This window comes from Micromonospora sp. KC721 (assembly GCF_004348355.1).
In the GTDB taxonomy this organism is placed as follows: domain Bacteria; phylum Actinomycetota; class Actinomycetes; order Mycobacteriales; family Micromonosporaceae; genus Micromonospora.
In genome coordinates, this window is sequence record NZ_SMJY01000016.1 from 1 (window position 1) to 54321 (window position 54321).

Genomic DNA, 54321 nt, shown 5'->3' on the forward strand with positions numbered 1-54321 from the left:
GCGGTGGGTCGGGCTGGCGGGCTCGACACGGCCGCCGAGGACGGGAGCGGAGTCACCGGGCCGGGTGCGGCGACGGGCCGCGGCGGTGCCGGCAGCGCCGCCCACACCCCCGCCCCGGCGACGAGCACGAGCCCGACCAGGACGGCGACCCAGACCAGCCGGCGGCGATCCCGCGCGGGCTGGTCGAACAGCGGGGTCACCGGCAGTTCCACGGTGGCCGGGCCCTCGGCGCGGCGCAGGTCGACCTCCCGGAAGGCCATCCAGTCGAGGATGGCGGGCAGCCGCCCCGAGACCGCGTGCTGGTAGTAGCGCTCCCGGTCGGCCCGCTGCCCGACGGACCACCGGCCGTGCTCAAGGGATTCGGTGACCGACAGCCGGCAGCCCTCGACGGTGCTGGTCAGGGTGCAGGTCAGCCGACTGAGCCGGCCGGCCTCGTCACAGCGCAGCACGAGCGCCTCCGGCTCGCGGTGCTCGACCACCTCCACGTCGACGGCGACGTCGAAGCCCGGCAGACCGGCGGTGTGCAGCAGCAGCCGGTCCGGCGTCCCGGTGTCCGCAGAAACCTCGGTGAACCAGCGGACGAGCAGGTCCGGCCGGGTCAGCGCACGCCAGAGCCGCTCGGCCGGGTGGGCCAGGTCCGCCTGCGCGCTGATGTCGGTCATGGCGAAACTGTACGGACGGCGACAACCCGCCGCGGCAACGGGATCGACCGCCACGAAAGACCACAGTGGAGACCACGATGGACGGTCGGGCACCCCGATCGTCGCGCGGACGCGGACGGTCAGTCGCCACCGGACCACGAGGAGGTCCGGTAGACCGTCCCCCGACCGGGCTGGTCCGTGTCCACCGGCACTACCCCGCGATACACCTGGTCCGTCCCGGATTGCGGGGTGGTGGAGCGGGCCTGCCGGGCCCGGCGTATCCGGGAGACCACGAACCAGCCGGCAGCGACCGCACAGACGACGATCACCACCCGCTGGAAGGAGCCGGCGTACGCCTCGACCAGGTGCCAGTTGTCGCCGAGCAGGTATCCGGCCAGCACGAAGGTGGTGTTCCAGATCAGGCTGCCCAGCGTGGTGAACAGCAGGAACGTCCCGATCGGCATCCGCTCCACCCCCGCCGGGATGGAGATGAGGCTGCGGAAGATCGGAATCATCCGCCCGAAGAACACCGCCTTCACGCCGTGCCGCAGAAACCACGCCTCGGTCCGGTCGACGTCGCTGAGCTTCACCAGCGGCAGTCGGGCCACCACGGCCCGCATCCGGTCCCGGCCCAGGGCCGCGCCGATGCCGTACAGTGCCCAGGCGCCGACCACCGAGCCGAGGGTGGTCCACAGGATCGCCCCGATCAGGCTGATCCGACCCTGGGCGGCGGTGAACCCGGCCAGTGGGAGGATCACCTCGCTGGGGATCGGCGGGAAGAGGTTCTCGAGCGCCACGGCCAGCCCCGCGCCGGGTCCACCGAGCCGTTCCACCAGACCGGTGACCCAGCCGACCGGCCCGTCGGTGGGCGGTGCGGAAGCGGACAGGACCATGGTGGGGCTGAGCGCCGGAGGGGTGGGGATCATGCGACAAAACTACGGGGCACTGCGCCCTTCGACCACGGCCGTGTCCCACCGCGACACAGCAACGGCGCCCTGCGCACGTCACTGACCCCGGCCGTCGTCCACCGGCCTGCGTCCCGACGGCCCCGGGCCGCCGCTGTCCGCGTACCGCCGGCGGCCGCGGCGGGTGGCGGCCGGACGGCACGCCGGTGGTACGGACCGACGCGGAGCCCGGCGAGGTCGTCCGATCCCCGCTGGGTTGACCGCATTTTCCGCCTCCGGGGTGGGCGGGGCAGCGCGGCGGCCCGGCTGGGGCATACGGTGGACCGGTGACGGTGCCGCTCGCCTCCGGACGGGACGCCGACGTCTACGCCCTCGACGCCCACCGGGTGCTGCGCCGCTATCGCGCCGGCGGGGACGTACGGCCCGAGGCGGACGTGATGCGATACCTGCACCGCCTCGGGTACCCGGTGCCCGAGGTGTGGCGGGCCGAGGGCTGTGAGCTGGAACTGACCCGGCTGTCCGGCCCCACCCTGACCGAGGCTCTGCGCGACGGGGACATCGACGTACGTACCGGTGCCGACGTCCTGGCCGACCTGCACCGGCGGCTGCACGCCCTGCCGGCCCGGCTCTCTGACGACCCGGCCGACCGGGTGCTGCACCTCGACCTGCACCCGGGCAACATCCTGCTCACCGAGGACGCCCCGGTCGTCATCGACTGGCGCAACACCGCCGAGGGCCCGCCGGAGCTGGACACCACGACCACGGCGCTGATCCTCGCGGAGGTCGCCACCGATCCGGGCGAGCCGTTGGCCGCGACGGCGGAGCAACTGCTGGCCGACTTCCTGGCCGAGGTCGGCACGGCCGGCCTGCTGGACGAGGCGGTCGCCCTGCGGGCCAGGACGGGGCCGCACGGCCCGGACACCCTGGCCCGGGCGGCGGCCCTGGTGGCGCGGGTCGGGCGAGGTTGATTCCCGGCTACAGCTCGTCGCGCAACCGGGCCAGGATCTCCGGCGTACGCTCCGGTGGCTCGGCCTCCACACAGAGCCGTTCCATCGCCACCGCGTAGTAGTCGAGGTCTTCCCGCTTGTCGAGGTAGATGGCGCTGGTGAGCTGCTCGATGTAGACGATGTCGGGCAGGTCGTCGTCGCCGAAGCGCAGGATGGTGAAGGCGCCTCCGGCCGCGGCGTGTCCGCCGGCGGCGAACGGGACGACCTGCAGCCGTACGTGTGCGGCCCGGGTCGCCTCGATGAGGGCGTCCAGTTGCCCGCGCATCACCTCCAGCCCTCCGATCGGGCGGCGCAGGACCGCCTCGTCCACCACCGCCCACAGCTGCGGCGGCTGCTCCCGGCGCAGCAGCGCCTGGCGGCGCAGCCGTAGCTCGACCCGGCGGTCGACCTCCTCGGTCGAGGCGTGCCCGTGGCCGAGCAGGACCACGGCCCGCGCGTAGTCTGCGGTTTGCAGCAGCCCGGGGACGAACTGCACCTCGTAGGTGCGGATCAGCGAGGCCGCCGCCTCCAGGCCCAGGTACGACTGGAACCACCCGGGCAGCACGTCGCCGTAGCGGTGCCACCAGCCGGGACTGTTGGCCTCCCGGGCGAGCTTGAGCATCGCCTCCCGTTCCTCGGGGGCGGTGACCCCGTAGAGGGTGAGCAGATCGGCGACGTCGCGCTCCTTGAAGCCGACCCGGCCCAGCTCCATTCGGCTGATCTTGGATTCGGAGGCGCGGATTTCCCAGCCGGCGCCCTCCCGGGTCACTCCGCTGGCCTCGCGCAACCGGCGCAGTTGGGCCCCGAGCAGCATGCGGAGCACGGTGGGCCCGGTGGCGGGACCTCCATCCGCGATAGCCATCGTCACGTGCCGCCCTCCGCCTGCGCAGCCTACGTCCGTCGACCACCCCGGACCCGGCCGACGTGTAAGCATGCCATGGGCCGACCGTGAGGTGTACCGCACTGGCGGACGATTCGGCCGGCGGGGAGACCGACCGGGGTCAGCCGATGAGGTTGTCGAAGTCCCCGTCGCGGGCGCCGAGCACGAAGGCCGCGATCTCGTCCACCGTGTAGATCAGCGCCGGCCCCTCCGGGTGGCGCGAGTTGCGCACCGCGATCCCGGCCCCGCCCGGGAGCTCGGCCAGCTCCACGCAGTTGCCGCTGGGGTTGCTCCGCCGGCTCTTCTGCCACCGCAGCGGCGGGAGCTGGGTGACCGGTACGCCGTTCTCAGGCTGCTGCATGCGCGGTCTTTCTGTGCGGTGAAGGGCTTCCGGTGTCGCGGGTGGACAGGGCGGCGGCGAGAGGAGGCGCGGCACCGGAAGGACTGTGCTGCACGTGCATCTGCTATTGCATCTGCATCGGACAGCGAGCATGATAACCCACGTGTGCGCGGTACCCACCCGCTCACTCACGGTTACCTCACCCGGTAGCCATCAGGAGAACCGACGGCCCGGCACCGCGTGCGAGGGCCGACACCGTCCGGCTGTGCGCCGACGCCGCGAGGGAGGTCTCGTGCCGGATCCGTTGAGTGTCGCTTCCGGCATCTCCGCGGCGGGTGCGCTGGTGTCCCTGTGGCAGCTGCGCCGCCGCGCCCTGCGCGCGGAGGCCGAGATCGCCCACCTGCAGGCCGAACTCGCGGCGGAGCGGCACGCCGCCAGCCACGACCCCCTCACCGGGCTGCCCAACCGCCGGGCCTTCTACCGCATCGCGGCGGCCCTGCTCACCGACGCGGGCGGGCAACCGCTGATCGCCGTGGTAATCGACCTCAACGACTTCAAGCAGGTCAACGACCGGTACGGCCACGCCGCCGGTGACCAGGTACTGGTCTGCGTCGCTCAGCGACTGACCGCGTTCGCCGGGGACAACCTCGTCGCCCGCCTCGGCGGGGACGAGTTCGCCGGGCTACTGGCCACACCCACCGTCGACCGACGCTGGATCGACCACGCCACCCGACGGCTCTGCGAGGCGATGGCCGCGCCGATCCCGCTGGGCGGGCGCAGCCTGCGGGTCACCGCCTCGGTCGGCCTGGCCCCGGTCACCGGGCCCAGCCAGCTCGCCGAGGCGCTCAGCGCCGCCGACGCCGCCATGTACCGGGCGAAGGGCGTCGCCGGTCGCCGGGCCCCCCGACAACTCACCGAAACCGCACGCCTGGCCGAGTGCTGACCTGCGGTACGGACGGGTCAGCGCCAGCCGTAGCCGGCGCGCAGCGCCTGCCCGACCCGGTCGAACCGGCCCCGGTCCAGCACCGCGCCCTCGCGCCGGATGCTGTCCTCACGCATGGTGAGCACCCGATCCAGGCGCACCCAGCTGGGACGGCTGTCCCGGTCCCACTCCCCCGGGCCGAGCGCCAGCCAGTGCCGCTGGCCGTCGCGCTCACCCTGACTGGACAGCATCAGGCCGAACAGGGTTCGGCTGTGCCGGCCCACCACCAACACCGGGCGATCCTTGCCCTGCCGAGGGTCGTCCTCGTAGGGCACCCAGGTCCAGACGATCTCACCGGGATCGGCCTGACCGTCCAGCTCCGGGGCGTACGTCAGCTCCCGGCGCTGCAACGCGCTCACCTGGCGACGCCGGGCCACCTGCGCCGGAATCGTGCCCGGCGGCACCACCCTTCCGGTCACCTGACCCAGGCGAGCGGCCACGTTCCTGAACAGACCTGCCACGGCGGGCAGCCTAGCCCGCCGGTGACCGCGACGGCGAGGGTGGGCACAGTGGAGGACATGACGACGACCCTGCACACCCCGTTGGCCCGCTACGCCGCCCGGCTGCACGCCGGTGTCGGCGACCGACACCACGTGGCCTCCCCGCTCGGCGCGTGGCTGCTGCTCGCGCTGGCCGCCCCGGCCACCACCGGCGGAGCCCGCGCCGAACTGGACGACGCCCTCGGCCTCGACGCGACCACCGCCGCCGGTTTGGCCGCCGCGCTGGTGGACACACCGCACCCACTGGTGCCGTCGGCCACCGCGGCCTGGCACCGCACGGGGTACGACCCGCCGCCGCTGGCCGCCTGGCGTGCCACGCTGCCCCGGAGCACGGCCACCGGGCCGCTGCCGGACCAGGCCGGCCTGGACGCCTGGGCGCGGGAACACAGCCTGGGCCTGATCGACCGGTTCCCGCTGACCGTCACGCCACGGGTGCTGCTGGCCCTGGCCAGCGCCCTCGCCACCCGGATCTCCTGGGCCGAGCCGTTCCACCTCGCCCCCGGCCGGGCGCTGGGCCCGACCAGCCCGTGGGCGCAACGACTCGGCCAGGTGCTGCGGGCCCCGGAGCACGGGCACCGGGCCTGGATCTCGTCGACCGGTCCGGCGGGGGACGTCGCGGTGCACGCCGCGCCGGCGGTGGCGAGCGATGACGCGGGGCTGGTGGTGGTCTCGGTGGCCGCCGATCCGGCGGTCCGCCCGGCCGCCGTGCTCGCCGCCGCGTACGAGGTGGCCGCCGGCGCGGTCGACGACGCCGCGCCGGCGGACCGCCGCAACCTGTTCGACCTGCCGCTCGGCGACGGGCCGGCGTGGTCGCTGCGGGAGGAGCCGGTGCACACGTTCGCCCCCGACGGCCGCGAGGAGCGGCACCAGGCCGTCCTGCCCTGCTGGTCGGCGTCGGACGAACACGACCTGACCGCCACGGCGCTCGGTTTCCCGGCCGTGGCCCGCGGCTTGGGTGGGCTGCTCGGTGTGGCGGATCTGGGCGTCGAGGTACGGCAGGCGGCGATGGCCCGCTACGGCCGGTACGGCTTCGAGGCAGCCGCGGTCACCGGGGCGTTCGCGCTGATGAGCCTGCCCCCACCGGGGGTGGCCCGGATCGCCGAGCTGCGCTTCGGCCACCCGTACGCGGTGGTGGCGGTGGCCGTCGACCGGCGGGGCGGGACGGGCCCCTGGCACGGCGTGCCGGTCTTCTCCGCCTGGGTGGCCGACCCGCAGGAACCGGCGGCGGCCGATCTGGAGGACCCGCCGCAGGCCTGACGGAACCGGGAGGTCGCGGACGGCTCACCCGTCGCGCGGCCCCGGCTCCGGGGGCTCGACCCCCCGGGTGAGGCGACCCGGCAACTGGGCCATCAGGTCCTCGAACTCGCCGACCGTCACCGCCTCCCGCAGCGTGGCGAAGACGGCCCGGACGCCGACCTGGGCGGTCGCCGGCTCCACCCCGGCCCGGTCGGCCACCCGACGCAGGAACTCCACCGGCCCGAACGTGCCGGCCTGCTCGACCCCGGTCGGGCCCGTCGACTCGTCGAGGTAGGCGCTCAGCTCGTCGGGTAGCTGCGCGGCCAGGTCGTCGGCCTCGCCGGCCTGGACCCGCTCGGCCACCGTGCGCAACACGGCCCGGGAGATCGCCGCCGCCTGCTCGGGGCGCAACTGCGCCCGACGGGCCACCGCGTCGACGAAGAGGGGAAACCGCACGCGGGCGGGTACCCGGCCGCACCGGCGGCAAACCGTCGCCCGGTGAACGTCGCCCCGCGGGCCACGCCACGCATCCGCGCGGCCACGCCTCGAAACGCCGGGACGGTAGCGGCTGTTCGAAAGCCGGACCACTCCGTAGCATCGTGCACGGGCCCACTGAATCGGGTACGGGGAGGCTGCGGCGCGCGACGCGCGTCGGCCAGAGGGTGTGCCCGAGCATGCCCTCGTCCGTATCCACGACAGGCAAGGGAGCCGGAATGGATCGTGTCGGTCAGGACACTGCGGCGAGCACCCAGGGAGAGGACTACACCCGGCGGCTGCAAAGCCTTGCCGGCGCCCGCTGGAAGCGGTGGCTCGACGTGCAGGCGCCGTACCGGTGGAACCTGCGCCGGCTGCACCTCGGCCGCACCCTCGACGTGGGTTGCGGGCTCGGCCGCAATCTGGCCAACCTCGGTGGCGACGCGGTCGGGGTGGACCACAATCCCACGTCGATCGCCCATGCCCGGGCCGCCGGGCACGAGGCGTACACGGTCGACGAATTCTTCCGCTCCGCGCACGCCCGACGGGACGCCTTCGACTCGTTGCTCGCCGCTCACCTGCTGGAACACCTGCCCGCCGGTCAGGCGCGGGAGGTGGTCGCCTCCTACCTGCCGTTCGTCCGCTCCGGCGGCACCGTCGTGTTCATCACCCCGCAGGAACGGGGGTACGCCAGCGACGCCACCCACGTCCGGTTCGTCGGGTTCACCGAGGCCGCGGAGGCGGCCCGTGACCTGGGGTTGACCGTCGTGCGGCAGTACTCGTTCCCATTCCCCCGGTTCTTCGGCAAGCTTTTCACCTACAACGAGTTCGTCACCCTGGCCCGGCGGCCCTGACCGTCGCGCCGTCCATCCGGGCGGCGACTCAGGCGGGGGTGGTGACCGCCCGGGCGGCGGCGGGGTCGAGTGGGCTGCCGGCGGGCACCAGATCGACCAGGCCGGCGGGGAGCCGCACCGGCCGCACGTCGCGGTAGCCGAGCATCCGCAGCACCTCGGCGTCGGCGAGCACGTACCGCCGGCCCAGGTCGGTGACGACGGAGACCGCGCCACCGGTGGCGCCCGGCGCGGCGACGGACTCGACGACGGCTCCCCGACCGGGCTCGACCACCACGTGGTCGGCCAGCACCCCCGCGTCGCCGCGGCCGGACACCGGCCCGGCCAGGTCGGGCACGTCCGCGCCCACCCGTACCTCGTCGACCTCCCCGGCGTCCGCGACCCGGACACAGAGCCCACCGTCAGCACCGGTGAGGCGGGGCGGGACCGCCGGCGGCGCGGTCGGGCCGGCAGGGACCAGGTCCGGCACCTTGGGCAGGGCAGCGAACCGACCCAGGGTGACCGGCTGGGGCTCGCCCTGGCCGGTGCGGGCCATCAGCAGGGCCGCCTGGAGTTCGGTGATGCCGGCCAGACCGGCGGGTTGGACGACGGCGTACTGGCGGCCACCGCCAGAGTTACTGACCAGATAGACGTCGCCGACCGTCGCGCCGGGCACCGCCGTGGAGCGCCGTCCCAGCTCGGGCAGCGCCAGCGGGGCCAGGTCGGCACCGGCGGGCAGCGCGTTGAGCAGCGCCGGCGCCACCGGCACCGCCCGTTCCCGGGTGGTGGCCAGCGCCGCCAGCACCCGGCTGGTGTCGCGCAGCAGGTGGCGGCGGTTGCCCCAGATCAGGTGCAGGCCACCGTCGGGGTGCCGGACCAGCACCCCGTCCTGGCTGGTGGACCGTCCGCCGTCGGCGTCCCGGCCGATCAGCACCACCGAACGGGGCACCGACCGGCCCGCCTCGACCGGCGTGACCGAGCAGACCGTCCACGGGCCCGTCGAGAGCCGCCCCCGCGCGGGCAGTGAGTCCGGGGCGTCGGCGATACCCAGCGGCAGGCCACGGGGCACCCCGGCGATGGAACGGCGGGAGACCAGCACCGTCGAGGATCGCTCCGCGCCGATGATCAGCAGCGCCGAGGCGTAGTTGAGTACCGGATGCAGCTTGCCGTCGCGGTAGACGAACCGGGCACCGGACTCCTTCTCCACGATCACCGCGCCCGGGTCGCGCCACTTGTTGCCGCCGCCGGCGAACAGGCCGTAGAGCGCGAAGCCCCCCAACGCGATGGTCGCCACCAGCACGCTGGCGACGCCGGCGCCGGCCAGCCGGCGAAACGGGGACTGCGCCGGGTCGGTCTCCCGCATGACCAGCGCGGCGACCGCCCGCTGGACGGTGAACTGGTACGAGTGGAGCTGGTCCTGCCGCGACGGCATGGCGTCCCTTCCGGCGAGTCGTCGGGGCCAGGATAAGCGGTGCGTCGATGCCTTGGAGACCCTGCGTCGCCGTCCGCCACCGCTCGCCGGCCCCAGGGGCCAGCCGCGAGGTCGAGGTACGCGGCGCGGCAGGGGTGCACGGGTAGCATCCGGCACGACGACGACGGCAGGGAGGCCGGGTTGGGCATGCGTTTTGAGGAGTTGGCCTGGCGGGAAACCCCGATCGGGGCCATCAGCCTGCGTCGCCGCCACGATCCGGCCGTTGGCGTCGACGTGTTCGAGGTGAAGCTCGACGACGAGTTTCTGATGTCCAGCCTCTTCCCGGTGGCGGAGATCGAGCTGGCCCGGCTGGGCCTGGCGCCGCTGGTGGGTGACGCTCTGGACGTGGTGGTCGGCGGGCTCGGCCTCGGCTACACCGCCCGCACCGCGCTGGAGGATTCCCGGGTCCGCTCCCTGGTGGTGGTCGAGGCGATCGAGGACGTGATCGACTGGCACCGGCGACAGTTGCTGCCGTTCGCCGCAGGGCTCGCCCCGGATCCGCGTACCCGGTTCGTGCGGGCCGACTTCTTCGCCGCGGTGGCCAACGGTGCCGGCCTCGACCCGGAGCACCCGGGCCGCCGGTTCCACGCCGTGCTGCTGGACGTCGACCACTCCCCCCGGCACCTGCTGCACCCCAGCCACGCCCCGTTCTACACCCCCGACGGGCTGCGTCGGCTGGCCCGAGGGCTGCATCCCGAGGGGGTGTTCGCGCTCTGGTCGGACGACCCGCCGGACGACGGGTTCGGCGCGGCGTTGGCCGAGGTGTTCTCCACCTGGCAGGCCCACGTCGTGCGGTTCGCCAACCCGTTGACCGGCGGCGAGTCGGCCAACACCGTTTACGTCGCCCGGCGCTGAACCGCTTCTCCACCTGACCGCGGCATGTGGCCTGGCGACGTGGGTATGCACGCACGTGGGTCAGGCGGTCACCCGGGAGGTGCAGTGTGCGGGCCATGCTCTGGGTCGTCGGCGTCATCGCCGGCGCGATCATCCTGTTGGGACTGCTCCTGGAGGCGGTGCGGTGGCTGGCGATCATCGGCGGTGTCGCGTTGATCGCGGTGATCGTGCTGGCGTTCCTCCGCGGACGGCAGGCGATGCACCGACACTCAGCCGGCCGCTGACGCGGCCGAGGAGAACCCTGCCACCCGGGCGAGGGCGGCCCCCTGTGGCAGGGTGTCGGCATGCCCGCACAGACCACAGTAGTCGCACCGATCCGCTCCGGTCCGGCCCGTGTCGTCACAGAGGTGTTCGCTCCGGCGGTGTGGGCGGCGCTGATGCCGCTGGTCGTGGCGGTGCACGCCACCGCGCCGGCGCTGTCTGCCGGCCTCGGCTGGGGACTGTTGGCGGTGCTGTTCAACAGTGCCGTGCCGTACGCGGTCATCCTCTGGCAGGTGCGGCGCGGCCGGCTCACCGACCACCACATCGGGCGGCGTGAGCAGCGCCGCAAGCCCCTGCTGTTCGGCCTGACCTCGGTGCTGGCGGGCCTCGCGGTGCTGGTGGCGCTGGGCGCACCCCGACCGCTGGTGGCCATGGTGGTGGTGATGTTCGCGGTACTGCTCGTGGTGACCGCGGTCAACCAGGTCTGGAAGCTCAGCGCCCACGCGGCGGTCTCCGCCGGCTCGGTGTCCGTGCTGGTGATCCTGTTCGGGCCCGCGCTGCTGACGCTGGCCGGGCTGGTCGCGCTGATCGGCTGGTCCCGGGTGCGGCTGGGCGACCACACCACGGCTCAGGTGCTCGCCGGCACGACGGCCGGTGTGCTGGTCGCCGCGCCGACGTTCCTGCTGCTCGGCTAGGTGGTACGACGGTGGGCCGTCCCGGCTGCCGGGACGGCCCACCCCCGTTGCGTCGGCTCGCGAGTCAGCGGGTCGCGCAGATGGCGTACGACCTCAGGTTCCAGTTCCCGGCGAAGACGTCCTCCTCGTAGGCGCCGGAGGTGACCGAGGTCGGAGCGATGGCGGCGCTGCCGTTGGGCCGCAGGTCGTCCACCACCACCTCGCCGGTGCCGCCGGTCATCTCGAACCCGGTGCCGGTCAGCACCTGACCGCTGCCGCAGCTCGCGGTGACGAAGCGGGAATCGGTCGAGTTGTTGGCGCTGACCGCCGTGAACCTGACCAGCCCGGGTACCGGGTTGGCGCAGATCGCGTACGCGGTGAGGCTCCAGTTGCTGGTGAACGTCTCCGCCTCGTACGCCCCCACGGTCACCGCCGTGGGCGCGGTGACCGTGCTGCCGTTGGGCGTGAAGTCGTCCACCACCGCCTCACCCGTGGCACCGGCTATCTCGAAGCCGGCGCCGGTCATCACCTTGCCCGTCGGGCACGCGGCGGTGGTGCCGTGGAAGTCGTTCGAGTCGGTGGTGCCCGCCGCCGAGACGCGGACCAGCCCGGCCAGCGGGCTGGCGCAGACCGCGTACGCGGTGACGGTCCAGTTGCCGGCGAACGGGTCCGCCTCGTACGCCCCCACGGTCACCGCCGTGGGCGCGATGGCCGCGCCACCGTTGGGCGTAAAGTCGTCCACCACCACCTCGCCGGTGGCCCCGTCGACCTCGTAACCGGTGCCGATGAGCACCTTTCCGGCCGGGCAGGTGGCCGTGACGCTGCGGAAGTCGTTGGAGTTGCTCGCGCTGACCGCGGAGATCCGCACCAGGCCGGGTACGGCGGCCGAGGCCGGGTTCGGGACGGCGACCACGCCCGTGACGGTGGCGCCGAGCACGAGGACGAGGGTGGGCGCGGCGATGCGCCGGATTCCGGTGTGACCTGACATGTGTTGCTCCTGTTCCATGACCCGCGGCTGCGCCGGTCGGCCGACCAGCCGGTGCCGTTACGGTGCGATCACGGTAGGCAACCAAGCGACCAGGCATTATCTAAAATCCGACTACTGCCAGTAGCCGACGGAAGGGGTCCTATCCGGATTGAACGGTCATATCATCTTCTGCCCGTCTTGCGGTTCCCATCGCGGTCCGCCCGCCGGTTGTCGCACCCGGCGGCCATCATGGTGGGCGCGCGGGGCGGTCCCGCGGTCGAGGGAGTTCCGATGGCCGAGGTCCTGCTGTTCCACCACGCACTCGGGCTCACGCCCGGGGTACGCCGCTTCGCCGCGCACCTGACGATGGCCGGGCACACCGTCCACCTGCCCGACCTGTACGAGGGCCGGATCTTCGACGACCTGGCCGCCGGCGTCGCGCACGCCCAGCAGGTCGGCTTCGGCACCCTCGTCGAACGGGGCCGGCACGCCGCCGAGGGGCTGCCCGAGACGCTGGTGTACGCGGGCTTCTCCCTCGGTGTCCTGCCGGCGCAGGCCCTGGCCCAGACCCGCCCCGGCACGCGGGGGGCGGTGTTCGTCGAGGCGTGCCTTTCGGCCACCGAGTTCGGCGACGGATGGCCGGCGGGCGTGCCGGTGCAGGTGCACGGGATGGACGCCGACGCGGTGTTCGTCGACGAGGGCGACCTGGCCGCCGCCCGCGCGCTGGTCGACGAGGCGGCCCGGGGTGAACTGTTCCTCTACCCCGGCAAGCGGCACCTCTTCGCCGACGACGGCCTGCCGTCCTACGACCCGGCGGCAGCCGCGCTGCTCGTCGACCGGGTGCGGGGCTTCCTGAGCGCCGTCGGCTGACTGCTCCGGTCAGCGGACCGCCGTGGTGGCCACGGCGACCGCGGTTTGCCCGAACACGTCGGCGCCGCCCACCGGGTACCCGGTGGGCGGCGCCGTGGTCGGTGGTTCAGGCCCCGGTCGGGGCCAGGCTACGGGCGGGAACGCCGTCGGCCGACTGCGTCGACCGCCGGTTCGGTAGCGAGAGGCGGATGACCTTCCACCAGGCGGAGGCGACCTGCTTGGGCAGCGGCCCGGTGGTGTACTTCAGCCCGTACCGGTCGAACAGCGCCCGCACCTGCGGGGCGATCTCCTGGTACCGCTTGCTGGGCAGGTCGGGGAAGAGGTGGTGCTCGATCTGGAACGACAGGTTGCCGGTCATGATGTGCAGCAGCCGGCTGCCGCTGATGTTGGCCGAGCCGAGCATCTGCCGCAGGTACCACTCGCCCCGGGTCTCGCCCTCGATGGAGGTCTTCTCGAACGTCTCCACGCCCTGCGGGAAGTGTCCACACATGATCACCGAATGGCTCCACAGGTTGCGGATCAGGTTCGCGGTGAAGGTGGCGGCCAGGGTGGTGAGGAACGACGGACCGGACAGCAGCGGGTGGATCACGTAGTCCTTGAGAACCTGCCGGCGGATCTTGCGGCCGACGGCGCGGACCCGGGCCCGGAACGCCGGGTCCCTGTGCCGGCCCTTCTGCAGGTTGCGGCCCAGTTCCAGGTCGTAGGCGGCGATGCCGTACTCGAAGAAGCACGCGTTGACGAAGTTCCACAGCGGCTGGCCCAGGTGCATCGGGTGCCACCTCTGGTCCTCGTCGACGCGCATGATGCCGTAGCCGAGGTCGTTGTCCTTGCCGAGCACGTTGGTGTACCGGTGGTGCAGCTCGTTGTGCGAGTGCTTCCACTGGTCGGCCGGGGAGACGTGGTCCCACTCCCAGGTGGTGGAGTGGATCTTCGGGTCGCGCATGAAGTCGTACTGGCCGTGCAGGATGTTGTGGCCGATCTCCATGTTCTCCAGGATCTTGGCGATCGACAGGCCGAGGGTGCCGACCACCCAGGCCGGCGGGAAGAGCGAGAAGAGCAGCACGGCCCGGCTGCCCACCTCCAGCGTCCGCTGGGTCTTGATGACGGTGCGGATGTACCGCGCGTCCGCCTCGCCGCGCTCGGCGAGCACCCGGTCCCGGATGGCGTCGAGCTCCTTGCCGATGATCTCGATGTCCGCGGCGCTGAGGTGCGCGATCGGGTTGTCCGGCTTCTTCTGGATCACGGTCACGTCGGCCTCCGGTCTACAGTTCGATGTCGCAGGTACCGGCCGCCGCCGACACGCAGGTCTGGATGAGGACGCCGTCACCGGGGACGGCGGTGGTGAGTTCGCCGTTGCGCAGGTCGCGCACCGCGCCCTGGCGCAGCGGGACCACGCAGCCGTAGCAGATGCCCATCCGGCAGCCGGACGGCATGAGCGCCCCGGCGGCCTCCCCCGCGTCCAGGATCGGGGTGGCGCCGTCGGCGGCCACGGTGAGGCCGGTGCGGGTGAAGGTGACGGTGCCGCCCTCGCCCGGGGAGATCACCGTCGGTCGGAACCGCTCGGTGTGCAGCCGCTGCGCTACACCGGCGGCGCTCCAGTGCCGCTCGGCCGCGTCGAGCATGCCCATCGGCCCGCACGCCCAGGTCTGCCGCTCCAGGTGGTCGGGGACCAGCCCGGCCAACTCGTCGACGCCGAGCATCCCGTCGGTGTCGGTGTGCCGTTCCAGCAGCCGGATCGCGCCCTGCGCGGCGAGGGCCCGCAGCTCGGTGCCGAAGACGACGTCGTCGGCGGTGGGCGCGGAGTGCACCACGACCACGTCCGAGCGGGTGTGCGCGCCGGCGCGCAGCATGCCCATCACCGGGGTGATGCCGCTGCCGGCGGTCAGGAAGAGCACCCGGGCGGGGGCGGGGTCGGGCAGCACGAAGTCGCCCTGCGCCTGGTCGAGGTGGATGATCGTGCCGGGCCGCAGCCGCCGGACCAGGTGGTTGCTGACCTTGCCGTCGGGGATGGCCTTCACCGTGACACGGATCCGGCCGTCGGGGCGCCCGGGGGCGGAGGTGAGCGAGTACGCGCGCCACTGCCGGACCCCGTCGACGTCCACGCCGAGGCGGACGTACTGGCCGGGGGTGTGCCCCCGCCAGTCCCGGCCGGGCTGGATGGTCAGGGTGGCCGCGTCGCGGGTCTCCGGGTCGACGGCGAGGACCCGGCCGCGCAGCGCCGCCCCGGCGCGCAGCGGCGCGATCAGGTCGAGATAGTCCTCCGGCAGCAGCGGGGTGGTGACCGTCGCGGCGAGCCGGAGGAGCCGGTCGCGGACGGAGGTCCGCGTCGGGGAACGCGGAACGGTGGTGGTCATGTCTCCAGGGTCGTCGCCGGTACGGATAACATCTTGACCAGCGAAGGTGAATCGGGCACGGGTTCTTGTTCGAGGTGAACAACATGACCGACGACTGCGGGGCCACCTCCCACCGGGCGGCCCACCTGGAGCTGGACGAGCAGGTGGCCGACCGGCTGCGCGACCGGCTGTCCGTGGTCGCCGAGCGTACCGTCACCGCGATCACCGCCGAGGTTCCCGACTACTCCGGCACCCTCACCGGCCAGATGCGCGACAAGATCGAGAATGCGGTACGCATCGCGCTCGGCACGTTCCTCCAGCTCGTGGTTCGGGTTGAGGATGCCGACCCGAGCACCCCACTGAACCGGGCGCTGGAGGCCGCGTACGCGCTGGGCAGCGGCGAGGCCCGCTCGGGGCGGAGCATGGACGCGCTGCTGGCCGCGTACCGGGTGGGTGCCCGGGTCGCCTGGCGGGAGGTTTCCACCACCGCCGTACGCAACGGCCTGTCCGCCGAGACCGTCGCCGAGTTCGCCGAGCTGCTGTTCGCCTACATCGACGAGTTGTCGGCCGCCAGCGTGGCCGGGCACGCCGACGAGTTGGCCAGTGCCGGCCGGATGCGCCGCCGCTACCTGGAACGGCTCGCCCAGCAGCTACTCGCCGGGGAGCCGGAGGACGTGCTGCGCCGAAGCGCCGAACGGGCCGAGTGGCCGCCCCCGCAGACGCTCACCGTCGCGGTGCTGCCCCGCAGCAACCTGCGGGCCGTGCTCGCCGTACTCAACCCGCACACCCTGGAGAGCGGGGAGGACCTGCCCGGGGTGGAACTGGCCGAGGAGCCGGCGGTGCTGCTCGTCCCGGACATGCACGGCGCGCGCCGCCGCCGGCTCGTCACCGCGCTGCACGGGCACCGGGCCGCGCTGGGCCCGGCCCGGCCGTGGACCCGGGTCGCCGAGTCGTACCAGCGGGTGTTGCGCACGCTGGCGCTCGGCCTGGACCGGCCGGCGGACGGGACCCCGCTGGACACCGAGGCCCACCTGGCCCGACTGGTGCTCGGCACCGACCCGGCGGCCCTGGCCGACCTGCGCGAGCAGGTGCTACGCCCGCTGGCCGGGTTGGCCCCGGCGACCGCCCAGCGGCTCACCGAGACGCTGCGCTCCTGGCTGCTGCACCAGGGGCGGCGCGACGACGTGGCGGCCGACCTCTTCGTGCACCCGCAGACCGTCCGCTACCGGATGGGCCGCGTCCGCGAGTTGTACGGCGATCGCCTCAACGACCCGGCGACCGTGCTGGACCTGACCCTGGCGCTGGCCTTCCCGCCGCAGTCGTGACGCCCCACCGCCACCGTCGGCCTGGCCCATCCGGCCTCGGCCGCCGGTTGGTCCGGCTCGCTGCCCAGCGCGGTCGCCAACGCGCCAGCCGATTGCCCCCAGTCCCGCGAACCGGCGTTCCGGGATCGCGGCCTCCGCAACGCCGGACACCCCGACCGGCCACAGTTCCCAAATACATCGACATCCATTAAAGTCTTAGGGGTGAAGACGCTGATCCTGCGCCCGGCCAGGTGGATCACCCTCGCCGGGGCACTGGTCCTGGCCGCCGCGGCGGTCGCCGTCCTGCCCGCGCCGGCCCGCGCGGCCGTCGCGGCCTTCGAGAGAGAGAGCGAGTGGTCGACCGGCCACGTCGGGAAGATGACCGTCCACAACAACACGCCGGCGACGATGGCGGGCTGGCGGGTGGAGTTCGACCTGCCGCCCGGCACCAGCATCAGCCACCACTGGAACGCGGAACTGGCACGGGTCGGCACGCGCTACGTCTTCACCAGCCTGCCGTGGAACGGCACCCTCGGCCCGGGCGCCTCGACCAGCTTCGGCTGGGTTTCGACCGGCACCGGCACCCCGCAGGCATGCCTGGTCAACAACGCACCCTGCGCCGGGGCTCGCCCGGACGTCAGCGCCCCGACCACCCCGGCGAACCCCCGCACGAGCACCGGGAGCCAGACGTTCACCCTCCGGTGGGACGCCTCGACCGACGACCGCGGCGTCGACCGGTACGAGATCTTCTCCAACGGCACTCAGATCGCCACCACCACGGAGACCAGCCACACGATGCCGCCCCCGCCGCCGATGGTCTTCACCTTCGGCATCCGGGCGGTCGACGCCGCCGGCAACGCGTCCCCGTTCGCCATCATCAAGTTGGGCGCGGTGCCCGACAGCCAGCCCCCGAGCACGCCGACCAACCTGCGGCTCACCGGCCCCCAGGACGGCCACTACCGGATCACCTGGGACGACTCCCGGGACAACGTCTTCGTCGCGGGGTACGAGGTGCAGCAGTCCGGCACCGTGTCCGGCGTGAGCTGGGTCGGCACCCCGTTCGCCTACGGCGTGTCCCGTGGCTACGGCACCTACGCGTTCCGGGTTCGGGCCTTCGACAGTTCGGGCAACTTCTCGGCTCCGGCGTACATCGGGATCGCGGTCGACCCGCCGCCGCCCACTCCGTAGCCGCGTCACCCTCGGCCGGTACGGCCGGCACCGGGCAACGGGATCCGTCCGGCGTTTCCCGGTGGTCAGGTCGTTGACGACACCCTCTGTCACATGGTGTGCTCACTGCGCACGATTGGTTGGCAATGGTTGTCGTTTCTACCCGAGGAGAAGTGCATGTCGCTCACCGTCCCACCCACCCTGTTGGACGCCGCCGAGGCCGGCCCGGTGTCGGACGCCGAGTTCGTCGCCTGCGTCCGCGACTCCCTGCCGTACGCGTGGCAGCTGGTCAGCGGGGTCGTCGACGACCTGCGGTCGTCCGAGGCGGAGTTCGCCGACAACGTCGTCCCGCCGCCGAGCGAGGCGGAGCGGGGCCAGCTGCTGCGGGCGCTGGCCAGCGACGCCATCCGGGGCGCCCTGGAGCGGCACTTCGCGGTGAAGCTCGCCTTCCAGAACTGCCACCGGGTCGCCGCGTTCCGGCTGTCGGCGGTCGGCTCGGACGCGTACCAGAAGTTCGTCTCGACCCGCGGCCAGCTGCTCAACCAGTCCCCCGAGCTGCGTGACTGCTGACCTCCCGGCGCCCCGGCGGGCAGGGTGGGGGGTCGACGCCCACCTTTTCCTGCTCGCCGGGCAGCACCCCGGCGCCAGCCACTCCGAGGCGCTCGCCGACGCCCACGCGTACGCCCTGGCGGCCGAGGCCGCCGGTTGGGCCGGCGTCTGGCTGGCCGAGCACCACTTCGTGTCCTACGGGGTCTGCCCCTCGGCGACCGCCTTCGCCGGGTACCTGCTCGGCGCCACCGCCCGGATCACCGTCGGCACGGCGGCGTGCGTGCTCTCCGACCGGCACCCGGTCGCCCTCGCCGAGGAGGCCGTCCTGCTCGACACGCTCTCCGGGGGCCGGTTCCGCCTCGGCGTCGGTCGGGGCGGCCCGTGGGTGGACCTGGAGGTCTTCGGGACCGGACTGGGCCGCTACACCGACGGTTTCGCCGACGCCCTCGACGTGCTGGGCCGCTGGACCTCCGGCGCGGCGACGGTGAGCGGCAACTCCCGCTTCCCGTTCCGCCCGGTGCCAGTGGTTCCCCGCCCCACCCGGGCACTGCCGGTGTGGGTGGCCGCCACCTCCCCGCCGACGGTGGAGCTGGCCGCCCGGCACGGTTTCCCGCTGCTGCTGGGGATGCACGCCGACCTGCCGGAGAAGGCGGCGATGCTCGAGCGGTACGCGCGGGTCGCCGCCCGGCACGGCCACGACCCCGGCCGGGTGCCGCACGCCAGCGCGCATCTGGCGTACCTGGCCGACAGCGACGAGCAGGCCGCCCGGGCGGTCCGGGCGGGGCTACCGGGGTTGCTGGCCGGCGCGGCGGAACACCAGCGCATCGACGGCTCCTCCGGGCCGGGCCGGGATCCCCTGCGGTACACCGAGCACCTGATCGACATCCATCCGGTGGGTGCGCCCGTCCGGTGCCGGGCGGCCGTGGCCCGCGCCGCGGCCCTGCCCGGCGTACGGCATCTGCTGTTCATGGTGGAGGCCACCGCCGATCGGGGCCGGACCCTGCGGACCATCGACCGGTTCGCCGCCGAGGTGCTGCAAGCCGGGACCGGCGCCACCGGCAGCTCCGCCGCGATTCCGACAAACGACACGATGGGGGCTTCCGTCACACCGGCCGGGACGGCCGACTAGAGTCACCATCATGGAAACGGTTCCCATTACTGGAGTGCGGGAGCAGGGACGATGAAGATCGCATTCGTCGGCAAGGGCGGCAGCGGCAAGACGACGCTGGCCGCTCTCGTCGCCCGCCACCTCGTCGCGACCGGCCGTCCACTGCTGGCCGTCGACGCCGACATCAACCAGCACCTGGCCGCCGCGCTCGGCGCGACGGCGGAACAGGCAGCCGGGTTGCCCCCGCTGGGCGAAGGGCTCCCCCGGATCAAGGAGTACCTACGCGGCGGAAACCCGCGGATCAGCTCGGCGACGGCCATGGTCAAGACCACCCCGCCGGGGGCCGGCTCGCGGCTGCTACGGGTGATCGAGGAGAACCCCGTCTGGACCGCGCACGTGCGCGAGGTCGGCGGCGTCCGGCTCGCCGTCACCGGTGCGTTCACCGAGCAGGACCTCGGTGTCGCCTGCTACCACTCCAAGGTGGGGGCGGTGGAGCTGATCCTCAACCATCTGGTCGACCTCCCCGGCGAGTACGTGGTGGTGGACATGACCGCCGGGGCGGACTCCTTCGCCTCCGGCCTGTTCACCCGCTTCGACCGCACCTTCCTGGTCTGCGAGCCGACCCTGCGCAGCGTCGGCGTCTACCGCCAGTACGCCGCCTACGCCCGCGACTACGACGTCGCCCTCTCGGTGATCGGAAACAAGGTCGAGGACGACGCGGACCTGGCCTTCCTGCGCGAGCACGTCGGCGCCGACCTGCTCGGCCACCTCAGCCGCTCGGCCTACGTACGGCGGGCCGAGCGCGGCACGGTCGGCCCGCTGGACGAGCTGGAACCGGCCAACCGCGCGGTGCTGGACCGGCTGGTCGACCAGGTCGACGCCACCGCGCAGGACTGGGCGGCGTTCACCCGGCACGCCCACGAGTTCCATCGGCGCAACGCCGCGGCCTGGGCCAACGAGCGGGCCGGGACGGACCTGACCGCCCAGATCGACCCGGACTTCGTGATGGGCCCAGCGGCCATCCGGTCCGTCGCCCCGACCCCGGTCTGAGCCGCGAGGGCGGGTAGCTGCCCTGCCCGCCCTCGCAACCGCCGGGGAACACGACGCGGGCCACGCCACCCCGGCCCGCCTTCCCGCGCCGACCGGCATCACCCCGCACCGAAATGTCGGCACCCCGCGTCGCTTCGCGCCCGTACTGGCCTCTCGTGGCCGGCGATGCCGCTCGATACACTGTGGCCCCGCCCGGCGCCGGCGCAGCAGGTTCGTCGGCGAGTGTGCCGTGACCACCGTGGACCCGGCCGCCCAGCCCTGGTGGTGAGAACGGAGAGAACGTGGTCGCACCCGAACACACCGGCACCGTCGATCCCGGCGGGGCACCTCCCGCGACCGCAGAACCGGCACCGGCACCGGCACCGACCGGACCTCCCCGCAACCGGCTCACCGACCGGATCGGCTCGGTGGAGGTGCTCGCCGCGCTGCTGATCCTGCTCATCGCCCTGCGTGAACCCCTCGCCGCGTTGCTCTCCGCGCCCTCGCTGGCGACCTGGACCACGGTCTTCGTCTCGGTCATGGTGCAGGCGGTGCCGTTCCTGGTCTTCGGGGTGCTGCTCTCGGCGGTGATCGCGGTCTTCGTCCCGCGGTCCTTCTGGGCCCGGGCGCTGCCCCGCCATCCCGCGCTCGCCGTGCCGGTGGCCAGCGCCGCCGGGGTGGTGCTGCCCGGCTGCGAGTGCGGGTCGGTACCGATCGCGGGCTCGCTGATCCGCCGGGGCGTCACCCCGGCCGCCGCGCTGGCGTTCCTGCTCGCCGCCCCGGCGATCAACCCGATCGTGCTCACCGCCACGGCGGTGGCCTTCCCCGCCAACCCGGAGATGGTCCTCGGCCGGGCCGTGGCCAGCCTGATCGTCGCCGTGATCATGGGTTGGCTCTGGCTGCGGCTGGGGCGTACCGACTGGATCCGCCTGCCGCACCGGCCCGACCTGGACGACGCCCGCCGCGGCGTCGCGTTCTGGTCGGCCGTGCGGCACGACATCGTGCACGCCGGCGGCTTCCTCGTCATCGGTGCGGCGGCCGCCGCCAGCATCAACGTCCTGGTGCCGGAACGCTGGCTGCAGGCCCTCGCCGACGAGCCGGTCCTCGCGGTGCTGGCGATGGCGGTGCTCGCCGTTCTGCTGTCCATCTGCTCCGAGGCGGACGCCTTCGTCGCCGCCTCGCTGTCGCAGTTCTCGCTGACCGCCCGGCTCACCTTCCTGGTGGTCGGACCGATGGTCGACCTCAAGCTGATCTCCATGCAGGCCGGGATCTTCGGGCGCGGCTTCGCCGCCCGGTTCGCCCCGGCCACGTTCGTCGTCGCGGTCATCGTCGCCGCCGTCACCGGGATGGTGTTGCTGTGAACCGTCAGGCCCAGGCGTGCGTCCTGCTGCTGCTCGGCGGGGCGGTGCTACGCGCCAGCCTCTCCGACCTGTACCTGCGCTACGTCAAGGAGGGGCTGCGTCCCTTCCTGATCGCCGCCAGTCTGCTGCTGATCGCCGCCGCCGTGATGACCCTCTGGTACGAGATGCGGCCCGCCCTGCGCCGGTCCTCTCCCGCCACGTCCTCTCCCGCCACTGATGCCGCGCACAGCGACCACGACGACCACGGGCACGCTCACCACGAACCGCGGGTGGCCTGGCTGCTGATCCTGCCGGCGCTCGGCCTGCTGCTGGTCGCCCCGCCGGCCCTTGGCGCGTACGCGGCCAACCAGTCCGGCACCTCGCTGGCCGCCGGCGGGCTCCCCGAGTACCCTCCGCTGCCCGACGGTGATCCCGCCACCATCACGGTGTACGACTACGCGGTCCGTGCCGTGTTCGACAAGGGGCAGTCGATCGGCGACCGGCGGGTCCGGGTCACCGGCTTCACCGTCGCCGGGGCGGACAAGCAGCCCATCCTGACTCGGATGCGATTGTCCTGCTGCGCCGCAGACGGCCTGCCCACCAAGGTCGGGCTGAGCGGCGGCAACACCCCCACCGGGCTCGCCGACGACACCTGGATCGAGGTGACCGGCCGCTACACCAGCCGGATGGGGCGAGACCCGATCAACGACTTCGAGATCCCGTACCTGGAGGTGGAGAGCTGGCGGCAGGTGCCGGCCCCCCGCGACCCGTACGAGTGACCGGCTCCGGGCCGCGACGCGGTAGGGGCTGTGCGCGCGTACCGAGGATCTTGCGCTAAGCTGTACCGGCTGCCGCGGGGAGCAACACGCGGGAGCATCGGGACGTGGCGCAGCTTGGTAGCGCACTTGACTGGGGGTCAAGGGGTCGTCGGTTCGAATCCGGCCGTCCCGACAGCACGGAAGGGCCGTCACCTGGGGCTGTTTCCCCTGGTGACGGCCCTTCTTCCGTGAGCTGAAACAGGCTGTTTGGCGGCCACCGCCTCGTTGGGTTGGGGACCAATCGGGGACCAACAGGCGCTGGGAGTAGCCGGACAACACGCGATCGGCCGACTAAGGATGTCGTCCACCCAACCTAGGATTCGTTGATATGGATCTCGGGGAAGCACTGCGCGGTGTGCATACGAACGCCTACGACCACTCGCAAGGGAGGGACCAGCCGGCTCAGCGACACTTACAGAAGGTGCGACGCGAGCTGTCTCCCCTAGTGCCGCCGGGGATGAAAGTGCTCGCCAGCGGCGCGGGTCAGAGCTTGCCCGTCGTGCCCTGGATCGCGGTGCTTGACCCCGACGTCACGACAACCGCGCAGGAAGGCCTTTACGTCGTTTACCTGTTTCGGAAGGACCTGTCCCGGGTCTATCTCAGCATGAACCAAGGCGCGACCCAGCACCAACGCAGGGCTGGTGAGAAGGGTCTGAGGGGTGTGGCCCAAGATCGGGCCGCGCTGGCAGTGCTACGCAACGAAAGCAACCTCATGCGTAAACATCTAAGCGACGAGGCCCTTGCCGGGCTGGCCGAGACGATCGAACTGGGGGCGCCGCGGAATCGGTTCCTGCCCTGCGGCTATGAAGAGGGCAACATAGCCGCAATCGAGTACGATCCAACGCAGCTGCCAGACGAGCAGATATTGCGAGCCGACCTCACGCGGTTCCTCGCGCTCTACGACGCCTGCGTAGCGATTAAGCGCGAAGTCTTAGCGACTGAGCCCGGGCTGATTGAAACGACGGCCGAGTCGGAGAAGTCGAAGCCGAAGTTCAAGCCCAAGCCGCCTGCGTTCCGTCCAAAGACACCCGCGGACTACCGAGCCCGCATGAAGGCGTACCTCCAAGAGCGTAAGCCTCGCCATGAAGCGCTGCTCAACGACTTTGCGGCGCAAGCCAAGAGCCTTGGGCTGATACCAGCTAACAACGCGCACCCCTGCGATCTCACAGTCGAGGGCCAGGGCAAACATTGGCTAGTGGAGGTAAAGACGGTAGGAGTGAATGCGGAGCATGCAGTCCGCGACGCTATCGGACAGCTTTTCTCCTACCGGCACTTCTGCTACCGAGAGAACGGACGGCCTGATCCCTCGTTGGTCGCGTTGTTCTCCGAACCCGTCGGCGATGCTCTAGTGGATCTGTTGATGTCGCTGGGCATCGAAGCGATCTGGCGCGACGGTGCTCAGTGGCGTGGAGGTGCACCGACCGGCGGAGACAGCTTGCTCGCCGCGGCGGTGCCGCCGAGCCCCAACATGACCTAAACGCACTGCGGCGCCCGCCTCTCCTCTCGGACTGGCGGGCGCCGCAGTGGTTAGACCGCGCGCAGCTGCGGGATGCGTTTGCGAGCGAGGTGAGCGCTGAGAGCTGCGCCCGCATCCGTAATCGACTGCCGGTCCGGGTGTAGGTACCGCTGGGTCGTGGTCAGCGATCCGTGTCCGGCGATCTTCCGTAGGACGTGCACCGGCACGCCTGCGTCAGCCATCCAGGTAAGGCCGGTGTGCCGTAGGTCGTGCCGGCGTAGGTGCTCGTATCCCAGCTTGGTGACAACTTCATCCCAATGCGTCGCGTCTCGCAGCACGGCGGTACTGATCCGGCCGCCACGCGGACCGGTGAACAGCCGGGCATCGGGCGTGGACACCGCGTCCAGGCGCTGAGCGACGATCGGCCGTACCTCTTCGATCAGTGGCACGGTCCGTGCGCGCTTTCCCTTGGTGCCCTTGTCGATCAGGCCGCCGGGGCTGGGTGTGGTCTGCCGGCGTACCGTCCACATCCACGTTTCCCGGTCGATGTCCTCGGCCCGCACTCCAGAGACCTCGCCGATTCGTGCCGCTGTGCAGGCTGCGAATATCACCACATCGGCCCACCCGGTGAAGCCGTTCGCGGACCGTTCGACCAGCGCGCCGGCAAGCGCGATCAGGGATTCCCAGTCAGGCAACGCCAGCGACCGGGGGTCGTCCAATTCGTCTGCGGCTCGCTGGTACTCGCGTTGCCACCCGGTGACCTGCGCCGGGTTGCGCGGGATAATGCCGTCGCGCACGGCCTGTTCCATCACCCGGACCAGCACAGCGAGGCTGTTCTTCACCGTAGATCGGCTGCATTCGTCAGCGATCCAGGAGTGAACCGCCCGGTCGACCGCGCCATTGGTAATCATGCGAACGGGAATGTGACCGAGCGTCGGCACCACCCGCTTGCGCCAACCCGCCAGGTACGGATCAAGCGTCTTGCGTTCCAAGCCGCGTAGGGCCAGCGTCATCACGCTCTCGCCGTACTCCGTGAGCCGCTTGGTAGCGGCGATCGGGTCGACGCCACCCTGTGCAGCGCTGACCATGCCGTCGATCCAGGCTTGCGCCTCTTCCGGGGTACCGACCGTCGTTGACTTGGACAGCCGGCGCTTGCTGGTCGGGTCGGTCCACCGCACCCGCGCCCGGTAGGGCCGATCGCGGCCGGGCCGGTGCTCGACATCGGCGGCCAGGCGCACGCCGATCGGTGGTTGCTGAGGCGAGGCCATCAGGCCGCCTGCGGGTAGACACGACGGGCCGACAGCCAACGCTCTACGTCGGCCGTCGCGTACTTCACTACCCGGTCGGAGATCTGGATGAAGGGCGGTCCTTGCAGGGGCTGGAGCGTGCGCCACCGCCGGATGGTCGACGGGTCGACGTCGAGCAGTTCGGCAAGCTCCTCGGTGGACATGAACGGCTTGGGAGAGAGGCGGATGACGTTGCTTCCTTCCTGGCGGTCGGTCGTGTCTGCGGGCTGATTCTGCGGCACGAGTCGCACGGTGAACGCCTTTCCGGGTGCGGGCGGGTACTGCGCTGGACAGAGGGGCGACGCTCTCAACAGGCGATAGAGCGACCACTGAGAGCGCCGTTGAGGCAAGATCTTCGATGGGCTGGTGTCTTCATGGCCGGAGTCTCTGTGTGGCTCTGAGCGGGCCGGTCTGCGCGGGTCGGCGGCGGGTTGCCGCCGCTTGTTGCGGGGAGGGCTGAACCATCTCCGCATCTCCGCATCTCCGCAAAGGTGGCTGTGAGCTGGGCAAACAGTTGCGGAGATTGACGGTCGATGGTGGTGGCCATCTCCGCAACCGACGGTGATCTCCGCAAGATCGTGCGGAGATGCGGAGATCGGACATGTTCTATCGGTTGAATCTCCGCAGGGTGTTTCCGCTGGTCGCCAAAGGTTTGTGCGGCGTTGCGGAGATGCGGAGATGGTTCAGCCGGTTTTCCTCACCCGTCGTGGCGTTCGACCCAGAACACGGACCGGTCGCCCCGGTCGTTACGGCCGGCGCGGATGACGTGTTCGCCGCGCCAGCGTCCGGCTTGCCCGGTCAGCAGACGGCCGAGTTGCAGCGGGTTGGGTAGCCGGCCGGCGGCCGTGGTGATGAACTGTCCATCCCACGGGTCGTTGACGTCGCTGCCGAGCTGCATCGGCTCAGCGTCCCGACGCAGCTCAGCCGCCGTGAGCGCACGACCGCCGTGGCGGTCGTGCCAGCAAGTGAGGAACGCGCGCCAGCGCGTTTCGTCTTCATCAATCTCCCGCACGTCCGCGGCGTTGGTCAGGAACCCGTCGATGCCATGATGCGCCAGGAACCCGCCGAGTGCTTGCGCCCACGGCGTGAACTGCCGCATCGACAACCCGGACACCTTGGGTGCTCCCTGGCGGGTCCAGTCGAGCACCAGCACCAACAGGTGCCACAGGACGGTGAGTTGGTTCGCCGGGACGGTGATCCACTGGTCAAGGTGCGGAATACCGAACCCGGATTGGTCGCGCAGTTCCGGGCGGGGCATGTTCGGGTCCAGGTGCACGCGGACCGTGCGGGAGGCCATGTCGCCGCCGACTTGCAGGTTGTTGCCGGTAGCCATCCACAGCCGGTCGTTGACGGTGGCGATGTTCCGCGACGCGCCCAACTGGCGGTCGGACCACACGCCGGTGGTGACGAGCTGCGCGAGTACCGCGGAGTCGATGACGGTGCCTTCGGCGAGGTTGTCCCAGATGACCACGCCGACCTGTTCGGCCAGGACGGCGGTGATGGACTTACGTAGCTCTTCGTCGGAGTAGGCCCAGGGCATGACGCGCTGCCCGTAGAGCATGCCCGGCCCGGCCGTCAGGATCGTCTTACCGGATGAGGGCATGGTGGCGTCGATCAGCGCGAACGGCGTCAGGCTGCGGGTGAAGTGCCGCAAGATCGGCGTCGCCAACAACGCGATGTAGTTCGCCCGGTCCGCGGCCGACGCCCACGGGAAGTCGCGCAGAAACCGACCCAACAGGAACCGGCGTGCCTCGGTGACCTGTTGCGGGGTGGGTTCGTCGGGCACCGGGGGCAGCGCGACCTTCGACGCGAGGTAGAGGCCGGTGGCCGGGTCGTAGCCCGGTTTCTGCAACAGGGTGCCGTCACGGCGCAGCACGGGTGCACCGATGATCCCGCGCAGCGGCGGCACCCCCGGCCACGTCTTGCCCGCCAGCACCGATGACAGGATCTCCCTCGGCGGGGTCACCTCCTCTTCGAACATCTCGGGGTCGCCGGTGTCGCCCTTGCGGGAGCGCAGCCGGTAGACGTAGGCATGCTCGGCGAGCAGCCCGGCCAGCCCGGCTGGCGTGACCACGCTGGCCGACACCGGCAACGGTGAGTCCTCATCAGCGGCCGTCGCCAGCCCGCCGGATACGGCTTCCATGTGGACCAGCGCACCGGCCGACACGTAGGTGTCGGGCAGCACCCCACCGACCAAGGCGGCCTTCAGCACGCGGATTGACTCCGGCCCGGACCCGACCTGCAACCGCTCCGTCATGCCGCCTCCCGAAGGTTGCCCAGGTGGCGTGGCTGACGCGTGCCGACGCGCAGCCCGGACGCGATCGTGCGAGCGACCTCGCCCGGTCGGAGCCCGGTAGACAGGGCGGCCGGTTCCAGGACGGCGTAGACGTCGGTGTCGGTGAGCGCGCCACCGGCGGCCAACTGGCCGAGCGCGACCGCGCTGGTGAACAGGGCGTGGTTGCGCTGCCCTTCGGGCGCGGCCGTGAGGTGGGCGACCTGGTTACGGATCGCGGCGGCGACGTACCGGCCGTGCCGGTCCGGCGGCAGCGCCACCGGGGCAGGCCGGTCAGCCGATCGCGGGGCCGGGGCGAGTAGCGACGCCAGCCAGTTCGGCAGCGGCGCCGGGTCGCAGTCCAACGCCACCTCGTACGGCCGGCCGTTGACCGTGGAACCGGCGGCTACCACGTAGCCGCCGTGCGCGCGGGTGTCGACCTTCCAACCCAACCCGCCTCGGTCGCCGGTGGTGTTGCGCAGCTGCGGGCCGCCGTCGGGGTGCTGGTAGTAGAGGTGACTGCCGCCGCTGGCCGTGAGCACGGTGTAGGTGACATCAATCCCGCCCGCCGGTGGTGCGTCGGGACCGAAGCCGCTCAGGTTGTCGATCGGGGTGCCGTGCCGGGCGGCGAGGGTGCCGAATACGTCCAGCCCGTCACACGCCCCGGCCCATTCCGGCGGCGGGGTGTCGTCGGGGCGCTTGGGCACGTCCAGGTCGACCACCACCAGACCCGACGGGCCGCACGCGATCCCCACGCCGTAGGGGTGCGTCGACCACGCTCGGCGGATACGGGTCGGGTCGGTGGTGGCGCGTTCCTCCCACCCCACATGCCGCCCGGCGGCCTTGCAGCGCGGGTCCGTTTGGTCGCAGCGCTCGGCGGTGCATCGGTTCGGGAACGCGGGCCGCTTCGCCTCATCCTCGGTGGCGTGCGGGTGGTCGGGGCGCAGGGGGAACACGTGCCAGCCGCGCGCCGCGCACGCGAGCGCGGCGGCCAGCAGCATGGAAGTGTCGGGCATGACGGTCCTTCCTGGCATAGGCGTGCTGGTGGTCAGCGCCGCGCGGCGCTGACCACCAGGAAGTGAGCGCGCGGAGCGCGCCGATCAGTGGTTTCGGGTCAGGTGAAGCACGCGCCGTTGTCGCACAGCGCGTCGTCGGCGGTGTCGAAGCCGGGCAGCATGTCCTGCGCCGTGGCGATCGCAGCGGCAAGTGGCCGGTTAAAGCGGGTCAGCCACACCGGGTCTTTGCCGAGCACGGCCCGCCGCTGGTTGAGCAGTGCCTCCAGGTCGCATGCCCGCGCGAACAGCTCGGGTCGGTCGCGGCGCGTCTCAGCCCATGTGGCGGGCCGCCTGAACGGGCAGAACCAACACGCCGACTTGGGCGGCACGGGCAGGCCGGCGGCGGCGATGATCCGGGCGCAGTCGTGGCGGCGCAGCGGCGGCGCGTGGTCCAACAGCGGGTAGACGGTGCGTTCGTAGGGTTCGGAGCGGCGGTTGTTGACCCGCTCGATCTCGTCCAGGCTGATGCCGACTCCGGCCGTGGCGGGATTGTCGGCGCTCGCGCCGTGGGCCTTGAGCCACCGGCCGATGACCTTGATTTTGAAATCCGCCGTGCACGATCGGGTGCCCGGGGCACCGTTGGACATCCGCACCGGGATCGGCAGCGACCGTGATCCGTCGCGGGTCAGCCTGCCGTACAGGGTTTCCCTGGTGCCGTCGCGGCGTATCCGGTGCAGCTCGTGAAGCTGGATGCCGTGCAGCGCCGCGTACGGCTTGGCGTACCGCTCCAGATAGTCCAGGGTGGCGGGGTCTTCGGAATCGTCACCGACGTTGGCGAACAGGAACACCGGAAAGTCAATCAACCCCGTGGCGGCCAGCACCAGGGCGGCGGTGGACTGCACCCCACCGCCATAAGAGAACACCCTCACGCCGCACCCCCCGACAGCCGGTTAGGGAACGGCAGCACCGTCGCGCCGCCGCTGTCGCCGGTATCGGCGGCCCGTGCGGCCCGGCGGGTGGGACTGACGGTCAGCCGTAGGTAGAGCCGGGCGCGGCCGGCGTCGCTGCCGGTCAACGCCCGGCGCGGCCCGCTCCACACGAGACGACCGGCGGCGGCCAGAGCGCGGGTGGCGGCGTCGAGCTCGGCCGGGGTGCCGGTCAGCCAGATTTCAAGGCCGGACAGCGGCGCGTCGCGCATGGAGGGCCGGTCGCCGTAGCCGCCGGCCATCAGACGTCCTCGGGCGGGAAGCACACCGGGCAGGCCAGTGCGCCTTTGTGGTCGGCCCACCCAGCGGAGTACTCGCCCCATCCGTGGCCGGCGTGCGGGTCGGCGGGGTCGGGGGCGGGTTGGCAGGCCGGGGCGATGACCCACCGCCGGTCGGCGGTGAACACCAACCGCCCGCCGCCGGACGGGTTGCCGTCGGCGTCGGTGCCGATGCTGTGGCGGGTGACCTTGTGCGCCAGCACACCGGGTTCGAGCCGGACAGGCGCGCAGACGATGATGGCGGCGCGCTGGCCGTTGGTGAAACGGACGGCCGGGGCGGTCGTGGTCATGGTGTCTCCCTCGCGGGTGGTCATCGGGTGCCCTGGCGGCGCAGGCGGCGGAAGTGGTTGAACGCGCGGCGACCGATGCGCAGCCGTAGTCCGGTGCCGGTGCAGCGGCGGCAGTCGGGCCGGCCGCGCAGGGCGCGGGGGCGGGTGCTGCGGCGGCGCAGTCGCTGCCACAGCGTCGGCGGGGCGGTGCCGGAGCCCTTGCAGCGGTGACAGGCAGTGAACGGCCGGACGTAGCAAGCACTGCCGTAACCGACAGCGACGATCAGAACAATTCCGACGAACAGGACTACGGACATTTCGGGCGCGTTTGTGCTGGTAGCGGCCATGGTGGGGGTCACTGGAGGCTCCAAACAGGGGGTTACCGGCGGTAGGCGGAGCGCCGCTCTACCGCTACCGGTGAATGTTGGTGCAGGTGGGACCGGTAGCGGCCCGGGTAGAGTTGGCTCTACCTCTTCTCGGACCGCTACCGGCCGCGCTACCGGTTCTCAGCCGGCCGCGCCGTCGCGCTCGGCCAGTGCCTTGGTCAGGTTTTCCAGGTACAGACCGGACCGGTTGGAGCCCTTCACCTTCACTTGGCGTGAGCACTCCACCTTCTTGCCGCGCACGAGCGCGGACAGCGCGTCCGGGGTCAGCGACCCGTAGGCGTCGGGGAATCGGTCGGCAAGCCGGGCGGTCAACACCTCCCAGTGCTGGCCCCGTTCGTCGGCGACCCACACCACCCGAAGGTCATCGAGGATGTCTCGCGCCGCCGGCAGGTCGGCCGGGCCGGTGACCCCGCCGCGCAGCGCCACGCCCCGGGCGCAGATCTTCTCTACGGCGGCCCGGTCGAGGTATGCGGCGCGGACGGAGGTCATGGGGCCGTAGCCGACCCGCACGCCCCACCCGGAGTCCACACCGACCTCGAACTGCGTTGGTCGCGCGCCCTGGCGGTACGCGCCCGTTCCCAGAGCGAGGTCCGTTTCGACGTGCGATGGGACAGCGAGGCAGGTTCGGTTGGCGATGTTGGAGGTGACGCCCTTGGGCAGGGACTCCTTGTCGATGCGCTGGGTCATCAGGATCAGGTGGATACCGAGTGCCCGTCCGCGTTTGATGATGCTGGTCATCGCGGCGGCGGCGGACTTGCCGATCTCCGGGTCGGTGATGAGTTCCTGTACCTCGTCGATCCATGCGACGATCGGCCGCAACCGGGCGTCCTTGCTGGCTATGGCCCGGTTGAGCTTGTTTTCGCTGTTCATGCCTTGGGTGGCGTAGTGCTTGATGCGCGGGCCGCGCACGTCGCACTCCTTGAGCAGCCACATCAGCATCCGGTACGCGGCCTGCTTCGTGCCCTCGTCCGCGCCGGAGCCGAACAGCCCGTCCGGGCACAGCGGTTCGAAGGCGTCGAAGTCCCCGCGTCCGGCCAGGTCGAACCCCGCGAACTGCACCAAGGGATCGAGGGCCATGCCGGCGAGCACCACCCGCCCGGACAGCGACTTGCCGGAACCGGGGAAACCGGCGAACAGGCTGTTGCGCTCGTCCATCCGGTACTCGACCGGCCGCATGCGCGGGTCGAACCCGTACACGAACGGCTTGAAGAAGTCCGTCTGCCCGCCGCGCAGCAGCGGCCACGGCGGCTGTTTCATCGCCGACACGGGCCGGTCGGCCACCCACAGCGCCAGCCGCGACGGGTGCTCCCGGGGCATGACCTCCGGCCACACCTGATCCATCGGCAGGCGCAGCCCACCGGCCAGCTTCGCCCGCTCATCCACCACGTCCACCGCGATCACCCCATCGGGCAAATCCACGATGGCCAGGTAGCCGGGGCCGTCACGGCGAATCTCCCCGACCCCGGCGGGGAACACGATGTCTTCCGGCCGCTTCACCAGACCGGTGGCCATGATGCCCTTACGGGTCAGCTCCGCCGTCAGCTTCCGGTAGGTCGGCCGCACCACGGTACGAGCCAGGATCGGCTTATCCAGGGGCCGGCCGTAGCGGGCCAACCCGACCAGCCCGGCGGCCAGCACCGGGCCTTTCACCCACCACGGGGTGATGTCGGAGGCGAGCACCACACCGCCCGTGCTGGTCGCGAGGGCGCCGGCGCTGGTGACCCACCACCGCCAGGACGTTTGACGCTGCCGGTGGCGGTCCAGCTCCAGCCACGTCTTCGGGTCGTTGCGGTTCGCCGCGTCCTGCCGCAGGTGCCAGTTCCCGGCTTCCGCGCTTGTCCAGCCCAGCACCCGCGAGGCCAGCCGGGCCGCGCCCTTGGGCGCGTACCAGGCCACCTTGCCGGCGTAGACCGGGGATAGCACCAGATGCGTGCCCACGTGGTAGCCCGCAGCGTTGACGGCACGGCGCAGCATGTCACGACGCTGGTAGCGGTCGGTCAGCCACAGCGGCAGCACCGGCCCGGAACGCCGGTCGAGCAGCTCGGCCAGGTCGGGGCGGCGCTCCGGCGGATCCACCGGCCCACCCAGGGCGACCGGTTCCGGGGTGACGGTTTCGGCATCGGCCGCATCGGCGGCAGACAGGCCCTGCGCGGCGGCGGCCCGGTCCGCGCGCCGCTGCGCCAGGTCCACAATCCGGGCCGCCTTCTCATCCGGCGGCGATTCGGCGGGGTTGATGATGGGATCGCTGGTCATGATGGGGGTTCCTCCAACGGTCGGAAGACTGAGTGGGGGCCGGCGGCACGGCACGGTTTCTGAGGCCATGGGGCCGTGCCGCCGGGCGGGGCTAGCGGGAGCGGCCAGAGCCGCCGCAGTCGGGGCAGGTCTTGAACCGGGTGCATTCGGTGTAGGCGACCGTCCGGCCGTTCTTGATGACCTCGGCACCCTGGTGGTAGTGCGCCACCCGGCCGCTTCCCTTGCAGTAGGGGCAGCGGGTGATCGCGTTCACGGCCTTGCCGATCAGGTTCTTGCCCATCAGGGGGATGCTCCTTCCGGCGGCCCCGGCCCTCCGGGGGGCCACCACGCGCGCGATCGAGGGGCAACGGTGAGGGGTGGGCTAGTTCTCGCCCAGCCAGTGCGGCTTGATCCGGCCCTGCGCCCGGCCTTTCTCGATCGCGGCCTGGGTCCGGGTGTCGGTCTTCGGGAACTTCTTCGCGTCGGCGCGGCTGTCCTTGCGCATCGCCTCGGCCAGCGCCGCGTTCAGCTTCATGTCTCGCTTCGCCATCTCAATTCCCTTCCCGGCCGTCCAGACGATCTGGCGGCCACCGCACACCACCGGGTGATGAGCCGGTGGCGGCGGAAGCGGACAGACATGCGGGGATGGAGGGGATCAGCGGCGGTCGCGGGGTGCCGCGCGGCCGTTGAGCTGCCGGCGGGCTCGTTGCGCTTCCGGGCTGTCGTGCAGCGCTTGGCGCTGCCGTTCGGCTTCCTGCCGGGCGGCCTTGCTGCCGGTGGCGGTAGCAGCGGCCTCAGCGTCGCGCCACCGCTGGTAGGCGTTCGTGAACCGGTCAGACATACTGGTGGTCCTCCCGAGATCCCATGCGGGGTTAAGGGGATGAGACCGGCGGCACAGCACTGGTTTCCAGGCCTGTGGGCTGTGCCGCCGGGCGGGGCTACGTGCGGCGGTAGGTGCCGTCCTTGCCGGCCAGCACTCGCGCCGAGTTGATGCCCCTGGCGGTCAGCCGCGTGCCCTTACCGGTGACCACCTCATAGGTGTGGCTGTCGTCGGTCGCCTGACGACGGCGGGCCTCGGTGCGGGCCTTCTTCTTCTCGTCCGCCGTGCGGTCCTCCCAGCTCATCGGGCGTCCTCCCGCACCAGGTGGGCCAGGGCGGCACCCATGCCCAGCACCGCGACGGGCAGGCAGGACACGAGAGTGGTGATCCACCACGGGGCCGCGGTAACGCCGTAGGCGACAAGAAGGTGATAGGCGACCTGACCGAGCGCGCCGACCGCGAGGGACGCCAGCGCCGACCACTTGGCGAACGTCCGCGCCCGGGTCGGTACCCGACCGGACAGCCACACGTACAGCGCGTACGCGGCGTACGCCTCTACCCCGATCGGCAGGGTGATCGCGGAGTCGATGGTGGCCCACGAACCCGGCTCAACGATGCCGGGGAGCAGGTCCACCTTCCCGAACCCGGTGAGCTTGCCGAGTCCGACCCACCCGGACCAGACGGCCACGAACGCGCCGAGGGCCATCAGCACCACCGGCCAAACGACCGGCCGCCGGGCCGGCTTGTCGGCGTCCGGCGTACCCGGGTGACCGACCGTCGTGGCCTCGGTCGACGGCTCGGCAACCACGTCCGTAACAGCCGTGGTCAATTCCGGCGCGGGGGTGCCGTCGGGGCAGGTGTCCGCCGGGTCTGTGCGGGGCGTCAGGAGTGCCCCGCGCACCGCCATCGCGCCGCGTAGCGCCTCGGTCCGGTCGTCTGCCGGGGCCGGGTCGGGGCCGATCGGCTCCGGGTGGTCGAACGTGGTCGGACCCACCGGAACGGCGTGGGTCCACGGGTCCGTGAGTGGCACGTCGATGTCGTCGGCCGGGTCGTCGTCGGCGTGCTCGAACGGCGGTCGCCAGTCCTTGTCCAGATCCGTCGGCAGTCCCTTTGCCCGCCGGTCCACCCCCACCGCGGCGAGCGAGCTCACCAGGTTCGCCACGTCAGGAGCGAGTCGGTACTCTGCGGCGATCTGCTCACCGGCGGGAACCTTGCCGGTCTGCTCGGCGCGCTGTACCACCTCGCGGAGCGCCTGCCACGGATCGGCGGCCACGTCCCGCGCGAGCCGGTCGCGCAGCTCCCCGGCCTTCGGGGCACCGATGCGGAAGTGCTGCATGAGCTTGTTCCGCGAGGGGATCTCGCCCAGCTCGTCGGCGAGCTTCCGGGCAGCCGGCAGCAGCTCGTCGACCGGCTGCGGGTACTTCGTGCCGTTAATGGTCGGGGCGGTCATCGGGTGCCTCCCAGAACGTCGGCGAGCAGATCGCGGTGGGCGGCGAACACCTCGCCGCCGTAGGCGTCGGCCAGGTGGCGCACAACGCAGGCGTAGTCGACGGCGGGCACCCACACGGCGCGGCGGGCGTCGTCGCGGCCGGTCACGTCGGGCAGCGGTCCGACGTAGCTACCGAGGTCGATGCGGACCGGAACGGTGACCATCCACGCCTCGTCCGAGGCGCGCGGGTCGGGCACGTAGCGGGCCGGGAGTGTCTTCGCCCACGGGGCCGTGTGGGTGGCGTTCAGGCCGGTTTCCTCGGCCAACTCTCGGAACGCGGCGGCGGTGGGGTCTTCGCCCGGGTCGACGTGGCCGCCGGGCAGCGCCCATCCGTGTCCGTCGCCGCGCTCGATCAGCAGTAGCCACCGCCACCCGTCGGGGTCCGAGGCGGTGACGATCGCGTCAGCGGCCAGGGCCTCACCCCAATGGCCGAGTTCATTGCGGCCGTAGCGAATGCCGGTCGGCGCGTACGGGTTGACCGGCCTGCCGTCGACCAGCGGGAACGGGATCGCGGCGGCGGCCCGCCGGGCCGTCCAATCGATCGCGGTGGGGTCTATGGTCGGGTCCGCCCACGACGCCCCGGCGGCGATGCCGGCCAGCACCGACGGATGGGTGTAGGTGCGTGCGGTCATCAGGCCACCGCCAGGGCGGCGAGCTGGTCGGCGGTCGTCGGGTCGAGCGGTGCGCCGTTGTCGGTGTACTCGATGGCGTGGGCGTAGATCTCCCAGCCGTGCCACGTCGGGTAGGCGTTCAGCGACCGGTACGGGCGGCCGTCGTTGGCGGTGCCCTGGTGCTCGCCGATCAGCATGTCCGGGTCGTTGAGTCCGGCCAGGTGCAGCCACGACTTCAGTTCGGCGATGCTGTCGAAGTCGACGGCCAGGGAGATGCCGTCGGACTGGACGGTGATCGCGGTCGGGTTGGCCAGCAGAATCAGTTCGGCCAGGATCGCGCGGCGGTTCTTACGGGCACTCAAGGGGAACTCCTTCGGTCAGTGGTTGCAGCCGGGGCAGCGCAGACCGGGGCAGCACACCCCGGAGCGGCGCAGCAGCAGCGCCAGCACGGCCAGGACGAACGCGCCGCCGGCCAGCAGCGGCAACAGAGCGATAAGCGCGGTGACGAGCTGCACCGCGAGGTAGCCGGCCACCGCCACGACGGTGGCGGCCGGGACGGCGACAGCGGTCACCACCGGCCAGCGGCGCACGGCGCGGGCCGGGACAGCGGCACGGGCGGCGCGGGGCCGGTCGATGAACCGGACCGTCACCCACACCCGGCCGTCGTCGTGCGGCATCTGCGCGGGCAGGGACATGCCGACAAGGCGGTTGGAGTCGCGCAGCGTCGCCACCACGGCGGCGACCTCGCCCGGGGTGCCGACCACGCGGCGGGCCACGATCGGGCCGGGCACCGGGTGGGCAGGGCGCATCATCCGGGCGGCCATCTCAGGCCACCCGAGTCCCACGGCCGGCAGCGGCGCGGGTGGCCAGCAGCGCGCGGGCCTCCCGCAGCACCCGCTTGCGCGCCCGGCGTACCCGCTGCCAGTCCAGATCCGACGGGGCGGGCTCGGCGCACAGGATCGTTATCTGCGCGTCGAGCAACAGCACCTCGGCGTCGATCAGCGGCATCTCCCGCTCGATCTCCGCGAGGTCATCAACGCTCGGACCCTCCGGGCCGACGTCGGCGTGGTCGTAGCTGTTCACTTGCGGTTCCTTCCGGAACGACGGGAACCCGCCACCGGACGGCGGCGGGAAGTGTGGGGCTGCCGGCACGGCTGGCAGCGGTTCTCATCAGGGGCCAGCGGAGAGAGCCGCTGACAGCGGTCGCAGGTACGCCACACCGCGTTGCCCTTGGTGGTCACTCGAACGGCAGCGAAAACGCTCACGGCCATGACGGCTCACCTCCACAAGCAGGGGTTAAGACGGAAAGCCGGGGTGGGAGCCGCGTAGCGGATCAGCGCGACACCCACCCCGGACAGGTGCAGATGCAGAGAGGCAGAAGACATCCGCGCGCCAAGATCAAGCCCGCTCGGCCCGCTCGCCCTGGACCTACAGGGGTCGGCCACCGTGTGACTCAAGGCGGGAATACCGCAAGCCCGATCAAACGCGGCGCTTCTGCTGTGAAGTTCTCAAAGACCGATCGCACAGCGGGACGTAGGCGCGCAGTGCTGCTACGCACTGCCTTCCTCGGACCCCGACTGACGGGATACAACGTGGCGTTGTATTCGTGACGCTACAGCGTCACGTTGTATTCGCGCAAGCACCTATACCGCGTAGGCTTGTACTGATGAGTGACGCTGACCTGCCCGCCGACTGGTGGACGACGGACCACGTGCGCACCTACCTCGCCTCGGTAGGTGCCCCGATCAGTCGCGCAACCTGGGCTTCTTACGTCTCACGCGGTCAGGCTCCCGCGCCTGATCGGATGTTCGGCCGGTCCCCTGCCTGGCAGCCCGAGACCATCCGGAAGTGGCAGGCCGAGAGGCCGCGCCGAGGCACCACCGGCTAGGTCGGATCATCTGGTGCCTCCTGTCCTCGGCTCCCGTCTGCGGCAGCACGTTGCTCGCCTGCCAATGAGACTGCCCGGCGGGCGGCGATTCGGGCAGCTCCTACGCACGGACACGAAGGACACGGTGTATGTCCACTGAGGTCCCTCGGCAGTTCAAGCCGAACCTTGTGCTGGTCAACCGCCGGAAGGCAGCCGGCTGGGAGTCACGCAAGCGCGCCGCGCGCGAGCTACACCGCGTCGGCCAGCAGCGCGGCATCCGCGAGACACCGACGGTCGAGGCCATCGAGAAAGCGATGTACCGCCACGAGACCGGGCGCGTGGCGGTCACCGACCCGATCTACCGGCAGCTCTACTGCCTGGCGTACGACGCAAGGCCCCACGATCTATTCGGTGAGCTGACCAGTGGCGCTGAGGACCGTCCGCACTTCTCGGCGCGATCCCACAAGTTCGTGACGGCGTTCGTCGGCGCTGCCGGCGCTGCCCGGTTGCGAGAGAGCGCAGGCTGCGCGCCAGCCGTGGGGGCGTGGCACACCTGCTACTCGGCTCCCGTGGAGCACCCGGAGGGCGACTGCACCCTGTACGTCTGGCCGTGCGGGTCAGCGATCTTTCACCTTGTCGAGCACATCCAGTTGTCCACGATCGCGGCACTCGCCGCGTGGCGGGAGGTGTCGTACGGCGACAACATCAGATGGGCCATCGATTACCTCGCGCCCATCGCGCCCGCCGAGGACGAGTCTGCGGTGTACGTCCTTGGCGCTCAGTGGGTTGTTGAGCCAGCGTGGCCGGGTGAGCTGTTAGATACGGCGCTGCGCATCATGTCGACGCCAAAGGTTCTGTTGCACCGTGGCCGCCCTATGGACGACGAACACCTGGCGCATGCCGAGCTAATCGAGCAGTCGTTGCTGTCCGAGGCATACGACCACGTAGGCATCGAATCGTTCGGCGTACGCGGGACTTCGGTGGGCTACGCGTCATGGTCCGGAGTCGTGTACCACCCAATCTCAGCCGAGCGTTCCTTGACGGAAGCCGAGATCGTCGCCTGCGAGCTCGCGGTTCAATCCATGTGGGCATATAGCGATGCAATCGCCCGGCAGGTAGAGCAGGGGCGAGATCCGCACGTGCCGCCGGAACATGGATGGCGATACCTTCGGGGGGTGCGCTCCCGACTCACTATCTCCCGCCTACGGGAGACCGGGCAGCATCAGGCGATGCGCCGAGCGATTCTGCGGACGTGTGACCTAATGCCAGCCCTAGATCAAGCCATCGAAACCCTCCGTGATACGGATCGAGGTTAAGCCAATGACATCGGGCCGTCCTGTACTTGTCGTGACCGACATGCAAAACGGCTTCGTGCGCGAGCAGTCAGCGCACATCGTTCCTGTCGTTGTCGACCTAGTACGCCGCTGGCAGGCAGCTGGTGGCGACACGCTCTTCACCCGATACCTGAACTACCCTGGAAGCCCCTTCGAGCGGTTCTTTGGCTGGCTGCGGCTCCAGTCTTCCCCCGACATCGATTTCGTGCCCGAGTTGCATCCGTACGTAGATCGGGGCGCAACGCTCGACAAAAAAATCTACAGCCCATTCACCTCAGAGGGCTTGGCGCTCTTCAAGCAGCGCGGATGGGAGGAGTTTTACTTCTGCGGTATCGCTACCGAAAGCTGTGTTTTGAAGGGTGCCGTAGACGCATTTGAGCACGACTTCACGCCGTGGCTGATTGCGGACGCCTCGGCGAGCCATGCGGGGACTGAGGCACACGAGGCGGGCCTACTTGTCGCGCGACGTTTCATCGGTTCCGGCCAGGTAATCCGGCTGGCCGACATTCCTACCGGGCTCATCGCCCTGTCACCGCTGGCACCGGACGCATCTTGATCTGCGAAAACGCCTCGAACCTCGGCGACAGTCAAATTTCGGAATGCAGAGGAGAGCCATGAATGAGCCAGCCTTGCGGGGTCTTGATGGGTCGCCCTACTTAATCGCAGACGGTCCCGACGCAGACGAACAGATTCAGGATTTAATTGAGGCTGAGCGAACCGCGCGGGCGCGCCTTCGTGCGGTTCGCGCAGAGCTAATAAAAACCGGGCTGCTGCGAGAGGTATCAAACTACCAGCGCTCGCGTGAAGTATACGAAAGCAACGCCATCGAGGGGCTTGGTCCTTCGATGCAGAGAACGCATCAGATTTTGACCGATCCTATGTCTGAGCGCCTGGTGAGCAAATTCGACCACCAACTGCTGATCAAGAGCATCGTTGCAGACGAGGATATGAAGACGGTGCTTGGCATCGAAGGTGCGCGAGTTCTGGCTCAACACTTGGCCGGAGACCTTAACTCAAGGCCCATAACGGAGTCGGACCTCCGGTCACTTCACGAAATGATTGCCGCCGGCGAGTCGTATGCGGGGCGATACAAGCACTTTCACATCAAAATCTCGCGTGCTGCCCACGAGCCACTGCTGCCTATAGACACCCCTGCGGCAATGCACGACCTCGTCGCATGGCTTGCAGGCGAAAATGAGCTTCCGGCCACTATACGTGCGGCGTGCGCACATGCTTGGCTTACCCACATCCATCCGTTTGAGGACGGAAACGGCAGACTCGCGCGCATCCTTGCCAACCTCATTCTTACTCGATCTGAGCTGCCGCCCTCGATCGTGAAGAATCAGTCTGAGCGTGGAAACTACCTTGACTGCCTCGCGCATAGCGACGTGGCCGGAGACATCTTGCCGCTGTCAACGCTATTTCTCAAAACGGTGAATCGCTACGTGAAGCAGATTGAGCGCCCTTCCTTCATTCGACGAATGTTCGACGCAGAAATCCGTGGCAGATCTCAAGGCCTGTACCGCAGATGGCACATCCAGATGAGTGAGCTGTCGAATCAGCTTGTCGTCGAGCTGCGACTGGCGGGGATTGAGGCTGCCAAGGCGGGGGAACTCGGGCCCGAAGAGTTTGCGTTTATTCGGAGGCTTGACAGTACGGGTAACACCTGGCATTTGTTGTTGCGTAACGCTGCAGGCGCCGAGTTGCTGTTGTGGTTCGGCTACCCGAGCTTCGAGATGCGCCGTTGGGTTGAGCAGGGAGAACATTTTCCGTCACTTTACTTTTCGGTGCGCAACAACAACCTACGATTCCGCCCCTATCGTAAGGCGACGCCTGCGGAAGTGGGTGACGTGTCCGAGGTAATGCTCGTGGTGGACATGGAACCACGCATTTTCGCCTTAGTAGACGGGCGGCCGCGTGTTATGAACACTGTGGAAGCCGCTAGATTCATCTCTGACAGGATTGCGGATGCATACCTATCGGGTCGCATACCGCTGCAACTCCCAGACGAGCGCAGTGTCCATCGACCGGCGGAGAGCAGTGAGCTGCCATGACGGCGAGCCGACTTCAAGGTCCGCCCGTCGTGGTGGGCTGGGCGGCGGCCCGCCACGACGGTGGGGCGGGTCGATGGCAGACGGGATGGCTAGGAGGCTGGGGCGTGGCGCCGCGTGTTTCCACCCGACGTAATCCGTGGACGACAACTGGCTCGGGCAAGGACGCAGGAAGAGGCACGGGCTAATGCCAAATCCAGAGATCTCAGGCTGGGTAGATCTTCGCCCTCTCAGGATAGGGTTACTTTTCAAACCGACCCTGGCTGCCTTCGCGACCGCCGTGAAGCATGCAACCGCATCGTGGGGCGGAATCTACTTTCCTTTCATTGACCCGACCGACGAAACGACGGCGCTCAGGGCAAGTGCGGTGCTCGATGTAGACGTCCTGCATGCCGTAGACGACAGCTCGGAGTCTCAGCAGTTGTCGCGCCAAGACGGGTATAGATGGAGGACCGGAGGCGAATGGGGTCCATTTGGTGTAGGTGGCAACGTCTTCCCCTCTCACGTCCAGGGCGTTGATTGGATCTACGACGAGGACCCTGAGTTCACCCGGTACTCGTACCCGAAGTGGCGACCAGATCATCCGCTCGCGAATATTTTTACTGCCCTGTATGGCGCGTTTGGTGATGACGATTTTAGTCGAACGACCGCCTCGGCATTCGAGCGTAGATCACACTCGTCTGATGCGGGAGAGGCTATAGAGGAATTCGGGAGATGGCCTGATGATCCCGGTTACCTTACTCCTATCCTGCTAACTGGCAAGGAAATTCGGTATTCAGGCGATTGGGAAGGTGTAGCTGTTGTTGTAACCGACCCAGATGATGCAGCTCGGTTGTGCCTGCTCTGGAACCTCAGGGCGTCCGGAGCGCAAGTTTTCCCGTGGGTGAATGGTCACGAGGAGGCTTCCAATGCATCGCTGGACCTATGGCTGGATCGGAGACTTGATGAAAAACTGATTCCGAACCATACACGTGGTGACGGCGTATCCCTCGGACCGCATCTCGCAATACATGTCCCGCCTCATACGCAGATACCCGAGAAGCTCGCGAGTCTGCTAGCCGGCAAGGGCGTAACATGTTGGCGTACGGAGGGTGGCGCCACGCCTGCGCGTGGATGGATAGGTCACCATCCTTTCCACACGGAGTTCTCGCAGGTATTCAGAGTGGAAAGCTCGCGGCGTCGGATATTCGATATTCCACTGCCAGCCATGGGAAACGCGCGCTGGAAACGCAAACATCAGCCGGGATTTTTGGCCGCTGACATAATCATCACCTCAGTCCGAGATCTCGGCCCGGACTTGACGCTCGTTATGCCGGCCATGCGTGAGTTGTCAGCCCTGATACACGATCGGGGTGTGACCGACGAACGGGCTCATAGAGTAACGGTGGATGGCCGTTCTGTCGCTGTCCGTTCTGATGCAGGGGCGGTCGAGATCTCGCCCGTGCGGTCTATTGACGTCATAGAAAGGGTGGCAAGCGGGACTGGATGGGCGTATCGGCAAACTGACAATGGGAGGTTTTCTGGTCGACTTATCGAGAGGCTGGGCGGTAGATCTAGCTATGTGGCCAATCAGCCCGCCGTGCGAACTGTGATGACAAAGGCGGCCAATTCTCATACTGGCAGACCAATTACGGCCTTGATCAGTCACGCCAAGCGGGAGCAAGGGGCGTGGCCTTCATTCCTGATGCGGCAACCGGCTGCAACCTACCCGACTGACGTCGTGCACTACCTGCTCACCCGAAAGACGCTACAGGCAGTTCTGCCTGTGCGCTGCCCGAGGTGCAGCGCTGAGGTGCCCGTGAGGCCGGAAGATCTACGCTCAGACCACAACTGTGAACTCTGCGGCGAGCAAACGCCCCTCGCGCTCGCTCTTGGCAAGAGAACCAGGAATGACTGGCTGTACCGGCTTGCACCCGAGATCGCTCCGGAGCGGCTAAGTGAGACGCTTCCTGTGATGGCAGTCTTATCTGCACTCGGATCTCATTCGACACTGGATGCCTATCCGTTCGCCCTCGGCTTGGAAGTGACCTCCCCAACGTCGAAATTCGAACTCGATGTCACGATGATCTTAGATGGGAGCCCTCGACCGCTCGTCGTTGTCGGCGAGGTTAAGAGTTACAGGGATCCGATCACGGCGGAAGACGTAGCGAATCTTCGGATCATGCAGAGTTTCTTGAGGGGCAAGCAAATTGATTGCTACATCCTTGCAGCAACCCTTCAAGAAAAGCTCCCGGATGAGACGGTCGCTGCACTACGGTCGGCTTGCGAGGAGGCCCCACCTTCGATTGGGCATGTTGTACTGCCAGTCTTTCCGATTGTATTGACAGGGCAAAACCTTTCGGTCCCGTACATGCATGAAGATCATCCGACAAAGTGGAACGAGGTCGGCACAGGTCTGTCAACACTTGCAGTCGAATCGTGCAAGCGAAACCTTGGGTTGGTCGATGCTAGGTTCGAGGGTCGCAAGGGTGGGAGTGATTTTGTGCCAATATGGCAGACGCCTGCGTGAGGGTCCGCAGGCGAATGCGGCGGCCCCAGCGGTAGAGCCCGGGCGAGGCGGATGAGGCGGGGCAGCGAAAGAAGCAGCAGCGGCGACGGCTAACGACACAGGACACCATAATGGGCAATTCAACGCTATAGATAGGAATTCCGTAGCACCCAACGGTGCGTCGCTCGTTGAGGCAAGACTCTCGACGACTCTCGGCGGGTCAGTGCGAGTTGACGCTACTCGGCCTCTTCTGGCCGCAAGGGCTGAGCAGCAACCCGCCTCTCGACAAATCGCCAGGCGTCAGCGCCCGGGGACCAGGTGGGGACCACACGGCGTGCGCGATGGTGGCCAGCATGCCGTCGACCACACGGCTTGGTCTTGGGGAAAGCGTGTGTGACGTGCGTGGACGTGTGGCGAAGCGTCCTGGGGGTCAAGGGGTCGTCGGTTCGAATCCGGCCGTCCCGACGCATCTCAGAGGGCTGATCCGGCATCCGGATCGGCCCTCTTCGGCATTCCGGGAACCAAGATCAGTCAAGTTGGCGGTGGCTGGCCCTCCTTGACAGCTGGTCAAGTTTCAGGTGGCTACCCGGGTCATTTGCCGAATTGTTTGTTCTCTGGATCAAGGCGCCCGCAAGCGGGCCGCGCCGGCCCGGCCCCGGCCTGCTGGCGACCTCCGGCCGGCATCGGCCGGACCGGCCGGCCACGCTGACGAGACCAAGACCCTCGAAGGACTCGGGGCTCCGCCCCAAACCCCGGCCCTCCTCAGAGATCGGCCGGGGGCCGATCACCTCGCCGGGCACCACGAGGGCTACCAGCCTCCCCGGACGGGGACAAGGTCGTTCGTCCGGTAGGGCGGCCCCGTCCGGGGAGGCTGGACGGTCTACGACTGCCCGACGAGGAGATCCGCCAGCATCTGAGTTGCGCGTGTGACTAGTCGCGCGTGAGTCCTGGCGGAAGGGCGTCTTCGTCGGTCCCGACCCGGCGAGCGTTGACCAGCGGATTGTCGTGCAGGGCGGTGATCAGTGGGGCGGTCCCGCCGATGTCGGTCCAGATGTCGTCCCAGAGGGCGGAGACGAGCCAGGAGTGATCTGCAGGGAAGAACAGATCGGGCAACGATCCTTGTCCGGCGCGCATGTGACCGGTCCGCCAGGTGAGGGCTTGTTCGGGTCCTGCTTCGACCAGCACATACGGCCAGTTCCAGTAGAGGGACACCTTCGGAGCGAGGGGGAAGACGATGTCGTGGGCGCCCGTGTCGAGATAGCCCAGCCACCAGGGCTGGTCAGGCGTGTGCTGGGTGAGTACGTCGATCACAGCGCGTTCATGGGCTTGGACATTCACGCCGTCGGACGGGTAGAAGGTGGCGTAGGCGCCGAACACCGGCGGTATCGCTGTGGTGATCGAGAAGCCTTCCGTGGTCTTGCCAGCGATCCAGGCGATGTCGCCGGCCGTACCGATCCGCCAGCTTCGCCCGTCCTTGGTGACCTCCATGGAACCCATCATGATGGGATCGACCTTGGTCTTGCGGGGTCTCGCGTCCTCGGGCGCGAGGCCCGGTTCCGGTTCGGTCGACATGCCTGCTCCTTTCCTCGGCCACCGGCGGGCACGCCATGGTCGGTATTCACGAGGCCGGGTCTGTAGGCCACCACTTCGGCTACGCGCACATAGGTCGAGGGAAGCAGCCCGGCGTGCCATTAGCGTGCCATTGGGCGAGGACAACAGGGGCCAGCCGAGGCCACGAGAGACTGCCGAGACCAGGCGGCCGGGTCGGTGGCCTGCCGGAGATCGGCAACTCCCAAGCTGACGCTCCCGGCCGCCGCGACCGGGCGACGGTCCGCCATCCAGTCCGCAAGAGGTCCACGGAAGATGGGGGAGCGGTGAGCGATGTCGGAAGGCGTTTCCGCCGCTAGTCCCCCAGGTGCCCAGGTGGGCGGGACGGGCAGTTTGATCTCATAGTCCCTCGGTCGCGTGCCATCACGCCGCTAGATTCCTCCTCTAGCACGACGTCGCCCGCACGGCCTGATCTTGGGGATAGCGTGCGTGACGGGCGTGGACGTGTGGCGGATCGTCCTGGGGGTCAAGGGGCCGTCGGTTCGAATCCGGCCGTCCCGACGCAGCTCAGAGGGCTGATCCGGCATCCGGATCGGCCCACTTCGGCGTTCCGGGAACCAAGATCGGTCAAGTTGGCGGTGGCTGGCCCTCCTTGACCGCTGGTCAAGCTTCAGCGGCCAGTGCGGTTTATTGCCAAATTCCTCTCTTGCTGTATCAAGGCGGCTCGCAAAGCGGGACGCGCCGGCCCGGCCCTGGCCTGCCGGCCACCTCCGGCCGGCATTGGCCGGGCCGACCGGCCATGCTGAGGGACGACAAGAATTTGAGGATCTCGGGGCTCCTCCCCGAACCCCGGCCCTCCTCAGAGATGCCGCCGCGGATCACCTCGCCGGGCAGCACAAGGGCTTTCAGCCTCCCTGGGGGGGGAGGCCGGAAGGTCTGCAACTGCCCGACGAGGAGATCAGTTCCCGCCGTAAACGGCGCTGCGGTCGCCCAGAGCGTCACCGCCAGGTTTTAGACGCGTTCCAGGAGAACCACGGGGATCTCCCGGGTGATTCGCTGCTGGTAGGCCGCGTACTCCGACTTGGCCGACACCATCAGGCGCCATAGGTGCGGACGCTCTGCCGCAGTGGCGGGGCGCGCGCGTGCGGTGAAGGTCTCCGTACCGACCTGCACCGTGACGTACGGGTCGGCGAGAAGGTTGAGGTACCAGGCGGGGTGGTGGTCCGAACCACGGTTGGAGGCTGCCAGCACGTAGCGGTCGCCGTCGCGTTCGTAGACGAGTGCGGTGCGGCGCAGTTCGCCGGTTTTCCGGCCACGGGTCGTCAAGAGCAGGTCATTCACGCCCGGCCGTGGTCGGCCTCCGGTCTGCTCGAAATGGCGGATGTGCTCGGCGACCCAGGCGTTCGGGCTGTCGTGGACCTTCGGCATCACGCCTCCCGGACACTCACGGCGGCGCGGTGGTGGCGGGGTGCCTCGATCTGGTCAAGCAGCGCGATCGCGAAGTCCGCGTAGCTGATCCGGCTGACCGGATCACCGTGATCGGCGACCCGGTAATAGCCGGTACGCGCGCCGTCATGGTCGAAGTCGCCTGCGGGAGCCATGTACGCCCAGTCGAGCTCGCAGGTCCGAAGCTCCTCAAGGCCCGCCGCGTGGCCGAGGTAGAAGGAGCGGTATTCGTTCGGGTAGCCGGGCTCATCCATCAGGGGAGCACCCGACGCCCCAGGCATGATCGATGCGAGGCCGACCACCACCAGGCGGCGCACGCCCGCCTTCGCCAGGCCGGTGGTCAGGGCACGGGACGACGCGGTGAAGAAGTCGTGCGGTGGCACGGACAGGTCCACGGCGGCACTGATGGCCGCGTCATGCCCGGCGGCCGCATGCTCGATGCTCACCCCGTCCGTGACGTCGCCTGCCACCACCCGCGCGTCGGCCAAGTCGTCGTGGCCTGCGGGGTCGCGCACCACGGCGGTGACCTGGTGGCCGCGTCGATGCGCCTCGGCGACGGCCTGCCGCCCGGCCCGGCCGCCCGCGCCGAAAACCACGATATTCATGAGTAACCGCCTTTCACCAGGGCCGGAGCCCATGCGCCCGGCCGGTTCGGCGACGCTATCGGGGGCAGCGGTTACCACTGGGATACCGGCTATCGTGAGGCCATGAGGAAACCCCTGCCCGCCGACATGTTCGACGAGCTGTGCCCGTCCTCGCTCAACCCGATCCGATTCGGCGACAAGTGGGCGGCGCTCATCATCCGCTGCCTGGAGCACGGGCCTCGCCGGTTCACTGAGCTGCGCGTGCCGCTGAGCCGTGTCACTCCCAAGGTCCTCACCCAGTCGCTGCGGTCGCTCGAACGGGACGGCCTGGTCAAGCGCACCGTCTACGCCGAGGCCGCGCCGCATGTCGAGTACGAGCTGACGGCGGTGGGCCGCAGCATGCTCGAACCGATGGCGGTCGCCTGCGCCTGGGCCGAGCAGCATTGGAACGAACTGCTCGATGCCCGCGACTCGTACGACGACGCCACTCGCGCCGACCACGCCGCGTGACACGGCGGGCTGTGGGCCCGACGTTGCAAGCAAGGCCGGGCGCTGGGCGGGCCATCAGCGTGCCATCGGGCCAGGACAACAAGGGGTCGTCGGTTCGAATCCAGCCGCCCCGACGCAGCTCAGGGGGCATATCTCATCGATGGATACGCCATCTCGTCGTGTTCGGGTGACCAGCTGGGTGGCTATCGGCCTGAGATGCGGGCACCCTGACACTGGAGGGTCGGTCCAGGGGATCACCCCTGGTCAGACGAGACACGATCAAGCCCTCACGCCCGGGATCCGCAGGGCGATCCACAGTACGAGCCAGCGCGCCGGTGGCCGCGAGCCAGGCCCAGTGGCCAGCACGGCGGCCGGTACCGCCGCAACCGCCTCTGACGGTGGTCACACCTCCCCAGATTTTTCTTGACTCATTCCAGAAAAGGGGCCAGACTGCCGAGCGTGGCCAGCGCCTTGAACTTCACTCAGCTACTGCGCGACGCCGCCCTGCGCGTGACCCGCCCCCGGGTGGCGGTGCTGCGCGCAGTGCACACGCACCCGCACGCCGACACGGACTCGATCATCCGTGCTGTCCGGGCGGGCCTGCCCGAGGTCTCCCACCAGGCCGTGTACGACGTGCTACGCGCGCTGACGGCCGCGCACCTGGTCCGGCGCATCCAGCCCGCCGGCCTGGTGGCCCGCTACGAGTCCCGGGTCGGCGACAACCACCACCACATGGTGTGCCGGTCCTGCGGGGTGATCGCCGACGTCGAGTGCGCGGTCGGCGAGGCACCCTGCCTGATCGCCTCCGAAAACCACGGCTTCTCGATCGACGAGGCCGAGGTCGTCTACCGGGGCCTGTGCCCCGACTGCTCCACCGAAGATCGTTCCTGAGCCTCACGACACCCCTGGAAGGATTCCCGTGGCTGAGAACCATGATGCAGTCGTCGGCGACATGAACTCGCCGGAGAGCGAGGGTCGCTGCCCGGTCACCGCCGCGCGCGCCCCGCACCCGACTCAGGGTGGGGGGAACCGGGACTGGTGGCCGAACCGGCTCAACCTGAGGATCCTGCACAAGAACCCCGCCGTGGCCGACCCGATGGGGCCGGATTTTGACTACGCCCGGGAGTTCCAGACCCTCGACCTCGACGCGGTGAAGCGGGACATCGTCCAGGTGTTGACCACCTCGCAGGAGTGGTGGCCGGCCGACTACGGCCACTACGGCCCGTTCATCATCCGGATGGCGTGGCACAGCGCGGGCACGTACCGCATCAGTGACGGCCGGGGCGGTGCCGGGGCCGGCATGCAGCGCTTCGCGCCGCTGAACAGCTGGCCGGACAACGCCAACCTGGACAAGGCCCGCCGGCTGCTCTGGCCGGTCAAGCAGAAGTACGGCCGCAAGCTCTCCTGGGCCGACCTGATGATCTTCGCCGGCAACGTCGCCCTGGAGTCGATGGGGTTCCAGACCTTCGGCTACGCCGGCGGTCGGGCGGACGTCTGGGAGCCCGACGAGGACGTCTACTGGGGCCCGGAGTCCACCTGGCTCGGCGATGAGCGGTACACCGGTGACCGGGATCTCGAGGAACCCCTGGCCGCGGTCCAGATGGGTCTCATCTACGTCAACCCGGAGGGCCCGCACGGCAGCGGGGACCCGCTCGCCGCGGCCCGGGACATCCGCGAGACGTTCCGCCGCATGGCGATGAACGACGAGGAGACGGTGGCGCTGATCGCCGGCGGGCACACCTTCGGCAAGACCCACGGCGCGGCCGACCCGAACGTGTACGTGGGCCCGGAGCCCGAGGGCGCCCCGATCGAGGAGCAGGGCCTGGGCTGGCGCAACAGCTTCGGCACCGGCAAGGGTGCGGACACGATCACCAGCGGCCTCGAGGGCGCGTGGACGAACACCCCGGTGGCGTGGGACAACAGCTTCTTCGAGATCCTGTTCGGCTACGAGTGGGAGCAGACCCGTAGCCCCGCCGGCGCGATCCAGTGGAAGCCGAAGGGCGGCGCCGGCGCGGGGACCGTGCCCGACGCCCACGACCCGACCCGTACGCACGCCCCGACGATGCTGACCACGGACCTCGCCCTGCGCGAGGACCCCGTCTACGCGCACATCTCGCGTCGCTTCCTGGAACACCCCGACGAGTTCGCCGACGCCTTCGCCCGGGCCTGGTTCAAGCTGACCCACCGGGACATGGGACCGGTCGCGCGCTACCTCGGGCCGCTGGTGCCGAGCGAGACGCTGATCTGGCAGGATCCGGTTCCGCCGGTGACGCACGAACTGGTCGACGCCACGGATGTCGCCGCCCTGAAGGAGCGGCTGCTGTCCTCCGAGCTGACCGTGTCGCAGCTGATCGCCACGGCGTGGGCCTCGGCATCGACCTTCCGGGGCAGCGACAAGCGGGGCGGCGCCAACGGGGCCCGCATTCGGCTCGAGCCGCAGAACGGTTGGGAGGTCAACGATCCCGCCGAGCTGGCCATCGTGCTGCGCGCCCTGGAGGGGATCCAGGAGGAGTTCAACGCCGCCCAGACCGGCGGCAAGAAGATCTCGCTGGCCGACCTGATCGTCCTCGGCGGCTGCGCGGCCGTCGAGCAGGCCGCCCGAAACGCCGGTTACCAGGTCGAGGTGCCCTTCACCCCGGGCCGTACGGACGCGTCGCAGGAGCAGACCGACGTGGAGTCCTTCGCCGCGCTCGAGCCGACCGCCGACGGGTTCCGCAACTACCTCGGCAAGGGCAACCGGCTGCCGGCGGAGTTCCTCCTGGTCGACCGGGCGAACCTGCTGACCCTGAGCGCACCCGAGATGACGGTGCTGGTCGGCGGTCTGCGGGTCCTCGGTGCGACCTTCCAGCGGTCGCCGCTGGGCGTCCTCACCGCAACCCCCGGGTCGCTGACCAACGACTTCTTCGTGAACCTGCTCGACCTGGGCACCGAGTGGAGGCCCACCTCGGAGGACGCGCAGACCTTCGAGGGCCGGGACCGGAGCACCGGTGAGGTCCGGTGGACCGGAAGCCGCGTCGACCTCGTCTTCGGTGCCAACTCCGAACTGCGGGCGCTGGCCGAGGTCTACGCCAGCGACGACGCCCGGGAGAAGTTCGTGCGCGACTTCGTCGCGGCGTGGATCAAGGTGATGGACCTGGACCGGTTCGACCTCGCCTGACCGACACATGACGAACGCCGGGTGGAGCGGGCCGCTCCACCCGGCGTTCGTGGTCGTACCAGGATCAGCCGTGCGCCTTGCCACGGCCGCCTGGGCCGAGCTTCTTGCGGGGGCGTACCGAGATGTCCACCGGGCTGCCCTCGAAGCCGAACTCCTCGCGGAGCTTGCGCTCGACGAAGCGCTGGTAGCCGGCGTCCAGCGGCGCGGTGGTGAACAGCACGAACCGCGGCGGCGCGACCCCCGCCTGGGTGGCGAAGAGGATCTTCGGTGCCCGGCCGCCGCGCACCGGGTGCGGGGTGGCCTGGACCAGGGCGGTCAACCACTGGTTGAGCTGCGCGGTCGGCACCCGCGTCTCCCAGCTCTGCAGCGCCTTGCGCAGCGCCGGGGCGAGCTTGTCGACCGCCCGGCCGGTCTTCGCCGACAGGTTCAGCCGGATCGCCCACGGGATCCGGCGCAGCTCCCGCTCGATCTCCTTGTCGAGGTAGTAGCGGCGGTCACCGTCGACCAGGTCCCACTTGTTGAAGGCGATCACCAGCGCCCGGCCGGCTTCCACCACCATGGTCAGAATTCGCTGGTCCTGCTCGCTGATGACCTCGCTGGCGTCGAGCAGCACCACCGCCACCTCGGCCGCCTCGATCGCCGAGGCGGTCCGCAGGCTGGCGTAGTACTCGGTGCCGCTGGCCCGGCCGACCCGCTTACGCAGCCCGGCGGTGTCGACCAGTTGCCAGGTCTCCCCGCCGATCGTCACCAGACTGTCCACCGGGTCGACGGTGGTGCCGGCGACCGCGTCGACCACCGCCCGCTCCTCGCCGGAGAAGCGGTTGAGCAGGCTGGACTTGCCGACGTTGGGCCGGCCCACCAGGGCCACCCGGCGCGGACCACGCGGCCGGTTCTCGACGATCGGCGGCGCTTCGGGCAGGGCGTTCATGATCGCGTCGAGCAGCTCGCCGGAACCCCGGCCGTGCAGCGCGGAGACCGGGTACGGCTCACCGAGGCCGAGCGACCAGAGCGAGGTCGCCTCCATCTCGATGGCCGCGTTGTCCGCCTTGTTGGCCACCAGGATGACCGGCTTGGCGCCGCGCCGCAGCATCCGTACCGCGGCCTCGTCCACGTCTGTCGCACCGACCATGGCGTCGACCACGAAGAGCACCACGTCGGCGGTGGCGACGGCCGTCTCGGCCTGCGCGGCGATCGCCGCAGCCCGGTCCCGGGCGTCCGGCTCCCACCCGCCGGTGTCCACCACCGTGAACGTTCGGCCGTTCCACTGCGCGTCGTACGGCACCCGGTCCCGGGTCACCCCGGGCACGTCCTCCACGACCGCCTGGCGGCGGCCGATGAGCCGATTGACCAGGGTCGACTTGCCCACGTTCGGCCGCCCGACGACGGCCACCACGGGCTGCGGGCCCGTCGGCTCCTCGACGTCGAGGTCCGGCTCCCGCAGCTCCACCCACCCGTTGCCGTCGGTCATGCCACTCCCCGCTCCGTGAGCAGCTCCCGCAGCCGGGCCACGACCTCGTCGATGCCCAGCTCGGTGGTGTCCAGCTCCACGGCGTCGGGCGCCTGCTGCAGCGGGTTGACCCTGCGGGTCGAGTCCAGCCGGTCCCGACGGGCCAGGTCGGCGGCGGTCGCCGCGACGTCGGCCGCGTCCTCCGCGCTGCGCCGCTGCGCCCGCGCCGCCGCCGAGGCGGTCAGGTAGACCTTCAGATCGGCGTCCGGGGCCACCACCGCGCCGATGTCGCGGCCCTCGACCACCATCCGGCCGGCGTGGGCGATCATCTCGCGCTGCCGGGCGACGAGCATTGCCCGTACCGCCGGCACGGCGGCCACCGCGGAGACCGCACCGGTCACCTCGGGGCCACGGATCTCCGCGTCGACCTGCGCCCCGTCCACGGTGACGCCGTACCCCTGGGGGTCGGTGCCGATGCGCAGCTCGACCTCGCCGGCGACCTTGGCCACCGACTCCACGTCGGCCAGGTCGACGCCGGAGCGCAACACCGCCCAGGTGACCGCCCGGTACATCGCCCCCGTGTCGAGGTAGCGGGCACCGAGACCGGCGGCGAGCCGGCGTGAGACGGTGGACTTACCCGAACCGGACGGCCCGTCCACAGCGACCACGCAGCGCCCGGTCCGTACGTTTTCCTCCACCGTTGTCCTCCTCAGCCCGTACCTCGCCGGTCACCGGTCGCTCCGATGCCGTCGAGCGGTCGTTACCATCGTTCATCATGCCCACCTACGGGCCGGCCACGCGCGCCGCCGTCACCGGCGGCCGCCGGCCGGCTCGAAGCCTACCGGCAGCGGTACCCGATCGAACGGCTCAGTCACTCACGGCCTTGAACAGCGCGGCGACCTCCGCGTTGGTCAACCGCCGGGTCCGCCCGGCCCGCAGGTCACCGAGGCGGATCGGCCCGATCGCGGTACGCACCAGCCGACTCACCGGGTGCCCCACCTCGGCCAGCAGCCGCCGGACGATGTGTTTGCGCCCCTCGTGCAGGCTCACCTCCACCTGGGCGGTCTTGCCCAGGGTGTCCACCACCTTGAACGAGTCGATGGTGACCGGGCCGTCCTCCAACTCCACCCCGGCCGCCAGCCGCTTGCCCAGGTTGCGCGGAATCGGGCCGGCCACCTCGCAGAGATAGGTCTTCTGCACCCCGTACGACGGGTGCATGAGCCGGTGCGCGAGCGTGCCGTCGTTGGTGAGCAGCAGCAACCCTTCGCTGTCCGCGTCGAGCCGCCCGACGTGGTACACCCGCTGTTCCACCCGGTTGCCCAGGAAATCGGCCAGCGCGGCACGACCCTTCTCGTCCGCCATGGTGGAGACCACTCCACGGGGCTTGTTCATCGCCAGGTAGACCAGCCGGGTGTCGGCCTGCAGCCGCTCGCCGTCGACGTGGATCACGTCGCGGGTCGGGTCGACCTTGTCACCGAGCTGCGCCACCCGACCGTTCACCGTGACGCGACGGCGGAAGATCAGGTCCTCGCAGGCCCGGCGGGACCCCACTCCGGCAGCGGCGAGCACCTTCTGCAGGCGCTCCGCGCCGGTGAACACGGGGGCGTCGGGGTTCGGGGCACGGTCATCGCGTCGCATCGGCAAGCTCTTCTACGTCGTCGGGAAGGAACGGGGCGAGCGGGGGAAGGTCGTCGACCGAGTTCAGCCCCAACTTCTCCAGGAACATCGTGGTGGTCCGGTAGAGGAACGCACCGCTGTCCGGTTCGGTGCCGCACTCCTCGACCAGCCCTCGGGACACCAGGGTACGGATCACGCCGTCACAGTTCACACCGCGGATGGCCGAGATCCGCGAGCGGGTCACCGGCTGCCGGTAGGCGACCACGGCGAGCGTCTCCAGCGCCGCCTGGGTCAGCCGCACCGACTGCCCGTCCAGCACGAACCGCTCGACGTAGGTCGCGTACTCCGGCCGGGTGTACAGACGCCAGCCGCCGGCGGCCCGGCGTAGCTCGAAGCCGTGCCCGGCGGCGGTGTATCCGGCGGCGATGTCGTCCAGCATCGGGCCGATCCGCTCGGGCGACTGCTCCAGCACCTGCGCCAGGATCAGCTCGCTGACCGGTTCGTCCACCACCAGCAGGATCGCCTCCAGCGCGCCCCGCAGTTCGACATCGTCCAGCACCGGCGCCGCCGGCTGCGGTGCGGCCGGTGTCCGCCGCCGACCCCGCTTGCCCCTGTCTCTTATACACATCTAAAAAAAAAAAAAAACCGATAATCATATAAAGATTTACTTCACCACAAATAAAAATTAATAATCATACACAATTAATAGAGACAC

57 protein-coding genes, 1 tRNA gene and 1 pseudogene are annotated in these 54321 nt (G+C 70.0%); 24 read left to right on the forward strand and 35 right to left on the reverse strand.

Annotated features, from left to right (window positions below; all coding sequences use genetic code 11):
- Both E1182_RS04945 and E1182_RS04950 read right to left on the reverse strand, forming a co-directional pair.
- The coding region (locus tag E1182_RS04945) for an SRPBCC domain-containing protein (RefSeq protein ID WP_207921274.1) at positions 1-662 on the reverse strand (662 nt) is incomplete at its 3' end.
- Between the two features lie 119 nt (positions 663-781).
- Positions 782-1567, reverse strand: a complete 786-nt coding sequence (locus E1182_RS04950; protein WP_132261435.1) for a DedA family protein — start codon at positions 1565-1567, stop codon at positions 782-784.
- A gap of 305 nt (positions 1568-1872) precedes the next feature.
- Between E1182_RS04950 and E1182_RS04955 the strand changes: the two genes are divergently transcribed.
- Entirely contained in the window at positions 1873-2514 is a 642-nt protein-coding gene (locus tag E1182_RS04955; protein WP_132261436.1) for a phosphotransferase, read from the forward strand.
- Between the two features lie 7 nt (positions 2515-2521).
- Here the strand turns inward: E1182_RS04955 and E1182_RS04960 are convergent, their stop codons facing one another.
- Positions 2522-3346 carry a helix-turn-helix transcriptional regulator gene (locus E1182_RS04960; RefSeq protein ID WP_132261437.1) on the reverse strand — a complete coding sequence of 275 codons (825 nt, stop codon included), beginning with the start codon at positions 3344-3346 and terminating at the stop codon, positions 2522-2524.
- 187 nt (positions 3347-3533) lie between these two features.
- Positions 3534-3773, reverse strand: a complete 240-nt coding sequence (locus tag E1182_RS04965) for a DUF397 domain-containing protein (protein ID WP_132261438.1) — start codon at positions 3771-3773, stop codon at positions 3534-3536.
- A gap of 271 nt (positions 3774-4044) precedes the next feature.
- Here E1182_RS04965 and E1182_RS04970 point away from each other — a divergent pair, with 271 nt between their 5' ends.
- Positions 4045-4695, forward strand: coding sequence for a GGDEF domain-containing protein (locus E1182_RS04970; RefSeq protein WP_132261439.1), 651 nt, complete (start codon positions 4045-4047; stop codon positions 4693-4695).
- Positions 4696-4712: 17 nt separating this feature from the next.
- Here the strand turns inward: E1182_RS04970 and E1182_RS04975 are convergent, their stop codons facing one another.
- Positions 4713-5195, reverse strand: a complete 483-nt coding sequence (locus E1182_RS04975) for a type II toxin-antitoxin system PemK/MazF family toxin (protein WP_132261440.1) — start codon at positions 5193-5195, stop codon at positions 4713-4715.
- Between the two features lie 57 nt (positions 5196-5252).
- Here E1182_RS04975 and E1182_RS04980 point away from each other — a divergent pair, with 57 nt between their 5' ends.
- A complete protein-coding gene (locus E1182_RS04980; protein WP_132261441.1) occupies positions 5253-6491 on the forward strand; it encodes a hypothetical protein in 1239 nt (412 codons plus the stop codon).
- Between the two features lie 24 nt (positions 6492-6515).
- On the opposite strand, the gene E1182_RS04985 is transcribed toward E1182_RS04980, so the two are convergent.
- Positions 6516-6926, reverse strand: a complete 411-nt coding sequence (locus E1182_RS04985) for a DUF2267 domain-containing protein (RefSeq protein ID WP_132261442.1) — start codon at positions 6924-6926, stop codon at positions 6516-6518.
- Positions 6927-7183: 257 nt separating this feature from the next.
- Here E1182_RS04985 and E1182_RS04990 point away from each other — a divergent pair, with 257 nt between their 5' ends.
- Positions 7184-7798 carry a methyltransferase domain-containing protein gene (locus E1182_RS04990; RefSeq protein WP_207921275.1) on the forward strand — a complete coding sequence of 205 codons (615 nt, stop codon included), beginning with the start codon at positions 7184-7186 and terminating at the stop codon, positions 7796-7798.
- Positions 7799-7826: 28 nt separating this feature from the next.
- Here E1182_RS04990 and eccB read toward each other — a convergent pair whose 3' ends face one another.
- Positions 7827-9206: a type VII secretion protein EccB gene (gene eccB, locus E1182_RS04995; protein WP_132261444.1), complete on the reverse strand. Its 1380-nt coding sequence runs from the start codon at positions 9204-9206 to the stop codon at positions 7827-7829.
- A gap of 186 nt (positions 9207-9392) precedes the next feature.
- On the opposite strand from eccB, the gene E1182_RS05000 reads away from it, so the two are divergent.
- The 3 genes from E1182_RS05000 (at position 9393) to E1182_RS05005 (ending at position 11035) form a co-directional block, all read left to right on the forward strand.
- Positions 9393-10100 (forward strand): spermidine synthase, encoded by a 708-nt coding sequence (locus E1182_RS05000; protein WP_243706042.1) that lies wholly within the window; start codon positions 9393-9395, stop codon positions 10098-10100.
- Positions 10101-10195: 95 nt separating this feature from the next.
- Positions 10196-10363, forward strand: coding sequence for a hypothetical protein (locus E1182_RS30885; RefSeq protein ID WP_165942518.1), 168 nt, complete (start codon positions 10196-10198; stop codon positions 10361-10363).
- Positions 10364-10423: 60 nt separating this feature from the next.
- The gene (locus tag E1182_RS05005; RefSeq protein ID WP_132261446.1) at positions 10424-11035 is read left to right on the forward strand and encodes a phosphatase PAP2 family protein; all 612 of its coding nucleotides are present in this window, start codon (positions 10424-10426) and stop codon (positions 11033-11035) included.
- A 64-nt stretch (positions 11036-11099) separates the two neighbouring features.
- On the opposite strand, the gene E1182_RS05010 is transcribed toward E1182_RS05005, so the two are convergent.
- On the reverse strand, positions 11100-12002 hold the full coding sequence (locus tag E1182_RS05010) for a hypothetical protein (RefSeq protein ID WP_132261447.1): 903 nt from the start codon (positions 12000-12002) through the stop codon (positions 11100-11102).
- A gap of 270 nt (positions 12003-12272) precedes the next feature.
- Between E1182_RS05010 and E1182_RS05015 the strand changes: the two genes are divergently transcribed.
- Entirely contained in the window at positions 12273-12851 is a 579-nt protein-coding gene (locus E1182_RS05015; protein WP_132261448.1) for a dienelactone hydrolase family protein, read from the forward strand.
- A gap of 106 nt (positions 12852-12957) precedes the next feature.
- On the opposite strand, the gene E1182_RS05020 is transcribed toward E1182_RS05015, so the two are convergent.
- Together E1182_RS05020 and E1182_RS05025 are read right to left on the reverse strand one after the other, a co-directional pair.
- Complete coding sequence (locus E1182_RS05020) at positions 12958-14100, reverse strand: acyl-CoA desaturase (protein WP_132261449.1); 1143 nt, start codon at positions 14098-14100, stop codon at positions 12958-12960.
- Between the two features lie 13 nt (positions 14101-14113).
- Positions 14114-15205, reverse strand: coding sequence for a ferredoxin reductase (locus tag E1182_RS05025; protein WP_132261450.1), 1092 nt, complete (start codon positions 15203-15205; stop codon positions 14114-14116).
- Positions 15206-15288: 83 nt separating this feature from the next.
- On the opposite strand from E1182_RS05025, the gene E1182_RS05030 reads away from it, so the two are divergent.
- From E1182_RS05030 to E1182_RS05070, 9 genes are all read left to right on the forward strand, one after another.
- The gene (locus tag E1182_RS05030; protein WP_132261451.1) at positions 15289-16509 is read left to right on the forward strand and encodes a CdaR family transcriptional regulator; all 1221 of its coding nucleotides are present in this window, start codon (positions 15289-15291) and stop codon (positions 16507-16509) included.
- A gap of 201 nt (positions 16510-16710) precedes the next feature.
- Complete coding sequence (locus E1182_RS05035) at positions 16711-17676, forward strand: cellulose binding domain-containing protein (RefSeq protein WP_165942519.1); 966 nt, start codon at positions 16711-16713, stop codon at positions 17674-17676.
- Between the two features lie 156 nt (positions 17677-17832).
- The gene (locus tag E1182_RS05040; RefSeq protein ID WP_132261453.1) at positions 17833-18225 is read left to right on the forward strand and encodes an SCO5389 family protein; all 393 of its coding nucleotides are present in this window, start codon (positions 17833-17835) and stop codon (positions 18223-18225) included.
- Complete coding sequence (locus E1182_RS05045) at positions 18215-19333, forward strand: LLM class flavin-dependent oxidoreductase (protein WP_132261454.1); 1119 nt, start codon at positions 18215-18217, stop codon at positions 19331-19333. Before E1182_RS05040 ends, E1182_RS05045 begins: the two co-directional genes overlap by 11 nt.
- Positions 19334-19384: 51 nt before the next feature.
- Positions 19385-20362: an ATP-binding protein gene (locus tag E1182_RS05050; protein WP_132261455.1), complete on the forward strand. Its 978-nt coding sequence runs from the start codon at positions 19385-19387 to the stop codon at positions 20360-20362.
- Positions 20363-20643: 281 nt separating this feature from the next.
- Positions 20644-21702, forward strand: coding sequence for a permease (locus E1182_RS05055; protein WP_132261456.1), 1059 nt, complete (start codon positions 20644-20646; stop codon positions 21700-21702).
- Positions 21699-22460: a TIGR03943 family protein gene (locus E1182_RS05060; RefSeq protein WP_132261457.1), complete on the forward strand. Its 762-nt coding sequence runs from the start codon at positions 21699-21701 to the stop codon at positions 22458-22460. The genes E1182_RS05055 and E1182_RS05060 overlap by 4 nt, the downstream gene beginning before the upstream one ends.
- 98 nt (positions 22461-22558) lie before the next feature.
- Positions 22559-22632, forward strand: a tRNA-Pro gene (locus tag E1182_RS05065).
- Positions 22633-22920: 288 nt separating this feature from the next.
- Positions 22921-23976 carry an MrcB family domain-containing protein gene (locus E1182_RS05070; RefSeq protein ID WP_243706038.1) on the forward strand — a complete coding sequence of 352 codons (1056 nt, stop codon included), beginning with the start codon at positions 22921-22923 and terminating at the stop codon, positions 23974-23976.
- Between the two features lie 50 nt (positions 23977-24026).
- On the opposite strand, the gene E1182_RS05075 is transcribed toward E1182_RS05070, so the two are convergent.
- The 18 genes from E1182_RS05075 to E1182_RS05155 all read right to left on the reverse strand — a co-directional run bounded on the left by E1182_RS05075 (position 24027) and on the right by E1182_RS05155 (position 36661).
- The gene (locus tag E1182_RS05075; RefSeq protein ID WP_132261459.1) at positions 24027-25223 is read right to left on the reverse strand and encodes a site-specific integrase; all 1197 of its coding nucleotides are present in this window, start codon (positions 25221-25223) and stop codon (positions 24027-24029) included.
- Positions 25223-25405, reverse strand: a complete 183-nt coding sequence (locus tag E1182_RS05080) for an AlpA family transcriptional regulator (RefSeq protein WP_043720382.1) — start codon at positions 25403-25405, stop codon at positions 25223-25225. Before E1182_RS05080 ends, E1182_RS05075 begins: the two co-directional genes overlap by 1 nt.
- 533 nt (positions 25406-25938) lie before the next feature.
- Positions 25939-27498 carry a hypothetical protein gene (locus E1182_RS05085; protein WP_132261460.1) on the reverse strand — a complete coding sequence of 520 codons (1560 nt, stop codon included), beginning with the start codon at positions 27496-27498 and terminating at the stop codon, positions 25939-25941.
- Positions 27495-28529 (reverse strand): bifunctional DNA primase/polymerase, encoded by a 1035-nt coding sequence (locus E1182_RS05090; protein ID WP_132261462.1) that lies wholly within the window; start codon positions 28527-28529, stop codon positions 27495-27497. The genes E1182_RS05085 and E1182_RS05090 overlap by 4 nt, the downstream gene beginning before the upstream one ends.
- Positions 28530-28627: 98 nt before the next feature.
- Positions 28628-29389 (reverse strand): phosphoadenosine phosphosulfate reductase, encoded by a 762-nt coding sequence (locus E1182_RS05095; protein ID WP_243706040.1) that lies wholly within the window; start codon positions 29387-29389, stop codon positions 28628-28630.
- Positions 29390-29433: 44 nt separating this feature from the next.
- The gene (locus E1182_RS05100; protein ID WP_132261465.1) at positions 29434-29736 is read right to left on the reverse strand and encodes a hypothetical protein; all 303 of its coding nucleotides are present in this window, start codon (positions 29734-29736) and stop codon (positions 29434-29436) included.
- The gene (locus tag E1182_RS05105) at positions 29736-30062 is read right to left on the reverse strand and encodes a hypothetical protein (RefSeq protein ID WP_132261467.1); all 327 of its coding nucleotides are present in this window, start codon (positions 30060-30062) and stop codon (positions 29736-29738) included. The genes E1182_RS05100 and E1182_RS05105 overlap by 1 nt, the downstream gene beginning before the upstream one ends.
- A gap of 20 nt (positions 30063-30082) precedes the next feature.
- Positions 30083-30358, reverse strand: coding sequence for a hypothetical protein (locus E1182_RS05110; protein WP_132261469.1), 276 nt, complete (start codon positions 30356-30358; stop codon positions 30083-30085).
- A gap of 189 nt (positions 30359-30547) precedes the next feature.
- Positions 30548-32680: an FtsK/SpoIIIE domain-containing protein gene (locus E1182_RS05115; RefSeq protein WP_132261470.1), complete on the reverse strand. Its 2133-nt coding sequence runs from the start codon at positions 32678-32680 to the stop codon at positions 30548-30550.
- Between the two features lie 91 nt (positions 32681-32771).
- Complete coding sequence (locus tag E1182_RS05120) at positions 32772-32960, reverse strand: hypothetical protein (protein ID WP_132261472.1); 189 nt, start codon at positions 32958-32960, stop codon at positions 32772-32774.
- 81 nt (positions 32961-33041) lie between these two features.
- The gene (locus tag E1182_RS30890; protein WP_165942520.1) at positions 33042-33209 is read right to left on the reverse strand and encodes a hypothetical protein; all 168 of its coding nucleotides are present in this window, start codon (positions 33207-33209) and stop codon (positions 33042-33044) included.
- 105 nt (positions 33210-33314) lie between these two features.
- A complete protein-coding gene (locus E1182_RS05125) occupies positions 33315-33500 on the reverse strand; it encodes a hypothetical protein (protein ID WP_132261474.1) in 186 nt (61 codons plus the stop codon).
- A 97-nt stretch (positions 33501-33597) separates the two neighbouring features.
- Positions 33598-33783, reverse strand: a complete 186-nt coding sequence (locus E1182_RS05130) for a hypothetical protein (RefSeq protein WP_132261476.1) — start codon at positions 33781-33783, stop codon at positions 33598-33600.
- Positions 33780-34583: an ABC transporter permease gene (locus E1182_RS05135; protein WP_371687514.1), complete on the reverse strand. Its 804-nt coding sequence runs from the start codon at positions 34581-34583 to the stop codon at positions 33780-33782. The genes E1182_RS05130 and E1182_RS05135 overlap by 4 nt, the downstream gene beginning before the upstream one ends.
- A gap of 341 nt (positions 34584-34924) precedes the next feature.
- Positions 34925-35599 carry an NUDIX domain-containing protein gene (locus E1182_RS05140; protein ID WP_132261479.1) on the reverse strand — a complete coding sequence of 225 codons (675 nt, stop codon included), beginning with the start codon at positions 35597-35599 and terminating at the stop codon, positions 34925-34927.
- Positions 35599-35910, reverse strand: a complete 312-nt coding sequence (locus E1182_RS05145) for a hypothetical protein (RefSeq protein WP_132261503.1) — start codon at positions 35908-35910, stop codon at positions 35599-35601. Before E1182_RS05145 ends, E1182_RS05140 begins: the two co-directional genes overlap by 1 nt.
- 45 nt (positions 35911-35955) lie before the next feature.
- Positions 35956-36402 (reverse strand): hypothetical protein, encoded by a 447-nt coding sequence (locus tag E1182_RS05150; RefSeq protein WP_132261481.1) that lies wholly within the window; start codon positions 36400-36402, stop codon positions 35956-35958.
- A gap of 1 nt (position 36403) precedes the next feature.
- Entirely contained in the window at positions 36404-36661 is a 258-nt protein-coding gene (locus tag E1182_RS05155; protein ID WP_132261483.1) for a DUF6284 family protein, read from the reverse strand.
- Between the two features lie 933 nt (positions 36662-37594).
- Here E1182_RS05155 and E1182_RS05160 point away from each other — a divergent pair.
- The 4 genes from E1182_RS05160 (at position 37595) to E1182_RS05175 (ending at position 43339) form a co-directional block, all read left to right on the forward strand.
- Positions 37595-38761, forward strand: coding sequence for a hypothetical protein (locus E1182_RS05160; RefSeq protein ID WP_132261484.1), 1167 nt, complete (start codon positions 37595-37597; stop codon positions 38759-38761).
- A gap of 4 nt (positions 38762-38765) precedes the next feature.
- A complete protein-coding gene (locus E1182_RS05165; RefSeq protein WP_132261486.1) occupies positions 38766-39335 on the forward strand; it encodes a cysteine hydrolase in 570 nt (189 codons plus the stop codon).
- A gap of 58 nt (positions 39336-39393) precedes the next feature.
- On the forward strand, positions 39394-40833 hold the full coding sequence (locus E1182_RS05170) for a Fic family protein (protein ID WP_165942521.1): 1440 nt from the start codon (positions 39394-39396) through the stop codon (positions 40831-40833).
- Positions 40834-40969: 136 nt separating this feature from the next.
- Entirely contained in the window at positions 40970-43339 is a 2370-nt protein-coding gene (locus tag E1182_RS05175) for a hypothetical protein (protein ID WP_132261489.1), read from the forward strand.
- Positions 43340-44248: 909 nt separating this feature from the next.
- Here the strand turns inward: E1182_RS05175 and E1182_RS31580 are convergent.
- From E1182_RS31580 to E1182_RS05190, 3 genes are all read right to left on the reverse strand, one after another.
- Complete coding sequence (locus E1182_RS31580) at positions 44249-44890, reverse strand: hypothetical protein (RefSeq protein ID WP_243706041.1); 642 nt, start codon at positions 44888-44890, stop codon at positions 44249-44251.
- Between the two features lie 987 nt (positions 44891-45877).
- A complete protein-coding gene (locus E1182_RS05185) occupies positions 45878-46294 on the reverse strand; it encodes a nitroreductase family deazaflavin-dependent oxidoreductase (RefSeq protein ID WP_371687513.1) in 417 nt (138 codons plus the stop codon).
- Positions 46294-46917, reverse strand: a complete 624-nt coding sequence (locus tag E1182_RS05190) for an NAD(P)-dependent oxidoreductase (RefSeq protein ID WP_132261506.1) — start codon at positions 46915-46917, stop codon at positions 46294-46296. The genes E1182_RS05185 and E1182_RS05190 overlap by 1 nt, the downstream gene beginning before the upstream one ends.
- Positions 46918-47019: 102 nt before the next feature.
- Here E1182_RS05190 and E1182_RS05195 point away from each other — a divergent pair, with 102 nt between their 5' ends.
- The 3 genes from E1182_RS05195 to katG all read left to right on the forward strand — a co-directional run bounded on the left by E1182_RS05195 (position 47020) and on the right by katG (position 50542).
- Entirely contained in the window at positions 47020-47406 is a 387-nt protein-coding gene (locus tag E1182_RS05195; protein WP_132261492.1) for a helix-turn-helix domain-containing protein, read from the forward strand.
- A gap of 438 nt (positions 47407-47844) precedes the next feature.
- Positions 47845-48276, forward strand: a complete 432-nt coding sequence (locus tag E1182_RS05200; RefSeq protein WP_132261494.1) for a Fur family transcriptional regulator — start codon at positions 47845-47847, stop codon at positions 48274-48276.
- A gap of 61 nt (positions 48277-48337) precedes the next feature.
- Positions 48338-50542 carry a catalase/peroxidase HPI gene (gene katG, locus E1182_RS05205; protein ID WP_207921278.1) on the forward strand — a complete coding sequence of 735 codons (2205 nt, stop codon included), beginning with the start codon at positions 48338-48340 and terminating at the stop codon, positions 50540-50542.
- A 64-nt stretch (positions 50543-50606) separates the two neighbouring features.
- Here katG and der read toward each other — a convergent pair whose 3' ends face one another.
- The 4 genes and pseudogenes from der to scpB all read right to left on the reverse strand — a co-directional run.
- Positions 50607-52010 carry a ribosome biogenesis GTPase Der gene (der, locus tag E1182_RS05210; RefSeq protein WP_132261498.1) on the reverse strand — a complete coding sequence of 468 codons (1404 nt, stop codon included), beginning with the start codon at positions 52008-52010 and terminating at the stop codon, positions 50607-50609.
- Positions 52007-52687: a (d)CMP kinase gene (cmk, locus tag E1182_RS05215; protein WP_132261500.1), complete on the reverse strand. Its 681-nt coding sequence runs from the start codon at positions 52685-52687 to the stop codon at positions 52007-52009. Before cmk ends, der begins: the two co-directional genes overlap by 4 nt.
- A gap of 169 nt (positions 52688-52856) precedes the next feature.
- Positions 52857-53627 carry a pseudouridine synthase gene (locus E1182_RS05220; protein ID WP_132261501.1) on the reverse strand — a complete coding sequence of 257 codons (771 nt, stop codon included), beginning with the start codon at positions 53625-53627 and terminating at the stop codon, positions 52857-52859.
- Positions 53614-54213: pseudogene (gene scpB, locus E1182_RS05225) on the reverse strand (SMC-Scp complex subunit ScpB); the annotation flags it as partial. The pseudogene scpB and the gene E1182_RS05220, both read right to left, overlap by 14 nt.
- Positions 54214-54321 lie beyond the last annotated feature (108 nt).

Bases quoted from the DNA above. Each gene is read 5' to 3' on its own strand.
- E1182_RS04950 (WP_132261435.1), bottom strand. From the start codon at position 1,567: ATGATCCCCACCCCTCCGGCGCTCAGCCCCACCATGGTCCTGTCCGCT.
- E1182_RS04960 (WP_132261437.1), bottom strand. From the start codon at position 3,346: ATGCTGCTCGGGGCCCAACTGCGCCGGTTGCGCGAGGCCAGCGGAGTG.
- E1182_RS04965 (WP_132261438.1), bottom strand. From the start codon at position 3,773: ATGCAGCAGCCTGAGAACGGCGTACCGGTCACCCAGCTCCCGCCGCTG.
- E1182_RS04980 (WP_132261441.1), top strand. From the start codon at position 5,253: ATGACGACGACCCTGCACACCCCGTTGGCCCGCTACGCCGCCCGGCTG.
- E1182_RS04990 (WP_207921275.1), top strand. From the start codon at position 7,184: ATGGATCGTGTCGGTCAGGACACTGCGGCGAGCACCCAGGGAGAGGAC.
- eccB (WP_132261444.1), bottom strand. From the start codon at position 9,206: ATGCCGTCGCGGCAGGACCAGCTCCACTCGTACCAGTTCACCGTCCAG.
- E1182_RS05000 (WP_243706042.1), top strand. From the start codon at position 9,393: ATGCGTTTTGAGGAGTTGGCCTGGCGGGAAACCCCGATCGGGGCCATC.
- E1182_RS30885 (WP_165942518.1), top strand. From the start codon at position 10,196: ATGCTCTGGGTCGTCGGCGTCATCGCCGGCGCGATCATCCTGTTGGGA.
- E1182_RS05005 (WP_132261446.1), top strand. From the start codon at position 10,424: ATGCCCGCACAGACCACAGTAGTCGCACCGATCCGCTCCGGTCCGGCC.
- E1182_RS05010 (WP_132261447.1), bottom strand. From the start codon at position 12,002: ATGTCAGGTCACACCGGAATCCGGCGCATCGCCGCGCCCACCCTCGTC.
- E1182_RS05015 (WP_132261448.1), top strand. From the start codon at position 12,273: ATGGCCGAGGTCCTGCTGTTCCACCACGCACTCGGGCTCACGCCCGGG.
- E1182_RS05025 (WP_132261450.1), bottom strand. From the start codon at position 15,205: ATGACCACCACCGTTCCGCGTTCCCCGACGCGGACCTCCGTCCGCGAC.
- E1182_RS05030 (WP_132261451.1), top strand. From the start codon at position 15,289: ATGACCGACGACTGCGGGGCCACCTCCCACCGGGCGGCCCACCTGGAG.
- E1182_RS05040 (WP_132261453.1), top strand. From the start codon at position 17,833: ATGTCGCTCACCGTCCCACCCACCCTGTTGGACGCCGCCGAGGCCGGC.
- E1182_RS05050 (WP_132261455.1), top strand. From the start codon at position 19,385: ATGAAGATCGCATTCGTCGGCAAGGGCGGCAGCGGCAAGACGACGCTG.
- E1182_RS05075 (WP_132261459.1), bottom strand. From the start codon at position 25,223: ATGGCCTCGCCTCAGCAACCACCGATCGGCGTGCGCCTGGCCGCCGAT.
- E1182_RS05080 (WP_043720382.1), bottom strand. From the start codon at position 25,405: ATGTCCACCGAGGAGCTTGCCGAACTGCTCGACGTCGACCCGTCGACC.
- E1182_RS05085 (WP_132261460.1), bottom strand. From the start codon at position 27,498: ATGACGGAGCGGTTGCAGGTCGGGTCCGGGCCGGAGTCAATCCGCGTG.
- E1182_RS05090 (WP_132261462.1), bottom strand. From the start codon at position 28,529: ATGCCCGACACTTCCATGCTGCTGGCCGCCGCGCTCGCGTGCGCGGCG.
- E1182_RS05100 (WP_132261465.1), bottom strand. From the start codon at position 29,736: ATGGCCGGCGGCTACGGCGACCGGCCCTCCATGCGCGACGCGCCGCTG.
- E1182_RS05105 (WP_132261467.1), bottom strand. From the start codon at position 30,062: ATGACCACGACCGCCCCGGCCGTCCGTTTCACCAACGGCCAGCGCGCC.
- E1182_RS05110 (WP_132261469.1), bottom strand. From the start codon at position 30,358: ATGTCCGTAGTCCTGTTCGTCGGAATTGTTCTGATCGTCGCTGTCGGT.
- E1182_RS05115 (WP_132261470.1), bottom strand. From the start codon at position 32,680: ATGACCAGCGATCCCATCATCAACCCCGCCGAATCGCCGCCGGATGAG.
- E1182_RS05120 (WP_132261472.1), bottom strand. From the start codon at position 32,960: ATGGGCAAGAACCTGATCGGCAAGGCCGTGAACGCGATCACCCGCTGC.
- E1182_RS30890 (WP_165942520.1), bottom strand. From the start codon at position 33,209: ATGGCGAAGCGAGACATGAAGCTGAACGCGGCGCTGGCCGAGGCGATG.
- E1182_RS05125 (WP_132261474.1), bottom strand. From the start codon at position 33,500: ATGTCTGACCGGTTCACGAACGCCTACCAGCGGTGGCGCGACGCTGAG.
- E1182_RS05130 (WP_132261476.1), bottom strand. From the start codon at position 33,783: ATGAGCTGGGAGGACCGCACGGCGGACGAGAAGAAGAAGGCCCGCACC.
- E1182_RS05140 (WP_132261479.1), bottom strand. From the start codon at position 35,599: ATGACCGCACGCACCTACACCCATCCGTCGGTGCTGGCCGGCATCGCC.
- E1182_RS05150 (WP_132261481.1), bottom strand. From the start codon at position 36,402: ATGGCCGCCCGGATGATGCGCCCTGCCCACCCGGTGCCCGGCCCGATC.
- E1182_RS05160 (WP_132261484.1), top strand. From the start codon at position 37,595: ATGTCCACTGAGGTCCCTCGGCAGTTCAAGCCGAACCTTGTGCTGGTC.
- E1182_RS05165 (WP_132261486.1), top strand. From the start codon at position 38,766: ATGACATCGGGCCGTCCTGTACTTGTCGTGACCGACATGCAAAACGGC.
- E1182_RS05170 (WP_165942521.1), top strand. From the start codon at position 39,394: ATGAATGAGCCAGCCTTGCGGGGTCTTGATGGGTCGCCCTACTTAATC.
- E1182_RS31580 (WP_243706041.1), bottom strand. From the start codon at position 44,890: ATGTCGACCGAACCGGAACCGGGCCTCGCGCCCGAGGACGCGAGACCC.
- E1182_RS05185 (WP_371687513.1), bottom strand. From the start codon at position 46,294: ATGCCGAAGGTCCACGACAGCCCGAACGCCTGGGTCGCCGAGCACATC.
- E1182_RS05190 (WP_132261506.1), bottom strand. From the start codon at position 46,917: ATGAATATCGTGGTTTTCGGCGCGGGCGGCCGGGCCGGGCGGCAGGCC.
- E1182_RS05195 (WP_132261492.1), top strand. From the start codon at position 47,020: ATGAGGAAACCCCTGCCCGCCGACATGTTCGACGAGCTGTGCCCGTCC.
- katG (WP_207921278.1), top strand. From the start codon at position 48,338: ATGAACTCGCCGGAGAGCGAGGGTCGCTGCCCGGTCACCGCCGCGCGC.
- der (WP_132261498.1), bottom strand. From the start codon at position 52,010: ATGACCGACGGCAACGGGTGGGTGGAGCTGCGGGAGCCGGACCTCGAC.
- E1182_RS05220 (WP_132261501.1), bottom strand. From the start codon at position 53,627: ATGCGACGCGATGACCGTGCCCCGAACCCCGACGCCCCCGTGTTCACC.